General features: G+C 68.5%; 54 protein-coding genes and 1 tRNA gene (2 of these 55 only partly in view). 34 read left to right on the top strand and 21 right to left on the bottom strand.

Translation table 11 applies throughout. The annotated features are described in order from the left end of the window. Nucleotides 1–680, top strand: the final stretch of a protein-coding gene (locus AMK58_RS20525; protein WP_059399354.1) for a helicase-related protein. 1,600 nt of this gene lie to the left of the window's left edge; the window shows 680 of its 2,280 coding nt (coding positions 1,601–2,280); its start codon lies off the left edge, out of view; it ends in the stop codon at nt 678–680. Between the two features lie 148 nt (nt 681–828). Here the strand turns inward: AMK58_RS20525 and gpmA are convergent, their stop codons facing one another. Next, nucleotides 829–1,590, bottom strand: coding sequence for a 2,3-diphosphoglycerate-dependent phosphoglycerate mutase (gene gpmA / locus AMK58_RS20520; RefSeq protein ID WP_035678242.1), 762 nt, complete (start codon nt 1,588–1,590; stop codon nt 829–831). Between the two features lie 223 nt (nt 1,591–1,813). Here gpmA and AMK58_RS20515 point away from each other — a divergent pair, with 223 nt between their 5' ends. Continuing rightward, entirely contained in the window at nt 1,814–2,092 is a 279-nt protein-coding gene (locus AMK58_RS20515; protein ID WP_236778250.1) for a MarR family transcriptional regulator, read from the top strand. Between the two features lie 12 nt (nt 2,093–2,104). Then, nucleotides 2,105–2,446 (top strand): hypothetical protein, encoded by a 342-nt coding sequence (locus AMK58_RS20510; RefSeq protein ID WP_035678243.1) that lies wholly within the window; start codon nt 2,105–2,107, stop codon nt 2,444–2,446. Between the two features lie 15 nt (nt 2,447–2,461). Here AMK58_RS20510 and AMK58_RS20505 read toward each other — a convergent pair whose 3' ends face one another. After that, nucleotides 2,462–2,659 (bottom strand): Nif11-like leader peptide family natural product precursor, encoded by a 198-nt coding sequence (locus AMK58_RS20505; protein WP_059399353.1) that lies wholly within the window; start codon nt 2,657–2,659, stop codon nt 2,462–2,464. Between the two features lie 184 nt (nt 2,660–2,843). After that, a complete protein-coding gene (glgX, locus tag AMK58_RS20500; RefSeq protein WP_059399352.1) occupies nt 2,844–5,129 on the bottom strand; it encodes a glycogen debranching protein GlgX in 2,286 nt (761 codons plus the stop codon). Between the two features lie 570 nt (nt 5,130–5,699). Here glgX and AMK58_RS20495 point away from each other — a divergent pair. Together AMK58_RS20495 and AMK58_RS20490 are read left to right on the top strand one after the other, a co-directional pair. Continuing rightward, nucleotides 5,700–7,853, top strand: a complete 2,154-nt coding sequence (locus tag AMK58_RS20495) for a hybrid sensor histidine kinase/response regulator (protein WP_059399351.1) — start codon at nt 5,700–5,702, stop codon at nt 7,851–7,853. Nucleotides 7,854–7,965: 112 nt separating this feature from the next. Next, on the top strand, nt 7,966–9,258 hold the full coding sequence (locus AMK58_RS20490) for a pentapeptide repeat-containing protein (protein WP_035678251.1): 1,293 nt from the start codon (nt 7,966–7,968) through the stop codon (nt 9,256–9,258). Between the two features lie 57 nt (nt 9,259–9,315). Here AMK58_RS20490 and AMK58_RS20485 read toward each other — a convergent pair whose 3' ends face one another. From AMK58_RS20485 to AMK58_RS20460, 6 genes are all read right to left on the bottom strand, one after another. Further along, entirely contained in the window at nt 9,316–10,116 is an 801-nt protein-coding gene (locus AMK58_RS20485; RefSeq protein ID WP_051140568.1) for a MetQ/NlpA family ABC transporter substrate-binding protein, read from the bottom strand. Between the two features lie 10 nt (nt 10,117–10,126). Continuing rightward, nucleotides 10,127–10,795: a methionine ABC transporter permease gene (locus tag AMK58_RS20480; protein WP_104675398.1), complete on the bottom strand. Its 669-nt coding sequence runs from the start codon at nt 10,793–10,795 to the stop codon at nt 10,127–10,129. Continuing rightward, nucleotides 10,761–11,825 (bottom strand): methionine ABC transporter ATP-binding protein, encoded by a 1,065-nt coding sequence (locus tag AMK58_RS20475; protein ID WP_035678254.1) that lies wholly within the window; start codon nt 11,823–11,825, stop codon nt 10,761–10,763. Before AMK58_RS20475 ends, AMK58_RS20480 begins: the two co-directional genes overlap by 35 nt. Further along, a complete protein-coding gene (locus tag AMK58_RS20470; protein ID WP_035678256.1) occupies nt 11,822–13,492 on the bottom strand; it encodes an acyl-CoA synthetase in 1,671 nt (556 codons plus the stop codon). Before AMK58_RS20470 ends, AMK58_RS20475 begins: the two co-directional genes overlap by 4 nt. 172 nt (nt 13,493–13,664) lie before the next feature. Next, on the bottom strand, nt 13,665–14,444 hold the full coding sequence (locus AMK58_RS20465; protein ID WP_035678258.1) for a MetQ/NlpA family ABC transporter substrate-binding protein: 780 nt from the start codon (nt 14,442–14,444) through the stop codon (nt 13,665–13,667). A 71-nt stretch (nt 14,445–14,515) separates the two neighbouring features. Beyond that, a complete protein-coding gene (locus AMK58_RS20460; RefSeq protein WP_014198188.1) occupies nt 14,516–14,716 on the bottom strand; it encodes a hypothetical protein in 201 nt (66 codons plus the stop codon). A gap of 584 nt (nt 14,717–15,300) precedes the next feature. On the opposite strand from AMK58_RS20460, the gene hisG reads away from it, so the two are divergent. The 16 genes from hisG to AMK58_RS20380 all read left to right on the top strand — a co-directional run bounded on the left by hisG (nt 15,301) and on the right by AMK58_RS20380 (nt 30,866). Further along, nucleotides 15,301–15,969 (top strand): ATP phosphoribosyltransferase, encoded by a 669-nt coding sequence (gene hisG / locus AMK58_RS20455; protein WP_035678293.1) that lies wholly within the window; start codon nt 15,301–15,303, stop codon nt 15,967–15,969. Continuing rightward, nucleotides 15,953–17,260, top strand: coding sequence for a histidinol dehydrogenase (gene hisD / locus AMK58_RS20450; RefSeq protein ID WP_059399350.1), 1,308 nt, complete (start codon nt 15,953–15,955; stop codon nt 17,258–17,260). The genes hisG and hisD overlap by 17 nt, the downstream gene beginning before the upstream one ends. Next, nucleotides 17,257–17,739 (top strand): UPF0262 family protein, encoded by a 483-nt coding sequence (locus tag AMK58_RS20445; protein WP_035678261.1) that lies wholly within the window; start codon nt 17,257–17,259, stop codon nt 17,737–17,739. The genes hisD and AMK58_RS20445 overlap by 4 nt, the downstream gene beginning before the upstream one ends. Nucleotides 17,740–17,755: 16 nt before the next feature. Further along, nucleotides 17,756–18,217, top strand: coding sequence for an arsenate-mycothiol transferase ArsC (locus AMK58_RS20440; RefSeq protein ID WP_104675397.1), 462 nt, complete (start codon nt 17,756–17,758; stop codon nt 18,215–18,217). Between the two features lie 136 nt (nt 18,218–18,353). Continuing rightward, nucleotides 18,354–20,657 (top strand): hybrid sensor histidine kinase/response regulator, encoded by a 2,304-nt coding sequence (locus AMK58_RS20435; RefSeq protein ID WP_035678263.1) that lies wholly within the window; start codon nt 18,354–18,356, stop codon nt 20,655–20,657. Nucleotides 20,658–20,767: 110 nt separating this feature from the next. After that, entirely contained in the window at nt 20,768–21,859 is a 1,092-nt protein-coding gene (locus tag AMK58_RS20430; RefSeq protein ID WP_035678265.1) for a lysozyme family protein, read from the top strand. A gap of 142 nt (nt 21,860–22,001) precedes the next feature. Next, nucleotides 22,002–22,220, top strand: coding sequence for a translation initiation factor IF-1 (gene infA, locus AMK58_RS20425; protein ID WP_014198195.1), 219 nt, complete (start codon nt 22,002–22,004; stop codon nt 22,218–22,220). A gap of 56 nt (nt 22,221–22,276) precedes the next feature. After that, nucleotides 22,277–22,882: a Maf family protein gene (locus tag AMK58_RS20420; RefSeq protein WP_035678268.1), complete on the top strand. Its 606-nt coding sequence runs from the start codon at nt 22,277–22,279 to the stop codon at nt 22,880–22,882. Beyond that, nucleotides 22,879–24,120, top strand: a complete 1,242-nt coding sequence (locus AMK58_RS20415; RefSeq protein ID WP_059399349.1) for a ribonuclease E/G — start codon at nt 22,879–22,881, stop codon at nt 24,118–24,120. Before AMK58_RS20420 ends, AMK58_RS20415 begins: the two co-directional genes overlap by 4 nt. Before the next feature lie 3 nt (nt 24,121–24,123). After that, nucleotides 24,124–24,309: a DNA gyrase inhibitor YacG gene (gene yacG / locus AMK58_RS20410; RefSeq protein WP_035678279.1), complete on the top strand. Its 186-nt coding sequence runs from the start codon at nt 24,124–24,126 to the stop codon at nt 24,307–24,309. Nucleotides 24,310–24,407: 98 nt separating this feature from the next. After that, nucleotides 24,408–24,483, top strand: a tRNA-Phe gene (locus AMK58_RS20405). A gap of 178 nt (nt 24,484–24,661) precedes the next feature. Next, nucleotides 24,662–25,639, top strand: coding sequence for a glycosyltransferase family 10 domain-containing protein (locus tag AMK58_RS20400; protein WP_035678282.1), 978 nt, complete (start codon nt 24,662–24,664; stop codon nt 25,637–25,639). 19 nt (nt 25,640–25,658) lie between these two features. Next, entirely contained in the window at nt 25,659–26,381 is a 723-nt protein-coding gene (locus AMK58_RS20395) for a hypothetical protein (protein WP_035678283.1), read from the top strand. Nucleotides 26,382–26,389: 8 nt separating this feature from the next. After that, complete coding sequence (locus AMK58_RS20390; protein ID WP_059399348.1) at nt 26,390–28,873, top strand: tetratricopeptide repeat protein; 2,484 nt, start codon at nt 26,390–26,392, stop codon at nt 28,871–28,873. Then, on the top strand, nt 28,870–29,655 hold the full coding sequence (locus AMK58_RS20385) for a galactosyltransferase-related protein (protein WP_035678300.1): 786 nt from the start codon (nt 28,870–28,872) through the stop codon (nt 29,653–29,655). The genes AMK58_RS20390 and AMK58_RS20385 overlap by 4 nt, the downstream gene beginning before the upstream one ends. A 131-nt stretch (nt 29,656–29,786) precedes the next feature. Beyond that, nucleotides 29,787–30,866: a ParA family protein gene (locus AMK58_RS20380; protein ID WP_236778249.1), complete on the top strand. Its 1,080-nt coding sequence runs from the start codon at nt 29,787–29,789 to the stop codon at nt 30,864–30,866. A gap of 16 nt (nt 30,867–30,882) precedes the next feature. Here AMK58_RS20380 and AMK58_RS20375 read toward each other — a convergent pair whose 3' ends face one another. Further along, a complete protein-coding gene (locus AMK58_RS20375; protein WP_035678302.1) occupies nt 30,883–31,311 on the bottom strand; it encodes an Lrp/AsnC family transcriptional regulator in 429 nt (142 codons plus the stop codon). A gap of 130 nt (nt 31,312–31,441) precedes the next feature. On the opposite strand from AMK58_RS20375, the gene rocF reads away from it, so the two are divergent. The 8 genes from rocF to AMK58_RS20335 all read left to right on the top strand — a co-directional run bounded on the left by rocF (nt 31,442) and on the right by AMK58_RS20335 (nt 37,983). Beyond that, nucleotides 31,442–32,407: an arginase gene (gene rocF / locus AMK58_RS20370; RefSeq protein ID WP_059399346.1), complete on the top strand. Its 966-nt coding sequence runs from the start codon at nt 31,442–31,444 to the stop codon at nt 32,405–32,407. Between the two features lie 42 nt (nt 32,408–32,449). Then, complete coding sequence (rocD, locus tag AMK58_RS20365) at nt 32,450–33,667, top strand: ornithine--oxo-acid transaminase (RefSeq protein ID WP_035678304.1); 1,218 nt, start codon at nt 32,450–32,452, stop codon at nt 33,665–33,667. Between the two features lie 104 nt (nt 33,668–33,771). Beyond that, a complete protein-coding gene (locus AMK58_RS20360; protein ID WP_035678306.1) occupies nt 33,772–34,887 on the top strand; it encodes a M14 family metallopeptidase in 1,116 nt (371 codons plus the stop codon). A 40-nt stretch (nt 34,888–34,927) separates the two neighbouring features. Continuing rightward, on the top strand, nt 34,928–35,845 hold the full coding sequence (locus AMK58_RS20355; RefSeq protein ID WP_059399345.1) for a hypothetical protein: 918 nt from the start codon (nt 34,928–34,930) through the stop codon (nt 35,843–35,845). 144 nt (nt 35,846–35,989) lie between these two features. Further along, the gene (locus AMK58_RS20350) at nt 35,990–36,640 is read left to right on the top strand and encodes a TetR/AcrR family transcriptional regulator (RefSeq protein WP_035678310.1); all 651 of its coding nucleotides are present in this window, start codon (nt 35,990–35,992) and stop codon (nt 36,638–36,640) included. Continuing rightward, nucleotides 36,627–37,091: an SRPBCC family protein gene (locus AMK58_RS20345; protein WP_035678313.1), complete on the top strand. Its 465-nt coding sequence runs from the start codon at nt 36,627–36,629 to the stop codon at nt 37,089–37,091. Before AMK58_RS20350 ends, AMK58_RS20345 begins: the two co-directional genes overlap by 14 nt. 49 nt (nt 37,092–37,140) lie before the next feature. After that, the gene (locus AMK58_RS20340) at nt 37,141–37,575 is read left to right on the top strand and encodes a VOC family protein (protein ID WP_035678316.1); all 435 of its coding nucleotides are present in this window, start codon (nt 37,141–37,143) and stop codon (nt 37,573–37,575) included. Between the two features lie 42 nt (nt 37,576–37,617). Next, complete coding sequence (locus tag AMK58_RS20335; protein WP_035678317.1) at nt 37,618–37,983, top strand: DUF1428 domain-containing protein; 366 nt, start codon at nt 37,618–37,620, stop codon at nt 37,981–37,983. A gap of 9 nt (nt 37,984–37,992) precedes the next feature. Here AMK58_RS20335 and AMK58_RS20330 read toward each other — a convergent pair whose 3' ends face one another. The 3 genes from AMK58_RS20330 to gabD all read right to left on the bottom strand — a co-directional run bounded on the left by AMK58_RS20330 (nt 37,993) and on the right by gabD (nt 41,428). Continuing rightward, nucleotides 37,993–38,523: a hypothetical protein gene (locus AMK58_RS20330; RefSeq protein WP_051140569.1), complete on the bottom strand. Its 531-nt coding sequence runs from the start codon at nt 38,521–38,523 to the stop codon at nt 37,993–37,995. 129 nt (nt 38,524–38,652) lie between these two features. Beyond that, nucleotides 38,653–39,939 carry a 4-aminobutyrate--2-oxoglutarate transaminase gene (gene gabT, locus AMK58_RS20325; protein ID WP_035678320.1) on the bottom strand — a complete coding sequence of 429 codons (1,287 nt, stop codon included), beginning with the start codon at nt 39,937–39,939 and terminating at the stop codon, nt 38,653–38,655. Between the two features lie 28 nt (nt 39,940–39,967). Beyond that, nucleotides 39,968–41,428, bottom strand: a complete 1,461-nt coding sequence (gabD, locus tag AMK58_RS20320) for an NADP-dependent succinate-semialdehyde dehydrogenase (protein WP_175424480.1) — start codon at nt 41,426–41,428, stop codon at nt 39,968–39,970. A 140-nt stretch (nt 41,429–41,568) separates the two neighbouring features. On the opposite strand from gabD, the gene AMK58_RS20315 reads away from it, so the two are divergent. Further along, on the top strand, nt 41,569–42,153 hold the full coding sequence (locus AMK58_RS20315; RefSeq protein ID WP_014198218.1) for a cupin domain-containing protein: 585 nt from the start codon (nt 41,569–41,571) through the stop codon (nt 42,151–42,153). Nucleotides 42,154–42,311: 158 nt separating this feature from the next. On the opposite strand, the gene AMK58_RS20310 is transcribed toward AMK58_RS20315, so the two are convergent. From AMK58_RS20310 to AMK58_RS20290, 5 genes are all read right to left on the bottom strand, one after another. Continuing rightward, on the bottom strand, nt 42,312–43,142 hold the full coding sequence (locus AMK58_RS20310; protein ID WP_035678323.1) for an ABC transporter permease: 831 nt from the start codon (nt 43,140–43,142) through the stop codon (nt 42,312–42,314). Next, nucleotides 43,139–44,401, bottom strand: coding sequence for an ABC transporter permease (locus AMK58_RS20305; protein WP_035678326.1), 1,263 nt, complete (start codon nt 44,399–44,401; stop codon nt 43,139–43,141). The genes AMK58_RS20310 and AMK58_RS20305 overlap by 4 nt, the downstream gene beginning before the upstream one ends. Nucleotides 44,402–44,555: 154 nt before the next feature. Next, entirely contained in the window at nt 44,556–45,602 is a 1,047-nt protein-coding gene (locus AMK58_RS20300) for an ABC transporter substrate-binding protein (RefSeq protein ID WP_035678328.1), read from the bottom strand. A 96-nt stretch (nt 45,603–45,698) separates the two neighbouring features. Further along, nucleotides 45,699–46,808 carry an ABC transporter ATP-binding protein gene (locus AMK58_RS20295; protein ID WP_059399433.1) on the bottom strand — a complete coding sequence of 370 codons (1,110 nt, stop codon included), beginning with the start codon at nt 46,806–46,808 and terminating at the stop codon, nt 45,699–45,701. Nucleotides 46,809–47,086: 278 nt separating this feature from the next. Beyond that, on the bottom strand, nt 47,087–48,004 hold the full coding sequence (locus AMK58_RS20290; protein ID WP_035678332.1) for a LysR substrate-binding domain-containing protein: 918 nt from the start codon (nt 48,002–48,004) through the stop codon (nt 47,087–47,089). A 109-nt stretch (nt 48,005–48,113) separates the two neighbouring features. On the opposite strand from AMK58_RS20290, the gene AMK58_RS20285 reads away from it, so the two are divergent. The 3 genes from AMK58_RS20285 to AMK58_RS20275 all read left to right on the top strand — a co-directional run bounded on the left by AMK58_RS20285 (nt 48,114) and on the right by AMK58_RS20275 (nt 51,760). Next, a complete protein-coding gene (locus AMK58_RS20285; protein WP_035678334.1) occupies nt 48,114–49,316 on the top strand; it encodes an acyl-CoA dehydrogenase in 1,203 nt (400 codons plus the stop codon). Nucleotides 49,317–49,545: 229 nt separating this feature from the next. Beyond that, nucleotides 49,546–50,748 (top strand): CaiB/BaiF CoA transferase family protein, encoded by a 1,203-nt coding sequence (locus AMK58_RS20280; protein ID WP_035678336.1) that lies wholly within the window; start codon nt 49,546–49,548, stop codon nt 50,746–50,748. A gap of 85 nt (nt 50,749–50,833) precedes the next feature. Beyond that, on the top strand, nt 50,834–51,760 hold the full coding sequence (locus AMK58_RS20275) for a DMT family transporter (protein ID WP_035678337.1): 927 nt from the start codon (nt 50,834–50,836) through the stop codon (nt 51,758–51,760). Here the strand turns inward: AMK58_RS20275 and AMK58_RS20270 are convergent. Genes AMK58_RS20270 through AMK58_RS20260 form a run of 3 tightly spaced genes read right to left on the bottom strand, consistent with a single transcriptional unit; the run spans nt 51,757 to nt 54,572 of the window. Further along, a complete protein-coding gene (locus AMK58_RS20270; protein WP_035678339.1) occupies nt 51,757–52,137 on the bottom strand; it encodes a Rossmann-fold NAD(P)-binding domain-containing protein in 381 nt (126 codons plus the stop codon). The two genes, AMK58_RS20275 and AMK58_RS20270, sit on opposite strands and share 4 nt — an antisense overlap. Before the next feature lie 18 nt (nt 52,138–52,155). Then, nucleotides 52,156–53,466, bottom strand: a complete 1,311-nt coding sequence (locus AMK58_RS20265) for a hypothetical protein (RefSeq protein ID WP_035678342.1) — start codon at nt 53,464–53,466, stop codon at nt 52,156–52,158. A gap of 2 nt (nt 53,467–53,468) precedes the next feature. After that, on the bottom strand, nt 53,469–54,572 hold the full coding sequence (locus tag AMK58_RS20260) for a hypothetical protein (protein WP_035678345.1): 1,104 nt from the start codon (nt 54,570–54,572) through the stop codon (nt 53,469–53,471). Nucleotides 54,573–54,761: 189 nt separating this feature from the next. Between AMK58_RS20260 and AMK58_RS20255 the strand changes: the two genes are divergently transcribed. Further along, nucleotides 54,762–56,094, top strand: the 5' portion of a protein-coding gene (locus tag AMK58_RS20255; RefSeq protein WP_035678348.1) for an AsmA family protein. The gene runs 686 nt beyond the window's last position; 1,333 of the gene's 2,019 nt are visible here — the first part of the coding sequence; it begins with the start codon at nt 54,762–54,764; the stop codon falls past the right edge of the window.

Below are 56,094 nucleotides of genomic sequence, written 5' to 3'. Positions count from 1 at the left end.
GGCAGGAGCTGCTGCGCGCAAACCAGACCTTCCGCATGACCGACCTGGAGCAGCGCATCCAGGCCGCCACCGCGGTGGACCGGGCGAAGTTGCCGCTGGCGGAGCGCGACATGCTGGCGCGCTGCCCCATCGACGTGCGCGACCAGAACAACCTGCGCCTGCTGGCGCTGTGGGCGACCAACCAGGGCAAGGGGATCCGCAATTCCGCCCCCGACGCCGCCGAACGCTTCCACCACCGCGTCGGCACCGACGTGGAGCTGGAGAAGGCGGAACGCGCGGTGAAGGAGCTGACCGCCTACGCGTGGCTGGCCTACCGCTTCCCCGACGCCTATCCGGACATGGACCTGTGCCAGGAGCGCCGGGCCATGCTGAACGCCTTCATCGAGCGCACCCTGGCCGAACGCTCGCTGGCCCGCGCCTGCCCGGTCTGCGGCACGCGGCTGAAGGCCAACCACCGCTTCCGGGTCTGCGACAGCTGCTACGCCGGGAGGGTGGAGGAGCGCCAGGGCGAACGGCAAGGCGAGCGGCGCGGGCGCCGTCCGGACGGAGCGCGCGGCCCGCAGCCGCCGGCAAAGAGCGGCGCGGAGGGTGGTCACCCGCCGTTCCACCACCCGCTGCCGGGACGCAAGGGCGGCAAGGGCGGGGCGGGGCACCGCGGGCGACGCCCCGCGGGGGGATGAGTTCGTTCCCTCGCCCCTCTGGGGAGAGGGTGGCCCGAAGGGCCGGGTGAGGGGGTTGTGCGTGGCGGAGCGTCCGGCACAAGCGCAACCCCCTCACCCTAACCCTCTCCCCGGAGGGGAGAGGGAATGAAGGAAAGGGCTCATCGTATTACGCCGCCACGATTCCGCTTTGGCCAGCATCGTCCCGGCGGGGCCAGGTGATCTCCTCGGTTCCGCCGCCCTCGGTCAGGAAATAGCGGCGCAGCGGCACCAGATCGGCGCCCAGCTCGTAGACCAGCGGGCGGCTGGTGGGGATCTCGAACAGCGGAATGTCCTGGTCGGGCACCTTGTCGAGATGCTTGACGAGGCCGCGCAGGCTGTTGCCGTGGGCCGACACCAGCACCCGCGCGCCGAGCCGCAGGGCCGGGCAGATGCCCTCCTCCCAGAAGGGGATCACCCGGTCCGTGGTGTCCTTCAGGCTTTCGCCGCGGGGCAGATTCGCGCGGCCGATGCCGGCGTAGCGCCGGTCCGACACCGCCGAACACGGGTCCTCGGGCTCGACCGGCGGGGGTGGGACGTCCCAGCTCCGCCGCCACAGGAAGACCTGATCGGCGCCGTGGCGGGCCGCCGTCTCGGTCTTGTTCAGCCCCTGGAGCGCGCCGTAATGGCGCTCGTTCAGGCGCCAGTGCTTGTGCACCGGCAGCCACATCCTGTCCATCTCCTCCAGCACGATGTCGAGCGTCCTGATCGCCCGCTTCAGGACGGAGGTGAAGGCCACGTCGAAATCGAACCCGGCCTGCTTCAGGAGACCGGCGGCGTGACGGGTTTCGGCCACCCCCTGTTCGGTCAGATCGACGTCGGTCCAGCCGGTGAACAGATCCGAGCGGTTCCAGACGCTCTGACCGTGTCGCAGCAGCACGAGCCGATGCATGGGTCCCCTCCTCACGTGACGGTTGCTCCTTTGGGGAACGGGAGGGCGGGGGAAGGGTTCCGGCGGAGGCGACACAATTGGCACGGCTTTGTGTCAATTTCGAAACGCGCGCGACACATTCGGACAACAAAGGCGGGGTAACCTGCGGAGCAAGCGAAATTATCCGTCCGGCGCGTGTGCAACCGGACTGCGACGCCGAGCCAACTTGCGTTCCGAGGCCGCCATGCAGCATCATGACCTCCTCTCCAGGACCGTTTCGACCGATCGGGACATCACCCTGGAGGCGCTTCGTGTGTTCACCTATCTGAGCCGGCGGCTCCATTTCGACCGTCCCGTGCCGGTGCTCCAGTCCGAATTGGCTGATGCGCTCGGCATGCAGCGGCCCAACGTCAACCGGGCCATCAAGCTGCTGGAGACCAAGCAGATCCTTCTGCGGGACTCCAAACTGGGGCGTGCGATCACGTTCCGGTTGAACCCGGAGCTGGAGGGCGGCCGGGCCTGAAACTGGTCCGGAATGATTTTCGAAACGCGTCACCTTGTCTTCACGAACTCGGCCCTCAAGAAAGCCTTCGGCTGGTACCAGAAGGTGCCGAATCAGACCGATCTTCCCTTGGGGCTGATCGCCTCCGTCGTTCCCAAATCGGACGGAGGCGTGGTGGTCATGGTGCAGCAGGGGGCCGCAAAGGTGCGGGACGTCGCCTTCATGCCCAGCAAGACGCTCGGCATCCTCCTGCTCTTCTGCCGCCGCCAGAAAATTCCCATTCCGCGCGACGCCGACAAGGACATCTTTCCGTCCGACGACGGGATCATGCTGACGATCCGCGGCAGTTGCAGCACCACCGCGCCGCCGCCGTGATCGCCTTTGGCTGAATCAATCGGCTCCGCAGCCGGCGGGCTGGGCCACGGCCAGGGGAATGTCCGCCTCGGTGAAGCAGTAGCCGTGACCGGCGGCGAAATCCACCAGATCGCCCAGGGTCAGCAGACCGCGCGACGCCCGGCGCAGCGCCGCGCGCAGGGCCGGGTCGGCCTCGACCGCGACCAGGAATCGGATATAGTCGCCATGACACATGCCCAGACCTCCTGATGTCGTTGCGGCGTTGCAGACACAAGCAATGGCGCGATGCGGATAGTCCGCCACCTTAATATCGTCTATTTGCCTAAAATTGTATATAAAACAATGAAGGACGATGCGGCGTCCTGCCGCACCGGCCTTCATTCCTGGCCTGCTTGCCTGGCCTGCTTGGACTTGGCGATCAGTCGCCCGGCTGATGCACCGTCTCGGCGGGGCTGGAGCCCGACGCGATGCTGTCCGGCGTGATTGCCGCGACCGGCTCGCCTGGCCCGGACGCGGCGCGCAGAGCCCGCGCGGCGGCCTTCAGCCCGATGTCGGAGCGGCGGTCAGGCATCAACTCGAACAGCAGCAGGGAGCGCCCGTTGACCGGGATCTCGTCACCGGTCTGGGCGGTGGCGACTTCCAGACGGTCGGGCTCCGTGGTGTCCACCAGGGTCAGCCAGCGGCTGCCGCCGGCGACCTCCGGCAGCTTGAAGGGCACCACGTCGTGGTAGGCGTTGATGATGAGCAGCAGTGTGGCGTCGGATGCCGCCTTCTTGATGCCGGTTGCCTGCGCCCGCCCGTCCAGCAGCATGCCCAGGCAGCGCGCCATGGGATCCTGCCACTGCTCGGTCGTCTTCTCCTCTCCGGCGGGGGTGATCCAGGTGAGATCCTTCACCTCCAGGTCGGGGTTGTAGGCGCCGGTGAAGAAGCGTCCGCGGCGCAGCAGCGGGTGGCTTTGCCGCAGCCCGATCAGATGACGGACGAAGTCGGTCAGCGCCCAGCCCTCGTCGCTGACGCCCTCCCAGTCGATCCAGCTGATCTCGTTGTCCTGGCAATAGGCGTTGTTGTTGCCGTTCTGGCTGCGGGCGAACTCGTCGCCGGCCAGGATCATCGGCGTGCCCTGGGAGAGCAGCAGCGTCGCCAGCAGGTTGCGCATCTGGCGGAAGCGCAGGGCGTTGATCTCCGGATCGTCGGTCGCCCCCTCCGCCCCGTGGTTCCAGGAGATGTTGTGGGAATGGCCGTCGCGGTTGTCCTCGCCGTTCGCATCGTTGTGCTTGTCGTTGTAGGAAACGAGGTCGTGCAGCGTGAAGCCGTCATGGGCGGTGACGAAGTTGACGCTGGCCCAGGGTTTACGCCCACGCCGGTTGAACACGTCCGCCGAGGCGGCCATGCGGGTCGCCAGTTCGGGCAGCTTGCCCTCGTCGCCCTTCCAGTAGGAGCGCACGGTGTCGCGGAACTTGTCGTTCCACTCCGCCCAGCCCGGCGGGAAGCCGCCGACCTGATAGCCGCCGGGGCCGCAGTCCCACGGCTCGGCGATCAGCTTGACGCGCGACAGCACCGGGTCCTGGCGGCAGGCGTCGAGGAAGCCGCCGCTGTGGTCGAAGCCGTAGGTCTCCCGCGCCAGGATGGTGGCGAGGTCGAAGCGGAAGCCGTCCACATGCATCTCGGTCACCCAGTAGCGCAGGGAATCGGTGACCATCTGAAGGACGCGCGAATGCACGAGGTTCAGCGTGTTGCCCGTGCCGGTGTCGTTGATGTAGTAGCGCGGGTCCGGTGCCAGCCGGTAGTAGGAGGCATTGTCGATGCCCTTGAAGGACAGCGTCGGCCCCATCTCGTTGCCTTCGGCGGTGTGGTTGTAGACGACGTCGAGGATCACCTCGATCCCGGCGTCGTGCAGGCGGGCGACCATCTCCTTGAACTCGTGGATCGCGCCGGTCGCCATGTAACGCGGGTCGGGCGCGAAGAAGGAGATGCTGTTGTAGCCCCAGTAGTTACGCAGCCCCTTTTCCAGCAGGTAGCGGTCGTCCACGAAGGCGTGGACCGGCAGAAGCTCCACCGCCGTGACGCCCAGCGAGCGGATGTACTCCACCACCTCCTGCTGGGCGAGGCCGGCGAAGGTGCCGCGGTACTGCGGCGGCACCGCCGGGTGCCGCATGGTGTAGCCGCGCACGTGGGTCTCGTAGAAGATCGACTTCTCCCAGGGGATCGCCGGGTGGCGGTCGTGGCCCCAGGTGAAGGCCGGGTCAATCACCACGCATTTCGGCATGCCGGGGGCGCTGTCGCGCCGGTCGAAGGACAGGTCGCCACGCGGCGAGCCGACGCGGTAACCGAAATGCGCGTCCGACCAGCGCAGCGGTCCGACCATATGCTTGGCGTAGGGGTCGAGCAGCAGCTTGTTCGGGTTGAAGCGGTGCCCCGCCTTGGGCTCGTACGGCCCGTGCACGCGGTAGCCGTAGACGGTGCCCGGCCGGGCGTCCGGCAGATAGCCGTGCCACACCTCGTCGGTGTATTCGGGCAGCTCGATCCGTTCCAACTCGCGGCGTCCGTCCTGGTCGAACAGGCACAGCTCCACCTTGGTGGCGTTGGCGGAAAACAGCGCGAAGTTGACGCCCAGCCCGTCCCATGTGGCGCCGAGCGGGTAGGGCAGACCCTCCCGGATGCGGGACTGGCGGAAAACCTTGGGAGCGAACGGCGGCTTCTTCACGGTTGAACCTCAGTGTGGGCGCGTTGCGGCATGAAGCAGCACAGGAACGCGCAAGCCGCCCCGGTGATCCCGCCATCGGCGCAATTTCCGATGTTTGCTGACGCTTCAACTCCTGGCCGAACCAATTCGTGCAACCTCACCCAAAGAGTGGGTTCGGTATGAGCATGGTCATAGTCGTCATGGCGGGTCGCGCCGATAACTATCGCGTGCTATCATCGGTTCCTGGCAATAAAGGCAAATAAACTTCTGGGGGATGTTCGGGAGTTTTCCGACAAAAGGCCAAGGAAGCGGGTGTAACGCAAATGACAACTTTCGCTGTGCCGCGCCGTCACCGCTTCTTTCGTTCTGAAGACGTGGCGAGTTCAACGATCGGCAGGCCCGAAGACCAATCCTCTCCGGCCTTTGCGACTCAAGAGCGATTTCCTATCCGACAATCCGCGGACCATTGAGACCGCTCTCCATACATCGGTCATCGCCCCAGGCGCCGACTTCGCCGGTGCCCGGCGGCATCGTGCATTCGGCGGACCGCCGCCGCCGCTCCCGAACCGCCTCACCAAGACATCCCCGCCCATGATCCGGCTTTCGGTCAACACCTTGCTCAACTTCCATCCGAAGGCCATCCTGGCGGCCATCGTCCTGGCGATGACCTTGCTGGGCGGCACGGCCTGGGGTGCGCTGTCGCTGGTCGATTACGTCAACACGCTCGACCGGGCGGAACGCGGCAGCCGGCAGGCCGCGGCCTTTCTGGAAGGGCACGCCGACGCGGTGCTGGATGGCGGAGCCGCCGCTCTGGCGCGGGTGGCCGACCGGCTGGAGGAGGGCGGGTTCGCATCGCTTCCCGACAAGGTCCCGAGCGAGGCGCTGGTGGCGTCGCGGTTCGGTGTGTTGTCCATCCTGGACGCCGACGGCCGGACGGTGTTCGGCCCTTCCATCGAACCGGACAGCGGCCCCGCCAGCCTGCTCCAGGGGGCGGGAGGCGTCGTGGAGCTTCTGCACGGTCAGGTGGATGGGCGGGACTCCATCCTGATGGTCCGCCGCATCTCGGGGCACGGGGGCATCCCGGAGGGTGCGGTCCTGCTGGCGCTTCCCTCTTCCAGCCTGCACACGGTTCTCGATGTCTTCAGCGACGGGCGGCACAGCGTCGCCGGCCTGTTCCGCTTGGACGGAACGCGGCTGGCCGGCATTGGAGGCAGTGGGAAGGGCGGCACCGGAATCGGTCCACTGCCCACGCTGGAACCGGGGGTGGAGAGCGGCGAGCGCGACTGGACCGTTGGTGGAGAAGGCGTGGTCATCGGCCTGAAGCGGATGCGCGACTTTCCGGCGGTTGCGGCGGTCGCCCTGCCGCGGGCCGTCGTTCTGGAGCCGTGGAGCAGCCGCCTCCAGCACGGCTTCATGATGGTCGGCGTCAGCGTCGTCGCGCTGTTCGGGCTGGCCGCCCTCGGCTGGACCAGCCTGCGGCGCGAGGCGGCGGCCCGCGACGCCCTGCGCGACGCCAACGCCCGGCTGGAGCAACGGGTGGAGGAGCGCACCGCCGACCTGCGCTCCCTGAACCAGAAGCTCGTCCGCGCCCTGGCCGAGAAGGAACGCGCCAATCAAGCCAAGGCCCGCTTCCTGTCGGCGGCCAACCACGACCTGCGCCAGCCCTTCCAGGCGCTGCGCCTGTTCCATCATCTGCTGATGGAGCGGCTGAAGGAGTCGCGCGAGCGATCCATCGCCGAGAAGATGGGCGAGGCGCTGGACAGCGGGGAAAAGCTGCTGCACGCGCTTCTGGAGGTCGCCACGCTCGACGCCGGGGTGGTCCGCCCGAACATCGCCGAGGTGTCCATCGCCACCGTTCTGGACGGTGTGGCCGCGGAGTTCCGGGGGCTGGCGGCGGACAAGCGCCTGGATTTGCGGGTGCGCGGCTGCGCCGCCATGGTGCGCACCGACGCCACATTGCTGACCCGGATGCTCGGCGATCTGCTGCGCAACGCCATCGCCTACACCCCGGCGGGCGGCGTCGTGGTCGGTTGCCGGCGGCGCGGCCAATGGCTGCGCATCGAGGTGTGGGACACCGGTCCGGGCATCGCGGCGGAGCATCTGGACGCCATTTTCGAAGACTTCGTGCAGTTGGGCAACCCGGAGCGCGACCGCCGCCGCGGCTTGGGATTGGGGCTGCCCAAGGTGCGCCGCAAGGCCGCGCTGCTGGGCCACGCGGTGGAGGTTCGCTCGCGGCCGGGCCAGGGCTCGGTCTTCTCCGTCATGGTCCCGCTGGCCGCCAGCGAATCGCGGACGGACGCGGCGGTCCCGGCTCCTGCCGGCCGGGCGGAGAATCCGGCGGCACGCCTGATCCTGATCGTGGAGGACGACCCGGTGCAGAGCGCCGGAATGCAACTCCTTCTGGAAAGTTGGGGACACGACGTTCTGGTGGCGGCGGATGGGCCGGCGGCTCTGGCGATGCTGCGCGCCGCGCCGCGCTGTCCGGACGTGATCCTGTCGGATTTCCGGTTGCCGGGACCGTTGACCGGGGCCGAGACGGTCACCCGAGCGGCGGAGCAGGAAGGGCGGCCCATTCCCGGCATCATTCTGACCGGCGACACCGGCCCCGAACGCATCCGCGAGGCGGTGGCCGCGGGGTGCCGCCTGCTGCATAAGCCCGTTACCCCCGACGTGCTGCGCGACGCGCTGAACGCCTTGGGAGCCGAGCCCGTGCCGGCGCGGCAAAGCCAGTCATCCGCGGCGTGAAGTCCGAACGACGCTTTCCCTGCCAGGAAAAGCATCCCATTGTGGGCTGCATTAATCATTCGTGAAGGCCGCGAAGGGTACTCTGAAACCGTGATCGGAGGCGAACACGGCCATGCAGCAGCGTCCTCTCACCCGCCTGGATCAGGTCCAACTCGACGCGGTGGTGCGTCGGCACGAGATGTTCCGGAACGCCCGCATCGGCGGGGCGCGGGCGACGTTGTCTTTTTTCGACCTGAACGGGCTGGACCTCACCGGGCGTGACCTCGCCCACGCCGATTTCGTCGGGGCCAGCTTGCGCGGCGCCAATCTGGGCGGGGCGCGCCTGGACTGCGCGTCGATGTTCGCCACCGACCTTCGCCTGGCCAATCTGGAGAACGCCAGCCTCATCAAGACCGATCTGCGCGGCGCCTGCCTGCGCGGGGCCATCCTGATCGGCGCCAACCTGTTCGAGGCCGACCTGCGCGACGGCTCGCTGGCGGAGAAGGACCGCGACGGCAGCCTGCGCATCATCCAGGTAGAGGATCGGCCGACCGAGGCGTCGGGGGCCGACCTGTCCGGCGCCAATCTGACCAACGCCCGGCTGTCCGGGGCCATGGCAATCCACACCGACTTCACCGACGCGCTGATGCGCGGGTGCAAGCTGGTCCGCGCGACCATGCGCGGGGCCAATTTCACCGGATCGAACCTGGAAGGGGCGGACCTGTCCGGGGCCGACCTGCGCGGCGCCTGCCTGCGCGGCGCGGTTCTGACCGGCGCCACCATGATCATGACCGAGTTGGCCGACGCCGACATGGAGGACGCCCTGACCGACGATCCGGTGGGCCGCGTCGTCGCCGAACTCGGGCGCCCGCTGGACGAGCTTCTGCACGAGCACATCCGCTGGGTCGGGTCCAGCGGGGCGGAGGGCACGGCGCTCGACCTGTCGGGCTTCGACCTGCGGCACGCCCCGTCGCTGGCCCACACCTGCCTGACCATGCTGCGGGCGGTCGGGGCGACTCTGTACGGCCTGGACCTGACCAGCGTGCAGCTTCAGGCCGCGGTGCTGGAGAAGGGCGACCTGCGCCTCGCCAAGCTGATCAACGGCGACCTGCGCGGCGTGAACCTGCGCCTTGCCAAGCTGAACAACGCCGACCTGCGCAAGGCCAACCTGCGCCCGCTCTATTTCGACGAAAGGCGATCGATGGCTTCCGATCTGTCGGGCGCGCGGCTGCGCTACGCCGACCTTCGGGGTGCATGCCTGCGCGAGGTGAATTTCGCGGGCGCCGACCTGTCCTTCGCCAATCTGTCCGGCTGCGACCTGACGAACACGGACCTGACCAACGCCCGCATGTTCGGGGCGAAGCTGGAGCGCCGCGCCCTTTCCGACGGGGCAATTCTCGACGGTGTGGCGGGGCTCAAGCTTTAAGGAAAAAGGCCCTTCCTCCGGCGGGAGGAAGGGCCTTTCTTGCGGAACCGGCGGCGATTACCAGGCCGGAACCACGGCGCCCTTGAAGCGGTCGAGGATGAACTGCTTCACCTCGTCGCTCTGGTAGACCTTCACCAGAGTGGCGACCCACGGCTTGTCCTGGTCGACCTTGCGGACGGCGATGACGTTGGCGTAGGGGCTCTCGCTGGCTTCGCGGGCGATGGCGTCCTTGTTCGGGTCCAGGCCGGATTCCATGGCGAAGTTGGTGTTGATGACCGCCACGGTCACGTCGTCCAACGAGCGCGGGAGCTGAGCGGCGTCCAGCTCCAGGATCTGGAGCTTCTTCGGATTCTCGGAGATGTCGAGCGGCGAGGCCTTCAGGCCGGCGCTCTCCTTCACCTTGAGCAGCCCCTTGGCCTGGAGCAGCAGCAGCGCGCGGCCGCCGTTGGTCGGGTCGTTGGGGATGGAGACCTTGGCGCCGTCGGGCAGCTCGTCCAGGCTCTTGACCTTCTTCGAGTAGACGCCCATCGGGAAGATCACCGTCTTGGCGACGCTGACCAGCTCATAGCCGCGGTCCTTCACCTGGTTGTCCAGGTAGGGCTGGTGCTGGAAGGAGTTGGCGTTCAGGTCGCCCTGCGACAGCGCCTGGTTCGGGATGACGTAGTCGGAGAACTCCAGAACCGTCAGGTCGAGGCCCTCCTTGGCGGCCAGCGGCTTGACCTTCTCCAGGATCTGGCCGTGCGGGCCGGGGGTGACGCCGATCTTCAGGGCTTCGGCCGACGCGCCGACGGCGGTCGCCAGGGTCGCGATGCCGGCCACCAGACCAAAGGCCGCGCCGAGCACACGGGTACGGAACATCTCCAACTCCTCAGGACTTCAGGTTGCGTTTGTTGACGCGGCGGGCGATCCAGTCGCCCGTCGATTGAACGATCTGCACCAGCACGATCAGCACGATGACCACGGCCAGCATCACTTCCGGCAGGAAGCGCTGGTAGCCGTAGCGGATGCCGAGGTCGCCCAGGCCGCCGCCGCCGACCGCGCCGACCATGGCCGAATAGCCGATCAGGCTGACCACCGACAGGGTCAGGCCCAGCGCGATGGCGGGCATCGCCTCCGGCAGCAGGACCTTGCGGATGATCTGGAAGGGCGTGGCGCCCATGGACTGCGCCGCCTCGATCAGGCCGCGGTCGACCTCGCGCACGGCGCCCTCGACGATGCGGGCGATGAAGGGCACGGCGGCGACCGTCAGCGGCACGATGGCCGCGGCGGTGCCGATGGAGGTGCCGGCGATCAGCCGGGTGAAGGGGATGATCGCCACCACCAGGATGATGAAGGGGGTGGAGCGCGTCATGTTCACCAGCACGCCGGCGACCCGGTTGAAGGCGAGATTCTGCAGCAGCTCCCCCCGGCCGGTGACGGCCAGGAGCACGCCCAGCGGAAGACCCAGCGCCGTGCCCAGAAGGCCCGACACCGCCACCATGTAGAGCGTGTCGAGAAGCGCCTTAAACAGCAGCGCGTAGATTTCCGGGGACAGCATGACCGAGCACCTCGACACCGAGCTTGTTGACGTTCAGGAGGCTGATGGCCGCCTCGATGGACTGCGGGTTGCCGATGGCCTCCACCACCAGCGTTCCGAAGGGCGCGCCCTGGATCTCGTCGATCTGGCCGTGCCAGATGTTCAGGTCCAGGTTCAGCTTGCGGCTGATCGCGCTGATCACCGGGGAGGTCGCGCGCTCCCCCGTGAAGGTGATGCGCAGCACCATGTTCGACCCCGGCACCGGCGTGGCCGACAGGCGGGCGCGCAAGGACTCCGGGATGCCGCGGTTGATGACCGGATCGACAAAGGTCTTCGTCGTCTCGTGCTTCGGGTGCGCGAAGATATCGAAGACCGGCCCCTGCTCGATGATCCGCCCGTTCTCCATCACCGCCACCTTGTGGCAGATCTCCTTGATGACGGCGATCTCGTGGGTGATGAGGACGATGGTCAACCCCAGCCGCTTGTTGATGTCGGCCAGCAGGTGGAGGATCTGGGTCGTCGTTTCGGGGTCCAGCGCGGAGGTCGCCTCGTCCGACAGCAGCACCTTGGGCTTGCTGGCCAGCGCGCGGGCGATGCCGACGCGCTGCTTCTGCCCGCCCGACAGCTCCGCCGGGTAGCGGTCGCGCTTGTCGGTGAGGCCGACGAGGTCGAGCAGCGGCTCCACCGTCTCGCGGATCTGCGCCTTCGCCACCCCGGCCAGCTCCAGCGGCAGGGCGACGTTGTCGAACACCGTGCGCGAGGACAGCAGGTTGAAGTGCTGGAAGATCATGCCGATGCTGTGCCGCGCCGCGCGCAGCGCGCGCGGCGACAGGGCGGTGACGTCCACCCCGTCGACCAGCACGCGGCCCGACGTCGGCTTCTCCAGCAGGTTCACGGTGCGCAGCAGCGTGGATTTGCCGGCGCCCGAACGCCCGATGATGCCATAGATCTCGCCGCGCCCGATGGTCAGGTCGATGTCGGCGAGCGCCTGGACCGGCTGCCCGGTGCCGCGGGACGGGTAGGTTTTCTGAAGCTGTTCGAAGGTTATCATACGCTCTTGGCCTCCCGACGCGCGCCCAGATCGCGGGCGGCGTCGCGCAGGACGGTCTTCTGGATTTTACCGGTCGATGTCTTCGGCAGATCGCTGAACACGACGGTGCGGGGCACCTTGTAGTGCGCAATGCGGTCGCGGCACCATTGAATTATGTCGGACTCAGAGGGGCGCTCCGCGCCGGGCTTCACCGTGACGAAGGCGCAGGGGCTCTCGCCCCAACGGTCGTCAGGACGGGCGACCACGGCGGCCTCCAGAATGGCGGGATGCCGGTACAACGCCTCCTCCACCTCCAGGGACGAGATGTTCTCGCCTCCGGATATGATGATGTCCTTGCTGCGGTCCTTGACCTCGATATAGCCGTCGGGATGCAGCACGCCCAGGTCCCCGGTGCGGAACCAGCCGTCCTTCAGCGCCTCCTTCGTCGCCGCGGGGTTCTTCAGGTAGCCCTTCATCACCGTGTTGCCGCGCAATGCGATCTCGCCGATGGTCAGCGCGTCGGCAGGGACCGGCCGGCCGGTCTCGCGGTCGAGCACGGTGGCGTCCTCCACCGCGACATGGTTCACCCCCTGCCGCGCGAACTGCAGCGCCAGCCCGTCGGCGTCCAACGCCTCCCAGCCGTCCTGCGGGGCGCAGACGGTGGCCGGGCCGTAGCATTCGGTCAGCCCGTACATGTGCACCACCTCGAAGCCCAGCGCCGCCATGCCGGCGAGGACCGCGGAGGGCGGAGCGGCGCCGCCGGTGCCCACGATCACCGGGCGGGGCGTGCTCCGGCGGACCGTCTCCGGGGCGTGGATCAGCATGTTCAGCACGATCGGCGCGCCGCACAGATGGGTGACGCCCAACTCCGCGATGGCGTCGAAGATCGCCGCCGGCTCCACCCGGCGCAGGCAGACGTGGGTGCCGCCCGCGGCGGTGACCACCCAGCTGTAGGTCCAGCCGTTGCAATGGAACATCGGCAGCGTCCACAGGAAGACGCTCTCGGGCCGGACGTTCAGGGTGAAGGCGTTGCCCAGCGCGTTCAGATAGGCGCCGCGGTGGTGATAGACGACGCCCTTCGGGTTGCCGGTGGTGCCGCTGGTGTAGTTCAGCGCGATGGCCTGCCACTCGTCGTCCGGCCCGCGCCAGGGGGCGGGGTCGGCGGCGGCGAGGAAGTCCTCATACTCCACCGCACCCAGCGACGGTGCGTCGGGCACCTGATCGTCGGCGATCTCCACCACCGTGACGGGGCGTTCCGTCCGGGCGAGCGCGGCCTTGGCGACCGGCGACAGCTCGCGATCGACGATCAGGAGCGTCGTCTCGCTGTGGTCCAGGATGAAGGCGATGGCCGCGGCGTCCAGCCGCGTGTTCAGCGCGTTCAGGACCGCGCCGGCCAGCGGCACCGCGTAATGGGCCTCCAGCAGCGCCGGGACGTTGGGCGCCAGCACCGACACCGTGTCGCCGCGCCTCACCCCGGCTTGCAGCAGCGCCCCGGCGAAGCGCCGCACCCGGTCGTGGAACTCGGCGTAGGTGATGGTGCGGCGGCCGTGGCGGATGGCCGGCTTGTCCGGATAGACCTTCGCCGCGCGTTTCAGGAAGCTGAGCGGGCTGAGCGGGACGTGGTTCGCGGGGTCGGGGGCGAGGCCGCGGTCATAGATCGAGGCGGTGCGGCTGAACGGGCCGGTCATGACGGAGCTTCCTGAAAAGAATCACTTTCGCGATTCCCTCTCCCCTCTGGGGAGAGGGTTAGGGTGAGGGGGTTGCGCGTGGCGCACGTCCGGCAAAAGCGCAACCCCCTCACCGCCCGCTTCGCGGGCACCCTCTCCCCTGAGGGGAGAGGGCTATGATAACCGGAGGCGATCACCAGGTCGGGATGATGGTGCCGTTGAAGCGCGTGTTGATGAAGTCGCGCACCTCGGCGGAGCGGTACAGCTCGATGAAGCGCTTGATCGCCGGGTCCTCGGCGCGGTCCTTACGGACAGCCCAGACGAGGTGCCATTTCGACTGGTCGTCCTCCAGCACCAGGGCGGTCTTGGGAGTCAGCCCGGCCAGGACCGCGTAGTTCAGCGTGATGACCGAGGCGTCGACGTCGTCCAGCGAGCGCGGAAGCTGGGCCGCATCCAGCTCCACCAGCTTGATCTTCTTCGGGTTGGACGCGATGTCGGCGATGCTGGTGTTCAGGCCCGCCCCGTCCTTCAGCCCGATCACCCCGGCCTTGGCCAGCAGAAACAGCGCGCGGGCGCCGTTGGTCGGGTCGTTGGGGATGGAGACGCTGGCCCCTTCCTTCAGGTCGGCCAGCGACTGGATCTTCTTCGCGTAGATGCCCATGGGCACGACGATGCTCTTGGCGATGGGCACGATGTCGTAGCCGCGCTGCTTGATCTGGTTGTCGAGGAAGGGCTGGTGCTGGAAGTTGTTGGCGTCGATGTCGCCGGACTGGAGCGCGGCGTTGGGCATGTTCCAGTCGGTGAACTCGATCACCTCCGCCTTCAGGCCCTCCTTGGCGGCGATCTTAGCCGTGTATTCCAGGATCTCGCCATAGGGGCCGGCAGACACGCCGAGCTTCAGGGCGGCGGCGCCGGCGCCGGTGGAGACGGTGAGCAGGGTGGCGACGGCAATGGACGTCAGAAAGGCTTTCACGGAGCGGGTCCTCTATGCACGGTGTGGAATGGCTTGGTCGGGCGATGGCGGTGTGTGAAATGCGGGCGCGATCAGCGCCGCCGCACGCCGGAGCGCCGGGCCGCCAACTGTTTGGCGGCGCGCTCGGCCTGTCCGACGTTGCGGAAGGTCTTGCGGTCGAGGTCCTTGAAGGACCAGTCGGACACGAAGAAGGTGAAGCCGCCCTGGCCGGCGACGACGATGCCGGCGGACCGGCCCTGAACTTCGATGGCGTAGGCGTTGGAGGTGCTCATGACGGCGTTCTCCCTCGGCCCGCGGCGCTGCGGCGCGCGGGCTTCATGCGGATCGGATGCTGGACGGAGCGGGTCGGCGCGCTGGGGTCAGCGGCGACAGCAGGCGTTGCGCATTTGGCAACACTGGCCCGTCACGGTGCCGGTCCGATTGGCGGAGAAGGGGAGGCTCATCATGGTCATTCCGGTCACTCCTGTCAGAGTTCCACGACCGGTATCGTGGCGCTTTAGCGTTTGGTGACGCGGCGCAAGCTGGCGATCAAATTGCCGCGGGGCGCCCCCCTTGGGCGTCCGGAGATTTATCTACAATGTCGATGGGCATTCGGTCAAGGCGGAAAATGAGAAGAAAAGTGTGAAAACGCAAATAGAGCAATTTCATGTTGTTAAATAGCTTGCAGGCGAAGCGCGGACAGCGATCATCGCCAACAAGGCCGCCCTGCACCGCACTAAGCCTCCTAAGACCGTGACGGCGGCGCGGAATGTGGTATATCCGGGCAGCGGTTCAGCCCGAGGAGAGTTCTTTGCCCGCCGATACCCGTGCTCTTGGCGCGCCGGCGCCCAGCACGCCGGCCGATGCGTCGTCGAACGTGTCGGCCTGTCAGCCGCTGGTTCTGGCCCTGCCCAAGGGACGCATCCTGAAGGAGCTGCGCCCGTTGCTCGCCCACGCCGGCATTGAGCCGGAAGCGGCGTTCGACGACGCGGACAGCCGGCTCCTGCGCTTTGCGACCAACATCCCGAATCTCAGCATCATCCGCGTCCGGTCCTTCGACGTGGCGACCTTCGTCGCCTTCGGCGCCGCCCATCTGGGCGTGGCCGGAAACGACGTGCTGATGGAATTCGATTATCCGGAAATCTACGCGCCCCTCGACCTCGGCATCGGAAAGTGCCGCCTGTCGGTTGCCGAACCGGTCGAATTGGGGGAGAGCGACGATCCGTCGCGTTGGAGCCACGTGCGCGTCGCGACCAAATACCCGGAGGTCACCAGGAAGCATTTCGCGGCGCGCGGGGTGCAGGCGGAGTGCGTGAAACTGAACGGCGCGATGGAACTTGCCCCGACCCTCGGCCTGTGCCGCCGCATCGTCGATCTGGTGTCCACCGGCTCGACGCTGAAGGCGAACGGGCTGGTGGAGATCGAGCACATCGCCGACGTCACCTCCCGCCTCATCGTCAACCGGGCCGCCTTCAAGACGCGGCCCGAGGAAATCTCCGGCTGGATCGACCGCTTCCGGGAGGCTGTGAATGCCCGTCAGGCTTGATGCCCAGGACCCCCGTTTCGCCAAGGGCTTCGAGGGGCTTCTCCATGCCAAGCGCGAGACCAGCGAGGACGTGCAGGCCCTGGTCGCCGGCGTCATCGACGACGTGCGTAAGCGCGGCGACGCGGCGCTGATCGACTACACCGCCCGCTGGGACCGCCAGACGCTGACCCCCGTGACGCTGCGCATCTCTCAGGAGGAGGTGGACGCGGCGGTGGGCAAATGCAGCGAGGAACTGCTGCGCGCGCTCGACACCGCGGCCGAGCGCATCGAGAGCTTCCACCGGCTCCAGGTGCCGGAGACGACCGACTACCGCGACGCTCAGGGCGTGCGGCTGGGCGCCCGCTGGACGGCGGTCGGGGCTGCCGGCCTCTATGTGCCGGGCGGCACGGCGTCCTACCCCAGCTCCGTCCTGATGAACGCGCTGCCGGCCAGGGTGGCCGGGGTGGAGCGCATCGTCATGGTGGTGCCGACTCCGGACGGGGCGATCAACCCGCTGGTCCTGGCCGCCGCCAAGCGCTGCGGCATCACCGAGATCTACCGCATCGGCGGCGCCCAGGCGGTGGCCGCGCTGGCCTACGGCACGGCGACCATCGCGCCGGTGGACAAGATCGTCGGCCCCGGCAACGCCTTCGTCGCCGCCGCCAAGCGGCTGGTCTACGGCACGGTCGGCATCGACAGCATCGCCGGCCCGTCGGAGATCCTGGTGGTCGCCGACAACCGGAACGACCCGGCCTGGATCGCCATGGACCTGCTGTCCCAGGCGGAGCACGACACCTCGGCCCAGTCGATCCTCATCACCGACGACCCGGCTTTCGCCGATGCGGTGGCGACGGCGGTGGACCGGCACCTGGAGACGCTGCCGCGCGCCGCCATCGCCGGGGAAAGCTGGCGGGAGCACGGCGCCATCATCGTGGTGCGCGACCTGCTGGCCGAGTCGCCGGCCCTGATCGATCGGCTGGCGCCGGAGCATCTGGAACTGGCGGTGGAGGACCCCGACGCGCTGGCCGCGAAGGTCCGCAACGCCGGGGCCATCTTCCTCGGCCGCTACACGCCGGAAGCCATCGGCGATTACGTCGCGGGTCCGAACCACGTCCTGCCGACGGCGCGCTCCGCGCGCTTCTCGTCGGGCCTGAACGTGCTGGATTTCATGAAGCGGACGACCTTCGTCGCCTGCGACGCGGAGAGCGTGGCGGCGATCGGCCCGGCGGCGGTGACGCTGGCCCGGTCGGAGGGTCTGGACGCGCACGCGCTGTCGGTGGCGCTGCGCCTGCCAGGAGGAGGTCAGGGGTGAGCACGAAGGGCAACCGCCGCATCGTCCACGTGACGCTCGACGAGAAGACCGTGATCCGGCGCAAGCCGGAGGTGGAGCACGAGCGCGCGGTTGCCATCTTCGACCTGCTCGAAGACAACGAGTTCTGCCCCTGCGAGCACGCGGACTCCGGCCCCTATCACCTGCATCTGTCGATCGAGGACAACCGGCTGGTCTTCGACGTCCGGCGCGACGACGACAGCGCGCTGGACAAGATCACCCTGCCGGTGACCGGCTTCCGGTCCATCGTCCGGGACTATTTCCTGATCTGCGAAAGCTACTATCAGGCGATCAAGCGCTCCACGCCCTCGCAGATCGAGGCGATCGACATGGGACGCCGCGGCCTGCACAACGAAGGATCGGAGATGCTGCGCGAACGGCTGGCCGGCAAGGTCGAAATGGATCTCCAGACGGCGCGTCGGCTGTTCACGCTGATCTGCGTCCTCCACATTCGCGGCTGACGGGGTCGGGCGGCGCATGGCCCCGGTGCTGCAACCGCTCCCCGTGACGAGCGTGTTGTTCGCCTGCACCTACAACATGATCCGCTCCCCGATGGCGGCGGCGATCATGCGGCATTTCCATGGCACGCGCGTCTACGTCGATTCGGTCGGCGTGCGCGAGGGGGACGAGGTCGATCCCTTCGCCGTGGCGGTGATGGAGGAGATGGGCATCGACCTGTCCCGCCATCGCTGCCGCAGCTTCGAGGATCTGGAGGACACGAATTTCGACCTGATCGTGTCGCTGTCGCCGGAGGCGCAGCACCGTGCCATCGAGATGACCCGCACGATGGCCTGCGAGGTGGAGTTCTGGAACACCTTCGATCCCACGCTGGTGGACGGCAACCGCGAGGCCATGCTGGAAGCCTACCGCAAGGTGCGCGACGGGCTGCTGGGCAGAATCAAGGAACGGTTTCCGCTGTCCCGGGGTCCAACGGTGTGACCATCCGCAGGTTTGGCGACGGGATTTTGTGAAGCCCTTTTTCAAGGGTGGGTTGAGGTGCTATTGAGATGAATCATCGAATGACGTGTGCCCCTCCCCGTAGCCTCTAGAGGCCCTTGAGAAGGTTCTCCGCCTGATGCTCGCCGGTCTGCCGTCCCGCCTGTTTCGTGCCACCGGCCTGCGGAGCCTCCGTCTGCGTCTGATGGGTGTCGTCCTGGCGTCCCTGGCCCTGCCGCTGGCCGGGGCGCTGTACTTCTTCGACCAGCAACTCGACCAGCGGCTGAGCAGTGCCCAGGAGTTGGCGCGGCACCTGACCGAGGACGGGGTGGAGCGCCAGCGCGACCTGATCGGTGAGGCACGGAACCTGCTGAGCGTCCTTGCTCTCGTGCCGGCGGTCCGCGATGCCGCCCACGGCAACACCGACGCCTGCGTCGCCACGCTGGCGCCGATGCCGCGGCAGCACCGCTGGACGACCGGCGTGTGGGTGACCGACCCGAACGGTCTCCTCATCTGCGATACGACCGGCCCCGGCTCCGGGATGAGCCTGCGCGAGCGCGAGTATTTCCAGCGGGCGCTGAGCAGCAAATCCTTCGTGCTGAGCGAGGTGGTGATCGGCAAGCGGTCGGGGAAGCCGCTGATCCTGGCGGTTCAGCCGGTGCTGGTGAATGGCGAGGTCGAGCGGGTGCTGGGCGTCGCCATCGATCTCGCCTGGCTGACCGATCTCGTGAGGGTGACGAAGCAGGACGACGCGCGCATCCTGGTGCTGGACCGCCACGGCGTGCTGATCGCGCGCCAGCCCGACCCGGAAGGCTGGGTCGGGCGCAGCCTGGCGGATTTTCCGCACATCCAGCGCATGCTGGCCGAGGGCAGCGGCGCGTTCGAGGGCGAAAGCGCCGACGGGCTGAACCGCATCTGGGCCTTCCGCCACTCGACGGAAACCAACACCGTCTTCGCCGTGGGCATGCCGACCGGTCCGATCGTGGCGGATGCCCAGCGCGATCTGCTGCGCGGGCTGGTCCTGCTCGGCATCGCCGGGCTGCTCAGCGTGGCGGCGCTGTGGTCGCTGCTCCACGCCTCGGTCCTGCGCTGGATGCGTGTTCTCAGCCAGGCGGCAACCCGGATCGGCGCCGGCGACGTCGGGACCGTCGTGGAAGCCCGCGGCGCACCCGACGAGATCCGGCTGGTGGCCAACGCCTTCAACGACATGTCGGGCCGGCTGAAGCGGCGCGAGCAGGAACTGCGCGCCGCCATGGAGGAGGCCCGTGCCGGCAGCCGCGCCAAGGAGGACTTCCTGGCGACCATGAGCCACGAGATCCGCACGCCGATGAACGGCGTGATCGGCTTTGCCGACATGCTCCTGGAAACGCCGCTGACCGCGGAGCAGCGGCGCTACGCCTCACAGGTGCGGGAGGCCGGACGTTCCCTGCTGACCGTCATCAACGACGTGCTGGACCTGTCGAAGCTGGAGGCGGGCAAGCTCGATCTGGTCCGCGTGCCGTTCCGGCTGGACGATCTGGCCGACCGCTGCCAGGCCATCGTGCGGCTGACCGCCGAGCAGAAGGGTCTGGAGATGCACACCTCCGTCTCCGCGGCGGCGCGTGGCTATGTGATGGGCGATCCCGACCGGGTGCGCCAGATCCTGCTGAACCTGCTGGGCAACGCGGTGAAGTTCACCGACACCGGCAGCGTCCGCTTGACGGTCAAGGCCATGGGCGACGAGGCCGGCGCCCGCCGCTACACCTTCACCGTCAGCGACACCGGCATCGGCGTGCCCGAAGACCGCCAGCGCGAACTTTTCCAGCGCTTCAGCCAGCTGGACCGCGGGCGCGGCGGCACCGGGCTGGGGCTGGCCATCTGCCACCGCCTGGTGGAGCTGATGGGTGGCGAGATCGGCGTGGAAAGCCGCCCCGGCGTCGGCAGCACCTTCTGGTTCAGCCTGCCGCTGCAACCCGCCAGCGCCCCGGAACGGGACGACCATGACGGCGGCGCGCTGAACCACCAGCCATCGAGCCGCGGCGCACGAATCCTTCTGGCCGAGGATCTGGCGATGAACCGCGACCTGGTCATCGCCATGCTGACCCGGGCCGGGCATCATGTGGACGCGGTGTCCGATGGTGCCGCCGCCGTGACCGCGGTGCGGGAACGCGCGTACGATCTCGTCCTGATGGACGTGCAGATGCCGGTGATGGACGGGCTGGAGGCGACGCGGCGCATCCGGGCGCTTCCCGGCCCGCTGGGCCGCATTCCGATCCTGGCCCTGTCGGCGGGTGTGCTGGCCGTGGAGGTGGAGCGCTGCCGGCAGGCGGGGATGGACGATCATCTGGCCAAGCCTCTGGAGAAAAGCCGGCTTCTGGCCGCCATCGACCATTGGAACGGGGAAGGACGGCGGACGGCGGTGGACTCCGGCCCCATCCGGATGGCCGACCCGCAGGGGGATTGAGCCCTCCGCGCCGACCCCAGCCAATGATTAAGAAAAATTAAGGCCTTTGTGCTAAAGCTGCGGCGAAGGGTTCCGCGATGGCGGTTCCGGTCTGACGGTTCCGGTGTTTCATGAAGGTCGCGCTGCCTCCACTCGCCCCGATTCCCGAGCGCAAGCCGGATGTTCCCGCGCCATTGTCCTCCACGGGCGCGGCGTCGGGCGGGTCGTTTCAAAGCGCGCTGGCGGACGTCCAGCCGGTCCCCCGCGGGCGATTGGCCAACGGGCAGAAGGTGCCTCCCCTGCCGGCCGCGAAGCCGGAGGCGCCGATCCAACTCGCCGACGGGACCCGCGTGCCGTTTCCCGCCCGCAAACCCGAGGTCGTCCCTGGCGCTGTCGCGACGGCGGTTGCGGCGTCTGGCGCCCAATCGACGGTGATCGGCGCCGCTCTGGCGAACAGCCCGGCCGCCGGGCAGGTGGTCCTGGCGGCCCAGCAGGTCGCCGGGCTGTCGGGCCACAGCTTCACCGCCATTCTCGCCCAGGCGACCCAGGAAAGCGGGCTGGACCCGGCGGCCCGCAACCGCTCCAGCTCAGCCGCCGGTCCGTTCCAGTTCCTGGAGCGCACATGGCTGGACCTGTTCCGCCGCCACGGCTCCGCCTATGGGCAGGGGGAACTGGCGGGCGCGATCCAGAGCCGCAATGGCATCCCCTCGGTCAAGGACCCGGCGGTGCGTCGCCAGATCCTGGCGCTGCGCCACGATGTCGACCTGTCCGCCGGCATGGCCGCGCGCTACCTGTCCGAGGGCCGCGACCGGCTGGAGGATCGGCTGAAGCGCCCGGTGTCGGAAACAGAGAGCCGCATCGCCTATGTGCTGGGCGTGGGTGGAGCGGCCAAGCTGCTCCGCGCCGCCGAGTCGTCGCCCAGGGCCGCCGCGGCGGAGCTTCTGCCGGCCGCGGCGCGGAGCAACCGGGGCCTGTTCTACGACCGCGCCTCGGGCCGGGCGCTGACCGCGTCGGAGACCGTCGCGCGGCTGACGCGCCGCATGGACACCGACCAAAAAGAGATGTTCGAACGCATCGCGCAGGCCGCGGAACCCCGCTTGCGGCTCGATGGCGGCCCGTCGCCGCTCAGTTCTTTCCAGTCGGCGGCGCTTGGCGGCACCGCGGGCATGGACGCGGACGGCGCGGGGGAGTATGAAAACGGCGACGGAAACCCGTTCGGCTGAACCGCCGGCTGTTTCCGTCCCATCTGGAAGGCTTTGGCCAACCCCCACGCCGGAGGCTCACCGCCCCCGGTGGAATCCCCCTTGACCGGGCGGCTTCGGGAGGTCAGTTATTGCCTCGAAACTGTTACGGACTTAAGGGGCTATGGCTAAGGAAGATCTGATCGAGTTCTCCGGAACCGTCGTCGAGCTGCTGCCGAACGCGATGTTCCGTGTGAAGCTCGACAACGAGCATGAAGTGCTGGCGCACACCTCCGGCAAGATGCGCAAGAACCGCATCCGCGTGCTGGCCGGTGACCGCGTCAACGTCGAGATGACGCCCTACGACCTGACCAAGGGCCGGATCACGTTCCGGTTCAAGTGATTGAACCGGTTTCCCGCGTTGAACCGGTTTCCACCGTCGGCCATCCTCCCCGCGTTATGAGCACCGAAACCACCCACCGGCTCGTGCTGGCGTCCGCCTCGCCCCGCCGGCTCGACCTGTTGCGCCAGATCGGCGTGGTGCCCGACGCGGTCGACCCCGCAGACATCGACGAATCGCCCCTGCCGCGGGAGCTTCCGCCCCAGCACGCGTTGCGTCTGGCCGGCGAGAAGGCGGCCGCCGTGGCTGCGCGCCATCCCGGCGCCTTCGTGCTGGCCGCCGACACGGTGGTTGCCTGCGGCCGCCGCATCCTGCCCAAGGCGGAGGAGGAGAAGCAGGCGCGCGCCTGCCTCGGCCTGCTGTCCGGGCGACGGCACCGGGTGTTCGGCGGGGTCGTGCTGCTGTCGCCCACCGGCGACGGGGAGGCGTTGCGCCGGTCGGATCGGCTGGTGCGCACCGACGTGACCTTCAAGTCGCTGTCCCACGAGGAGACCGAGTCCTACATCGCCTGCGGCGAATGGCAGGGCAAGGCCGGCGGCTACGCGATCCAGGGCCGGGTGGCGGCCCATGTCCGCTGGATCGGCGGCTCCTACAGCAACGTCGTCGGTCTGCCCCTGTTCGAAGTGGCGGCGCTGCTGCGCGGCGCGGGGTTCCCGCTGCCGTGACGGGACCCACCGTCGGGGCCGCATCGGAAATCCTCATCGACCGCGACGGTCCGCTGACGCGGGCCGCCGTGCTGACCGGCGGCCGGCTGACCGACCTCTACATCGACTATGCGGAGCGGCCTTCGCTGCTGGGCCATGTGTTCCTCGGCCGGGTGGAGCGCATCGCGACGGGGCTGGACGGCGCTTTCGTCGATCTCGGCACCGGCAAATCGGGCCTGCTCTCGGCGCTGGACGCCCGCGGGCCGAAGGGGCGCCCGAAGGCCAAGGGCGAGCGGATCGGCAACCTGCTGCGCACCGGCCAGACCGTGCTGGTGCAGGTAAAGGCCGACGCCACCGGCGCCAAGGGACCGTCCCTGACCATGGACATCACCCTGCCGGGCCGCTTCCTGGTGCACGCGCCGCTGGGACGCGACGTGGCGGTGTCGAAGCGGCTGGGCAGCGGGCCGGAGCGCACCGAACTGGCCCGCCGCATCCAGGACATCGCCCCCGGCGCCGGCTGGATCGTCCGGGCGGGCGCCGCCACGGCGCCGGACGGGCTGCTGGCCGCGGAGTCGGACGCGCTGCATCTGGCGTGGCGGCAGGTCCGCGACGCGGCGGAGCGGGGCGGCGGACCCTCATTGCTGCTGACCGGCCCCGACGCGCCGCGCCGCGCCCTGATCGAGCATGGGGCGACCGCCCCGTCGCGGATCATCGTGGACGACGCGGCTCTGGCCCGCGACCTTGCCGAATGGTGCGCCGACCGCGCGCCGGACCTGGAGGAGCGGGTGGAGCCGTTCGACGCCCGGTTCCTGGCTGCGCCCTCAGACGGTCGGCAGCGGTTGTTCGACCTGCGCGACCTGGACGCTGAAATCGAAACGCTGCTCGGCACGCGGGTGCCGCTGTCCGGCGGCGGGTCGCTGGTCATCGAGCGGACCGAGGCGATGACCGTCGTGGACGTGAACGCCGGGGAACGCGGCAACCCGCTGGACGTCAATCTGGAGGCGGCGGCGGAGATCGCCCGGCAACTGCGCCTGCGCAACGCCGGGGGGATCGTCGTCGTCGATTTCGTCAACATGCGCAACCGGGGCGACGCCGAACGGCTGCTGAACGCCCTGTCCCGCGCGGTGGAGGACGACCCGGCGCAGACCCAGGTCTATGGCCTGTCCAAGCTGGGTCTGGTGGAGATGACCCGCGCCCGGCGCGGCACGGCCCTGGCCGAATTGCTGGGAACCGTCCGCACGGCCGCGGCGGAGGATTAAACGATGAACGACAACCAGAAGCCTTCCGAGAAAGCCTGTCCAATCTGTGGCCGTCCGGCGGTGGAAGAAACCAAGCCCTTCTGCTCCAAGCGCTGCGCCGACGTGGATTTGTCGCGCTGGCTGGGCGGCGTCTACCGCATCGAAAGCCCCGACCGCCCGGACGCCGAAGAGGTGGACGAGCGCGAGTGACGGGGCGGCGGATTTCTGCATTTTAGGGCTGGACAGGCCCGGCGAATTTGCCTACAAAGCGCGCCTCGACGCGCCGCGGTCTCCACCGCGGCCTCGGTGCCCAGGTAGCTCAGTTGGTAGAGCAGGGGACTGAAAATCCCCGTGTCGGCGGTTCGACTCCGTCCCTGGGCACCACTTCCTCCCCTTGTGGGGCTGTGGTGGTTCGAACGCTCCGTCATTCGCGGGGCGTTTTTTGTTGTGTTTTTTGTTGTCCGGGCCGCGTCCCCCGACACGGCGACCGCGCGGAAGGGGTGGCGTTCCCGCCGCGGCGACCGTATCGTGCGTCGCGCAACGATCCGGCACGGATGGCGGGATGCTCGATCAGCGGACCAGCGCGTTTCTTGAGGACTTCCTGGCGAAGCCCGGCGGCGACCCGGAGCGGCTCGACCGCTTCCTGCTGCACGGCCCCTACCGCGGGCGGCGCGGCGGCCGGCCCCGGCTGAAGCTGGCCTTCCACGACTTCTGGCCGGAGTTCGACAAGGGCACGAACTTCTTCATCGAGATCCTGTCCAGCCGTTTCGACCTGTCGGTGGTCGAGGACGACAGCGACCTCGCCATCGTGTCGGTCTTCGGTGGGCGGCACCGCGAGGCGCACAGCCGCCGCACCCTGTTCTTCACCGGGGAGAACGTGCGCCCGCCGCTGGACGGCTTCGACATGGCGGTGTCCTTCGATCGCCTCGACGACCCGCGCCATTACCGCCTGCCGCTCTACGTCATGCACGCCTACGAGCACATGCGGGAGGGGGCGGTGCCGCATTTCTGCTCGCCGGTCCTGCCGCCGGCGCCGCCGACGCGGGCGGCCTTCGCGGAGCGCGGCTTCTGCGCCTTCCTCTACAAGAACCCGAACGGGGAGCGCCGCAACCGCTTCTTCCCGGCGCTGGACGGGCGGCGGCGCGTCGATTCGCTGGGCTGGCACCTGAACAACACCGGCAGCGTCGTCAAGATGGGCTGGCTGGCCAAGATCCGCGTCTTCGAACGCTACCGCTTCGCCTTCGCCTTCGAGAACGCCAGCCACCCCGGCTATCTGACGGAGAAGATCCTGGACGTCTTCCAGGCCGGGGCGGTCCCGCTCTATTGGGGCGATCCCGATCTGGAGCGCGAGGTGGCGGCCGGCAGTTTCATCGACGTGTCGCGCTTCGCCACGGACGAGGAGGCGGTGGACCACATCCTGGCGGTGGACGGTGATTACGACGCCTATTGCGCCCACCGCGCCGTGGCGCCCTTCCTGGGGACGGAGGAGTTCCATTTCGACGCCTACCGCCTCGCCGACTGGATCGAGAGCCGGCTGTAAGGGCCGGATGGGGGAGGCAATGGCGCGGGTGCTGCTGAATTACGCGGACGGGGCTTTTCTGGCGGCGCAGAAGCGCAACGCGCGGAGCGGGATGGACATCGGTGGCTTCGATTCCGTGGCGATGCTGGGGCGGAGCCACATCGACCCGGCTTTCGTCGAGCGCAACCGCTTCATCCTCGACCAGCCGCGCGGGGCGGGCTATTGGCTGTGGAAGCCCTGGGCCATCTGGACCCTGCTGCGCAACCATCTGAAGGACGGCGACGTGCTGTTCTACTGCGACAGCGGCGCCCATTTCGTGCACCGCGCCGACCCGGTGATCGACCTCTGCCGGGAACGGCGCGACCTGCCCATCCTGCTGTTCACGCTGGAGGACAAATTCAAGAACCGCGGCTGGACCAAGCGCGACTGCTTCCATTTCATGCGGCTGGACCGGCCCGACTACACCGACGCCACCCAGATCCTGGCGAGCTTCATCGTCTGCGAGCGGACTCCGGAGACCATCGCCTTCGTCTCCGAATGGCTGCGCTTCGCCCAGGACGAGCGCATCCTCACCGACGCGCCGAACGAGTGCGGCAAGCCCAACTACCCGGAATTCCGCGACCACCGGCACGACCAGAGCATCCTCAGCCTGCTCGCCCGCCGCCGCGGGGTGAGCACGATCCCCGACATCTCGCAATGGGGCGACGATCGCCGCCCGGCGGAGATCCCGCGCATCCTGCTGCACACCCGCCAGCGGGATTGAGAGGGCGCATGGACCATCCCGAGACCGCCGAACGGGCCGCCGCGCTGCACCGGCAGGCCGTCGCCGCCCAGCGCGAGGGCCGCGTGCGGGAGGCCGTGGCGCTGTTCCAGCAGGCGCTGGCGCTGCGCAAGGACGTGGACATCTATCTGGATTTCGGCGGCCTGCTGGCCGGGCTGTCGCAATGGGGGCCGGCGGGGGCGGTCTATGCGGCGGCGCTGAAGCTGGCGCCCGACTCCCCCGACGCCCATTACGGGGTGGCTCTGTCCCACCACGCCCAGGGGCGCCCGGCGGAGGCCGAGCCGCATTACCGCGCCGTCCTGGCGGGTTGCCCCGGGCTGGGCGCGGTGTGGAACAACCTGGGCGTCGCGCTCCAGGAGCAGGGCCGGCCGGCCGAGGCCGAGACCGCCTACCGCGAGGCCTTGCGCCACCAGCCGGAGGACGCCGGCACCTGGAAGAATCTGGCGGTCGCGCTGGACTCTCTATGCCGGACCGACGAGGCCGAAGCCGCCTACCGGGCGGCGCTGTCGCGCAACCCCGAGCATGCGGTGTCCCTGAACAATCTCGGCGGCCTCGTCTTGGCCGCCGGGCGCCCGGACGAGGCGTGGCGGATCGGCTGCCGCATGGTGGCGCTGAATCCGGCGGACCGGAACGGCTGGATGCTGCTGGGCAACGCCGCCCACGCGGCGGGCCGCCGGGGCGAGGCGGTGCGGGCGAGTGCGGTGGCGGTGCGGCTGGCGCCGGACGATCCCGCCCCGCGCCACAACCTCGCCAACGCGCTGGCCGCTGCCGGGCGGCGGGATGAGGCGGTGGCGGAGTACCGGGCGGTCCTCGGGCTCCAGCCCGATTCCCCGGCGGCGGTCGATCTGGCGATGGAACTGCTCGGCCAGCACGACATGGCGGGCGCCTTGGCGCTGCTGCGCGGCGCGCTCGCGCGGCATCCGGACCATGTCCTGGCGTGGCGGATTCTCGGCCAGACGCTGGCCGGCGCGTTGCGCCCGGACGCCGCGCTCGATGCGCTGCGCCGGGCGGTGGCCCTCGATCCCGGCGACCCGGCGGGGTGGGAGGATCTCGCCGCCGCCGCGACTCTGGCTGACCGGGTCGCGCCGTCCATCGAGGCCCTCCGCCGCGTCCGCCGGCTCTCCCCCGCCTACAACCCGGCGCTGGCGCAGCTCGTGCAGCAGCAGCGGCACGCCTGCGACTGGCGCGATCTGCCGGCGCTGGAAGGAGACCTGATCGGGCGGATGCGCGCCGGGGCGCTGGGTGTGCCGCCCTTCGGCCTGCTGGCGGTGCACACAACTCCGGCGGACCAGCGGGCGGCGGCGGAGCGCTGGGCGCGGCAGAAGGCGCGCGGCGTGCCGGCGGTGGCGCGTCCCGCCGTTGCCGGAGACGGTCGCCTGCGCATCGGCTACCTCTCCGCCGACTTCCACGAGCACGCCACCGCCTATCTGATGGCGGAGCTTCTGGAGCGGCACGACCGGATGCGATTCGCCGTCACCGCCTATTCCACCGGCATCGACGACGGCAGCCCGATGCGCCGCCGCCTGACCGCCGCGGTGGAGCGCTTCGTGGACCTGCGCGACCGCTCCGACCGCGACGCCGCGCAAGCCATCGCCGCCGACGGCATCGACATCCTGGTGGACCTGAAGGGCTACACGGCCTTCGCCCGCACGGCGATCCTGGCGGCGCGGCCCGCCCCGGTGCAGGTGAACTGGCTGGGCTATCCCGGCACCATGGGGGCGGACTTCATCGACGTGATATTGGCCGACGCGGCGACCATCCCGCCGGGCGAGGAGAGCTTCTACAGCGAGGCGGTGGTGCGGCTGCCCCACTGCTACCAGCCCAACGACCGCCACCGCGCCATCGCCGAGCGCACGCCGTCGCGCGCCGATTGTGGGTTGCCGGAGGATGGCTTCGTCTTCTGCTGCTTCAACAGCCCCTACAAGCTGACGCCCGCGCTGTTCGACGTCTGGGCGCGGCTGCTGCGCGCCGTGCCGGGGAGCGTGCTTTGGCTCTACGCCGGCAATCCGCTGGTGGCCGGCAACCTGCGGCGCGAGGCGGTGGCCCGCGGGGTGGCGCCGGAACGCCTCGTCTTCGCGCCGCCGCGCCCCCTGGCGGAGCATCTGGCGCGGCACCGGCGGGCCGACCTGTTCCTCGACACGCTGCCCTACAACGCCCACACCACGGCCAGCGACGCGCTGTGGACCGGGCTTCCGGTGGTGACCTGCCGTGGTGCGACCTTCGCCGGGCGGGTGGCGGCCAGCCTGCTCGAAACGGTGGGGTTGCCGGAACTGGTGACCGACTCGCCGGCGGCCTACGAGGTGCTGGCCCTGGGCCTCGCCCGCGATCCGGCACGGCTGGCCGGGCTGAAGGCGCGCCTGGTGGCGGCGCGGACGGCCAGCCCCCTGTTCGACGGCGACCGCTTCGCCCGCGATCTGGAGGACGCCTATCGCGCCATCTGGCAACGCTTCGCACCGGCAGGAGACCCGCGATGACAACCACGGACCGGCGGCTTCACATCGTCGTGCCCTACCGCGACCGCGCGGCGCATCTGCGGGATTTCGTGCCGCGGGTCGGCGCTTACTTCGCAACGCTGCCCGATCCCATCGACTACCGCGTCACCATCGTCGAGCAGGAGGCCGGGTTGCCCTTCAACCGGGGCGCCATCAAGAATGTCGGCTTCCTGCTGGGCGAGGCGGAGAGCGGCTACACCTGCCTGCACGACATCGACTATCTGCCCATCGACGCCGATTACTCCTGGGTCGACCGGCCGACCCCCATCCTGTCCTTCGGGGCGGAGCAGCGGCCGGTGGCGCCGGGCCGCTCCGACCAAACGGTGACCACCGACCTGGAAAGCACGATGGGCGGCGTCCTGCTGATGCCCAACGACGTGTTCCGGCGGATCGACGGCTATTCCAACGCCTACTGGGGCTGGGGCTACGAGGATTTCGACCTGTCGCTGCGCATCCGCTCCCGCCGCATCCCGACCGCGCGGCGGCCCGGCCGGTTCGAGCCGCTGGACCACGACAACGAGGGCTTCAACCCCGACGCCTCGGCCTCGCCCATCGCGCGGGTCAACAAGCGGGTCTTCCAGGCCAACTGGTCCGGTGGCGCGATCCCGGAGGAGGACGGCCTGTCCAGCCTGTCCTTCGAGATTCTCGACCGCCGCCCCTGCGACGGCGTTGATCCCGCTGCCGCCGGACGGTGGGAGATCGTGCGCGTCCGCCTGACCATGGCGCCGCTGCCCGGCCAGCTGGCGGCCTTCAAGACGCGCTGAAGCTGTTACCTTTCGGGACACCGGCGCATCTGCGGGGAGACACCGGCGCGTTCCAACGCGTATAGTGCGCCGCTTTCGGCGGCTCTTGGCCCGCAGGACGAACACCCGCGAAACGACGAAGCGGAATGGACATGACCAGCCACGAAGACGTCTTCGACGCGCCGGAGACGCGGCAGCCGACCATCCTGGCGGTGTACAACCAGAAGGGTGGCGTCGGCAAGACGACCACCTCCGTGAACCTCGCCCTGGCGCTGGCCGCGCTGGGCAAGAGCGTCGTCCTGATCGACTTCGACCCGCAGAGCAGCGCCACCAGCAACTTCCTGCTGCGGGAGAAGGCGCGCGTCGGCATCAACGACCTGCTGAGCCAGGACACCTTCGTCGAGGACGCCATCACCCCGACCAGCTTCGACGGGCTGTCGATGATCGTCGGGGCGCGGAAGCTCTATTCGCTGGAGCACGCGCTGGACGCCCGCGGCGGCTCGCAGCGCGGCCTGCGCAAGGCGCTGCACTTCTCGCGCAACCCGCCGGATTACGTGGTGATCGACTGCCCGCCGGCGCTCGGCCATCTGGCGGCGGGCGCGCTGGCGGCGTCGGACCGGCTGGTGCTTCCGGTCTTTCCGGGGCGCTACGCGCTGGACGGGCTGAAGCGCACCCTGTCGGTGGTCGAGCACATCCAGAAGGGCATGAACCCCAACCTGTCGGTGGCCGGCATCCTGATGCTGTCGATCACCAACGACGAGGTCGGGCGCGAATCGCTGACCCTGCTGCGCTCCGAGTTCCCGGAGCTGATGTTCCGCACGGCGATCCCCTACGACGTGGACGTGGTGAAGGCGACCTACCGCCGGATGCCCGCCGCGATCTTCAGCCCGGAGGGCCGGACGACCACGCGCTTCCTGGCGCTCGGCTGGGAGATCGTCCACGGTCGCGGCTCCTCCCCGACCGACGAGCAGCTGAAGCCGGCGCAGGACCGCATCCGCGCGTGGCACGCCGACACCGACTCCTCCTACACCGCGCGGCGCGCGGCGGCGCCGGACGAGGGCGATGATTCCACGGGCGGTGGCAACGGACGCAGCGCTGGGGCTGAGGCGTCCAAGGGTGGTGGCGGCCGGGCACTGGTCGCAGCGGCGGTCGGGCTGATCGTCGGCTTCGCCCTGGGCGCGCTGTTCGGGCAACCGCTTCTGGGCGGCGTGCTGGCGGGGCTCGGCGGCTGATCTCTCGGCGGGTAGGCTACAGCACCGCCTTGCGGGCGGAGAGCAGGATGCTGGTCTCGGTGGAGGCGATGCCGGCGATCTGCCGGAGGCGGCGCAGCGTGTCGTCGAAGGCCTCCAGCGACTCCGTTTCGATTTCAGCGACGACGTCCCAGCGCCCGTTGGTGGTGTAGACCGTCCGCACCTCCGGAAAGCCGTGCAGGCGGGCGATGACCGTCTCGGCGGCGCGGCCCTCCACCTCGATCATCGTGATGGCCCGGACCATGGCGGGCCGCAGATCCTTGCGCAGCAGCACCGTGAAGCCGGCGATGACCCCGCTTTCGACCAGACGGTCGATGCGGGCGCGCACGGTCGCGCGCGACACCTTCAGCGCGGCGGCGAGGCCGGCGACGGGCTGGCGCGCGTCGGCGCGCAGCAGGCCCAGCAGGCGGTGGTCCAGGTCGTCCATGCCAGAATGATAAGCCGGGCTTGGCAAACTGTCAAAAATGCCGCCGTTCGTTGGCACTTTTCCGTCTTTCTGCCGCCGGTGCCGCCCCCGATAGTCATGGAAGGCACGATTGCACACAGAGAGGGACGGCATGGCGTCGGGGGATCGGGACGATCAGCGCTTCGTGGAGATCATCGGCGTTCCCATCGAGGCGGGGGCCGGCCATCCCGGCGCCCTGATGGGGCCGGCGGCGCTGCGCACGGCGGGGCTGGTCCGCGCCCTGCGCGAGCTGGGGCACGAGGTCCGCGACCTTGGTGACTTGGCACCCGAACCGTGGAGCGAAGGCGACGCCGCCACCGCCCGTCTGGCGGAGATCACCGCCTGGTCGCGGGCGCTGGCCGACCGCTCCTACGCCATGATGCGGGGCGGCGGGGTGCCGGTGTTCCTGGGCGGCGACCACAGCCTGTCCATGGGCTCGGTCACCGGGGTGGCCCGCCATTGCCGGGAGGCCGGTACGCCGCTGTTCGTTCTGTGGCTGGACGCCCACGGCGACTTCAACACGCCCCACACCTCGCCGTCGGGCAACATGCACGGCATGCCGGTGGCCCTGCTGTGCGGGGAGGACGGCTTCGACGACGTCTTCCCGCCGGAGCAGCGCGCCACGGTGAACCCGGCCCATGTGCATCTGTTCGGCATCCGCTCCCTCGACCCCGGCGAGCGGCGCCTGCTGCGCGCCCGCGGGGTGGACGTGGTGGACATGCGGCTGATCGACGAGCACGGGGTCGGCGTCCACATGCGCCGCATCATCGAGCGGGTGCGGCAGGCCGGCGGCCATCTGCACGTCAGCCTGGACGTGGACTTCCTCGACCCCGCCATCGCGCCGGCGGTGGGCACGGCGGTGCTCGGCGGGGCGACCTACCGCGAGGCGCACCTGATCATGGAGATGCTGCACGACGCGGGCGTCGTCGGCTCGCTGGACGTGGTGGAACTGAACCCCTTCCTGGACGAGCGGGGCAAGAGCGCGCTTCTGCTGGTCGATCTGGTGGCGAGCCTGTTCGGGCGCCGCATCATCGACCCCGCCGTCACCCAGTCGCAGATTGGCGGACAGGCCGTCTGATTTGGGCCGTCTGAAGAAGAAACAACCCCCGGAGAGAACGCCATGCTTCCGCACGCCGCTGACCTGATCGGGACCGAACACCGCCTGGGCGCCCACAATTACAAGCCGCTGGACGTCGTTCTGGCGCGCGGCGAGGGCGTCTATGTCTGGGACACCGAGGGCAACCGCTATCTCGATTGCCTCTCGGCCTACTCCGCCGTCAACCAGGGCCATTGCCACCCGAAGGTTTTGGAAGCGATGGTGAGCCAAGCCTCCAAGCTGACCCTGACCTCCCGCGCCTTCCGCAACGACCAGCTGGCGCCGTTCTACGAGGAGCTGGCGGCGCTCACCGGCTCGCACAAGATCCTGCCGATGAACAGCGGGGCGGAGGCGGTGGAATCGGCGATCAAGACGGTGCGCAAGTGGGGCTACGAGGTGCGCGGCGTGCCGGAGAACCAGGCGGAGATCATCGTCTGCTCGGACAATTTTCACGGGCGGACCATCACCATCGTCAGCTTCAGCACCGACCCGGACGCCCGCGGCGGCTTCGGCCCCTTCACGCCGGGCTTCCGCACCGTGCCCTTCGGCGACGCGGCGGCGCTGGAGGCGGCGATCACCCCCAACACGGTGGCCGTCCTGCTGGAGCCGATCCAGGGCGAGGCCGGCGTGGTCATTCCGCCCGCCGGCTATCTGCGCCGGGTGCGCGACCTGTGCACGGAGCGCAACGTCGTGATGATCCTGGACGAGATTCAGACGGGGCTGGGCCGCACCGGCAAGCTGCTGGCCGAGGAGCATGAGGGGGTGGAGGCCGACGTCACCCTGATCGGCAAGGCGCTGTCCGGCGGCTTCTACCCGGTGTCGGCGGTGCTGTCGAACTCCGAGGTGCTGGGCGTGCTGAAGCCCGGCCAGCACGGCAGCACCTTCGGCGGCAACCCGCTGGCCTGCGCCGTCGCCCGCGCCGCCATGCGGGTGCTGGTGGAGGAGGGCATGATCGACAACGCCGCCGCCCAGGGCGCCTATTTCCTGGATCAACTCGGCGCCATCCGCAGCAACGTGATCCGCGAGGCGCGCGGGCGCGGCCTGATGCTGGCGGTGGAGCTTCACCCGGAGGCGGGCGGGGCGCGCCGCTATTGCGAAGCGCTGCGGGCGCGCGGCGTCCTGGCGAAGGACACCCACGACCACACCATCCGCATCGCCCCGCCGCTGGTCATCACCCGCGAACAGGTCGATTGGGCGCTGGAGCAGTTCGACGCCGTTCTGACGGGAACCGCCGTTCCGTAAAAGCTGCCCGGCGGAAAAGGTGCCCAGCGCAAAAGGCGCTTGCGGCCCGCCCCGGCCTTCGCCACGGTGGGGCGGGCTTTCCATCCATCCAGCAGCGATCCGCCATGCACAGCGCCATCATCGACCTCCCGTCCGCCACCCCCGGCACCCGGCGGACCCTGACCGTCCAGCGCTTCGGCACGGCGGGCGCGCGGCCCTGCGCCTACATCCAGGCGTCGCTGCACGCCGACGAGATCCCGGCGATGCTGGTGGCCGACAAGCTGCGCCGCATCCTGACCGCTCTGGAGGCCGAGGGGCGGATCGCCGGCGAGGTGATCCTCGTCCCGGTCGCCAACCCGGTGGGTCTGGGCCAGTCGCTGATGGACCATCACCTTGGCCGCTTCGATCAGGACGACGGCAAGAACTTCAACCGCGACTACCCCCACCTGACCGAGGCGGTGGCCGAGCGCGTGGCCGACCGGCTGACCGACGACGGCGAGGCCAACAAGGCCGCCATCCGCGCCGCCCTGGCCGAAGCGCTGGCCGAACGCACCCCGCGCACCGAGACGGAGCATATGAAGCACCGTCTTCTGGAACTGGCGCTCCAGGCCGATTGGGTGCTCGACCTGCATTGCGACCTGGAAGCGGTGATGCACCTCTACACCCTGACGCCCTCGGCGGAGGCCTTCGCCCCGTTGCAGCGGCTGCTGGGCGCGCGGGCGGTCTTCCTGGCCGAGGAATCCGGCGGCGACCCCTTCGACGAGGCGGTCAGCCGCCCCTGGAACGAGCTTGCCAAGCGCTGGCCCGACCGTCCGATCCCCTTCGGCTGCCATTCCGTGACCGTGGAGCTGCGCGGGCAGGCCGACGTGGAGCACGCCCAGGGCGAAGCGGACGCCCGGGCCATCGCCGGCTTCCTTACCCATGCCGGAGTCCTGTCCGGCGAGCCGCCGGCCCTGCCGGAGCCGCTGTGCGCCCCGACCCCGCTGGAATCCTCCGAACCGCTGACCGCCCCGGTGGGCGGCGTGGTGGTCTTCCACCACAAGGCGGGCGACCGCGTGGCGGCCGGCGCCGTGGTCGCCGACATCCTCGACCCGCTGACCGGTGAGATGACCCCGGTGCGCAGCGAGTCGGCGGGCGTGCTCTACGCCCACAGCGCGACTCGCTTTACCCTGGCGGGGAAAAGGATTGCCAAGGTGGCGGGCACGACGCTGCGGCGGACGGGGCCATTGTTGAGCGCATGACCGCTCATTGAAGGTCGCTCTGCAGCGGGCGTCCCGTTGCATGGATGGGTTGTGGTTTTCGTGGACGGATCGCGGGCGAGGCGATAGCATATCGGCGACCGCAACGCACCTTCCGCCGACCGTGCTCGCTCTTTCCCGTACCATATTCCGTCGTGGCACCGCCACTCTGTTCGCGGTCATGATTGCGTCGCTTGGGGCGGGTTCGGCAGCGGCAGCGATGATTGTCGTGGCCATTGGCATCGCGTTCGATGTTGTGCGGAATGTCCGGGCGCCGGACCTTCAACTCCGCGAGAGTGAGATCGCCCAGGCGCTTAGGGAGAGTGTCGCAGAGCCGGAGCAAGCGCTGGCCTTTCACCGGTCGAGAGCTCGCAAAGGAGCCCAGTTAATTTTTTGGGGAGCTATTCTCTACACTGTGATCTGGATGGTTGTTCCGTCGAATGGCAGCATTGCTAAAGCGTATCTAGGCGCATTCCTGCCCGTTCACGACGCCGTAGGGATGGTGCTCGGAGCTATCCCCCGCCTTGCTGGAGACCTTGCGGCGCATGGTTACGCGGCGCGTGTGCCCGTGGTGGTTCATATGCACACCGTGCATTTCCTGACTTGCATCTCTTGGGTGCTGATCTTTCTGATGAACGGCTCCTGGCATTTGGCTCATGTCCTTGTGGCTGAGGAGAGGCTGCGGACAAGGAGTCGGCTTTGGAAGCTCCTGTGTTCTGTTCCGCTTTTCATTATTGTTATTGTTCTTATGTATATTGATTGGAGCGTATGGATGGACATAGATTGGGATCGTCGATCCGGTAAGCGTTACAACATCCATGTCTCGAATTTTAAATTTATATTCAGTTTTGCAATGAGTATGATCATTTCTTGGTTGGTCTGTTTTTCATACTCTCTTGTGCTGGTCTGGTCTCTTGGGTTCTCTGAGATCAGAAGATTGCCCAGACAGATGGGCGCATAGTCGTCAATAACGATGGCTGCGACGCTGATTGCTTCTGGGCGGAGCATGATCGCCGACATTCTTGGCCCGCTTCACGTTGCTGAAGAGGGGATAGCGTCTCTCCGCGCTTGACACCCATACCAACCGTTCGGTATGTTTCGACCCATGCCGAGACCCGCCAAACATCACCCCGAACGCGGCGATGCCCGCACCCGGCTTCTCGAAGCGGCGCGGGACGTCATTCGGGCCAAGGGCTTCGCGGCGACCTCCGTCGATGATCTCTGCAAGGCGGCGGGGGTCACCAAGGGCGCGTTCTTCCATCATTTTGAGACCAAGGAAGCGCTCGGCGTCGCCGCCGCCGCCTATTGGGCGGAAACCACCTCGGCCTTCTTCGAGAACGCGCCTTACCACCGGCTTGAAGACCCGCTCGACCGGCTGTTCGGCTATGTCGACTTCCGCAAGGCGATCATCGACGGCGATCCCGCCGAGTTCACCTGCCTCGTCGGCACCATGACGCAGGAGGTCTACGGGTCGCATCCGGCGATCCGCGACGCCTGCGCCTCCAGCATCTTCGGCCACGCGGCGACGCTGGAGCCGGACATCGCGGCGGCCATGGCGGCGCGCGGCATCGCAGCCGACTGGACCCCGGCGAGCCTCGCGCGGCACACCCAGGCCGTGCTCCAGGGCGCCTTCATCCTCGCCAAGGCGACGGGCGGGCGCGAGGACGCGCTGGACAGCGTCGATCACCTGAAACGCTACCTCACGCTGCTCTTTTCACAGACCCGTTCGAAAGGGACTCCCCATGACGGAAGGTGAGCGCGACCTCGTTCTGACCCGCAGCCTCGACGCGCCGCGCGGCGCGCTGTGGCGCTGCTGGTCCGAACCCGAGCTGCTGAAACAATGGTTCTGCCCCAAGCCCTGGTTCGTGTCCGAGGCGCGGATGGACCTGCGGCCGGGCGGCGAGTTCTTCACGCTGATGAACGGTCCGGACGGCGAATCCTTCGGCGAGCCCGGCGTCTTCCTCGACGTGGAGGAGGGGCGGCGTCTGGTCTTCACCGACGCCTTCCGCCCCGGCTGGCGGCCGTCGGGTCGGGCCTTCATGACCGCCGATGTGCGGTTCGAGGACGCGGGCGCCGGCCGGACCCTCTACACCGCGCGCGCCATGCACTGGAGCGCCGAGGCGCGCGACGAGCACGAAAAGATGGGCTTCCACGAGGGCTGGGGCAAAGCGACCGACCAGCTCGAAGCCCTCGCCAAGACGCTTTGACCCAAGGCGCTCTGACCCAAAAACAGTCTTACCGGGAGGAAACGACACCATGGAACCGACGATCTACCTGTTCTTCAACGGGACCTGCCTGGAGGCGATGACCCACTACGCCGAGACCCTCGGCGGCGAGGTCGTCTATGTGTTCCGCAACGGCGATGCCCCGGACGTGGACAGCCGGATGCCCGGCGGCGATCACCTCGTGATGAACATGATGGTGAAGCTGGGGGCGACCACGGTGATGGCGTCCGACTCGCCGGACAGCATGTACAGCACGCCGCAGGGATTCCGGGTGCAGATCGCCCCGCCGTCGCTCGCCGAGTTCGACCGCATCTTTGCTGTGCTGGCGAAGGACGCCCGGTCCGTGGAGATGCCGCCGGGCGAGACCTTCTGGGCCGAGCGCTTCGCCATGTTCATCGACCGCTTCGGCACGCCGTGGATGCTGAACCACACCGGTGCGAAGTGCCCGGACGCGGCGGCGTCCTGACGGGCGGGGCCGGAACGCCAAACAAACAAGGGGAGGAAAGACATGTCTTACATCGACGGGTTCGTCATCGCGGTGCCGACGGCCAACAAGCAGGCCTTCATCGACCACGCCAACAAGGCCGACAGCGTGTTCAAGGAGCTTGGCGCGACGCGCGTCCTCGAATGCTGGGGGGACGACGTGCCCAACGGCAAGCTCACCGATTTCCGCCGGGCGGTGCAGGCGACGGACGACGAGACGGTCGTCTTCTCCTGGATCGAATGGCCGGACAAGGCCACGCGGGACGCCGCCATGAAGCGGATGGAAGAGCTGATGAAGACCGACGAGCGGTTCAGCGCGGAGAAAAATCCGATGCCCTTCGATGGGAAGCGGCTGATCTTCGGCGGCTTCACGCCGGTCGTCGAGATTTGAGCGGGCGCGTCAGGAGCCGGTGAGCGCGCCGGGCTCAGCGAGGGAAAGACCGAGGTCCGCGGCGGCGTTGCGCATCAGCGCCGCCGCGTCCCGGTCCCTCATGCGCCGTTGTCCCGCCTCAGCCAGCGCCGCCCGCCGCGCATCGTCGGCGACCAGCGCGCAGGCGGCCTCGACCAGCCCGTCGTAGGGGGCGAAGGCCATGGCGTCCGGAAGGTCGGGGTCGATCTCGGTGTCGGGGTGGCGCTCGGCCAGCACCGCCTTGCGGTTCGACAGCAGGTGCGAGACGCGGACGATCTCGAAGATGCCCGCCTCGTAGTAATGCAGGTTCAGCACCAGCTTGGCGTCGGCGACGAAGCGGTCGCGCAGCGCCCCGTAATAATGCTGGAGGCTGACCACGGTCAGGCCGCGCTCGCCCAGCGCGTCGATGCCCAGGCGGCGCAGCGCGAAACACAGGGTTTCCGCGACCTCGCTGAAGACGCTGGCCCCGGCGTCGGCCAGACCATTCTTCTTGATGATGACGATGTCGATCCCGCCGGCCATGCGCTTGCCCCACCGCTCCGCGCCCTCATCCTAAAGCGCGGGCGGGCGGGCGCACAAAAGAAACCCTCCTTCCCTTGCGGGAAGGAGGGCGTGCAGTCTGGGGACTTCACTGAAAAATCAGGCCGGATATCAGGCCGACACCAGCTCCTCCAGGGAGCGCTCGATGATGTCCAGGCCCTCGTCCACCAGCGCGTCCGACGCGGTCAGCGGGACCAGGATGCGGATCACGTTGCCGTAGGTGCCGCAGGACAGCAGGACGAGGCCCTTCTCCGCCGCCTTGGCGACCAGCGCCTTGGTCAGCTCCGCCGCCGGCTCCTTGGTGCCGCGGTCCTTCACGAGCTCCATGGCGATCATGCCGCCCAGGTTGCGCACGTCGCCGATCACCGACAGCGTGTTGCGCTGGGCCATGGTGCGGAAGCGGCCGGCGATGCGCTCGCCCAGGTCGTTGGAGCGCTGGATCAGCTTCTCCTCCTCGATGACGTCCAGCACGGCCAGAGCCGCGGTGGTCGCCAGCGGGCTGCCGGCGTAGGTGCCGCCGATGCCGCCGGGGATCGGGGCGTCCATGATCTCCGCCTTGCCGGTGACCGCCGACAGCGGGAAACCGCCGGCCAGGCTCTTCGCCATGGTCATCAGGTCGGGCTCGACGCCGGAATGCTCGATGGCGAACATCTTGCCGGTGCGGGCGAAGCCGGTCTGGATCTCGTCGATGATCAGCAGGATGCCGTTGTCGTCGCAGATCTTGCGCAGCGCCTGCAGGAACTCCGGCGGGGCGATGTTGAAGCCGCCCTCACCCTGCACCGGCTCCACGATGATCGCGGCGACGCGGGTGGCGTCGACGTCCGACTTGAACAGCTGCTCCAGCGCCTTCAGGCTGTCCTGGACGCTGACCCCGCGGTAGGCGTTGGGGAAGGGCGCGTGGTAGACCTCGGCCGGGAAGGGGCCGAAGCCGACCTTGTAGGGCACGACCTTGCCGGTCAGCGCCATCGCCAGCAGCGTGCGGCCGTGGAAGGCGCCGGAGAAGGCGATCACGCCCGGACGGCCCGTGTGGGCGCGGGCGATCTTCACGGCGTTCTCGACGGCTTCGGCACCGGTGGTGAAGAAGGCGGTCTTCTTCGGCGTGGAGCCTGGAACCAGCGCGTTCAGCCGTTCCGCCAGGGTCACGAAGGACTCGTAGGGCGTGACCATCGCGCAGGTGTGGGTGAAGCGGTCGAGCTGGGCCTTCACCGCCTCGATGATCTTCGGATGGCGGTGGCCGGTGTTCAGCACCGCGATGCCGCCCGCGAAGTCGATGAAGCGGTTGCCCTCGACGTCCCACAGCTCGGCGTTCTCGGCGCGGTCGACATAGACCGGCATGGCGTTGGCGAGGCCGCGCGGAACGGCGGCGTTGCGACGATCCTGGAAGGACTGGTTGCTCATCTCAAACCCCCGATTGGAAAGGATGGCGTCAGGCGCCCAGGCCGACGCACAGGTACTTGATCTCCAGGAAGTCCTCCACACCGTACTTGGAGCCTTCCCGCCCGATGCCCGACTGCTTGATGCCGCCGAACGGCGCGACCTCGGTCGACAGGATGCCTTCGTTGATGCCGACCATGCCGTATTCGAGCTGCTCGGCGACGCGCCACACCCGGCCGATGTCCCGGCTGTAGAAATAGGCGGCCAGACCGAACTCGGTGTCGTTCGCCATGCGGATGGCGTCGGCCTCCGTCTCGAACTTGAACAGCGGGGCCACCGGGCCGAAGATCTCCTCGCGGGCCACGCGCATCTCGGTGGTGACGCCGGTCAGGATCGTCGGCTCGAAGAAGGTGCCGCCCAGGCCATGGCGCTTGCCGCCGAGCGCGACCGTGGCGCCCTTGGCCAGCGCGTCGCCCATCAGCTCCTCGACCTTCTCGACGGCCTGGCCGTTGATCATCGGGCCCTGGGTGATCCCGGCCTCCATGCCGTTGCCGACGCGGATCTGCTTCACCGCCTCGGCCAGCTTGGCGGCGAAGGCGTCGTAGACACCGGCCTGGACCAGCAGGCGGTTGGCGCAGACGCAGGTCTGGCCGGAGTTGCGGTACTTGGACGCGAGGGCGCCCTTGACCGCCTCGTCCAGGTCGGCGTCGTCGAACACGATGAAGGGCGCGTTGCCGCCCAGCTCCAGCGACACCTTCTTCACCGTGTCGGCCGACTGGCGCATCAGGATCTTGCCGACCTCGGTCGAGCCGGTGAAAGACAGCTTGCGCACGATCGGGCTGGCGGTCAGCTCGCCGCCGATGGCGACCGGGTCGGACCCGGTGACGATGTTAAACACCCCGGCCGGGACGCCCGCGCGCTCGGCCAGCTCGGCCAGCGCCAGGGCGGACAGCGGGGTGTCCTCCGCCGGCTTGACCACGATGGTGCAGCCGGCGGCCAGAGCCGGGCCGACCTTGCGGGTGATCATCGCGTTGGGGAAGTTCCAGGGGGTGATCGCCGCGACGACGCCGATCGGCTCCTTCAGGACGACGATGCGCTTGTTGCCGGCGAAGCTGGGGATCACGTCGCCGTAGACCCGCTTGCCCTCCTCGGCGAACCACTCGATGAAGCTGGCGCCGTAGGCGACCTCGCCACGGGCCTCGGCCAGCGGCTTGCCCTGCTCCAGCGTCATCAGGACGGCCAGATCCTCCTGCGCCGCCATGATCAGCTCGAACCAGCGGCGCAGGATGGCCGCGCGCTCCTTCGCGGTCTTGGCGCGCCAGGCGGGCAGGGCGGCGTCGGCGGCGTTGATGGCCTGCCGCGTCTCTTCCGCGCCGACGTCGGCGACCTGGGCCAGTTCCTCGCCCGTCGCCGGGTTGGTCACCGCGAAGGTCTTGCCGGAGAAGGCGTCGCGCCACGCGCCGTTCACATAGGCTTGTGTCCGAAGAAGGCTCTGGTCGTTCAGCGACAGCATGGAAATCAGCCTCGATTTGCGATGTGAAGGGAGCGTACCCATGTTTAATAAATTAAACAACCCTAATCGGGTGTTGAGTTTTTGATGACGCACACACGCGAATCCGGTATGCCTTCCGGTCAGGAGCGAGGAACCGATCCATGGATGTGGATGCTGTCGATTTCAACGTGGGCGCGCGCCTCAAGCAGGTTCGCGAAGCGCACGCCCTGTCCCAGCGCCAGTTGGCGCAACGGGCGGGCGTGACCAACGGCACCATTTCGCTGATCGAACAGAACCGGTGCAGCCCGTCCGTCTCCTCGCTGCGCAAGGTGCTTCAGGGCATTCCGATGACCCTGGCGGAGTTCTTCTCCTCCGACGACCTGCCGCCGCGCGAGCAGATCTTCTTCAAGGGCGGTGATCTGGTCGAGCTGACCGGTCTGGTGAAGAGCCGGGTCGGCTCCATCTCCTTCCGGCAGGTGGGCGACCTGCGCGGCCGCAACCTCCAGGTGCTGCACGAGAAATACGCCCCCGGCGCCGACACCGGCGGCCGCACCATGCTCCAGCACGAATCGGAGGAGGGCGGCATCGTCATCAAGGGCCGGATTGAGCTGACGGTCGGCGACCGCAAGGAAATCCTCGGCCCCGGCGACGCCTATCTGTTCGACAGCCGCATCCCGCACCGCTTCCGCAACCTCGGCGACGAGGAATGCGAAATCATCAGCGCCTGCACCCCGCCGTACCTGTAATTCCCTCTTCATAGTCCGTTCCCTCTCCCCTCTGGGGAGAGGGGTAGGGTGAGGGGGTTGCGCTGTTGCCGGACGTACCGCGACGCGCAACCCCCTCACCGGCCCTTCGGGCCACCCTCTCCCCAGAGGGGAGAGGGTTGAATTCCCCAGAATGAGGCTCAGCGCAGGTTGCCCTTCAGCCGCTCGTTGCGGCGGCGCAGCGCCTCCAGCGTGGCGAGCAGGATGACCGAGATGGTCGTCAGGATCACCGCCGCCGCCGTGATGGTCGGGCTGATGTTCTCGCGGATGCCGCTGAACATCTCGCGGGGCAGGGTGCGCTGCTCCGGTCCCGCCATGAACAGCACCACCACCACTTCGTCGAAGCTGGTGGCGAAGGCGAACAGGGCGCCGGATGCCAGACCCGGCAGGATCAGCGGCAGGATCACCCGGCGGAAGGCGTAGATCGGCGAGGCTCCGAGCGAGGCCGCGGCCCGCGCCAGATTCATGTCGAAGCTCTGCAGCGTCGCGCTGACCGTGATGACCACGAAGGGCGTGGACAGCGCGGTGTGCGCCAGGATCAGCCCGGCGTAGCTGCCGGTCAGGCCCAGCGGCGCGAAGAAGAAGTACAGGCCGACCGCGGTGATGACACCCGGAACGACGACCGGCGACAGCACGATGGCGAGCACCAGCGGCTTGAACTTGCTCTTCCACTGGGCGAGGCCGAGCGAGGCGAGCGTGCCCAGAACCATCGACAGGATGGTCGAGGCCACCCCGATGATGACGCTGTTCTTCAGCGACGACACCCAGCGCGGGGAGTTCAGGAAATCCTCGTACCAGCGCAGGGACAGGCCCGGCAACGGGTAGGTCAGGTAGGAGCCGGAGCTGAAGGACAGCGGCATGATCGCCAGGATCGGCGCCATCAGAAAGACCAGCACCAGCGAGGCCATGACCACGGTGGTGATCCAGGCGACGCGCTGGCTGGCGGTGCGGGGGGCGTGATTGTCGCTCAATTCTTCATCCCTCCCGTGACCTGCTGGCCGTGGACCAGCTTTCCATAGACGACGGCCAGCAGCAGCGTGGCGAGCAGAAGCACGGCACCCAGCGCCGAGGCCAGACCCCAGTTGACGGTTTCCGTCGTGTAGAAGGCGATGAAGTAGCTGATCATCTGGTCGGCGGCGCCGCCCACCAGGGCCGGCGTGATGTAGTAGCCGATGGCCAGGATGAAGACGAGCAGGCTGCCCGCCCCGATGCCGGGCACGGTCTGCGGCAGATAGATGCGCAGGAAGGCGGTGACCGGCGAGGCGCCGAGCGACGCCGCGGCCCGCATGTAGGCCGGGGAGATCGACCGCATGCTGCTGTAGAGCGGCAGGATCATGAAGGGCAGCAGCACGTGCGTCATCGCCACATAGACGCCGAAGCGGTTGTAGATCAGCCGCAGCGGCTCGTCGATCAGGCCGATCCAGCGCAGGCTGTCGTTGACGATGCCCTCGCTCTGCAGCACGACGATCCAGGCGCAGGTGCGCACCAGAAGCGAGGTCCAGAAGGGCAGCAGCACGAAGATCATCAGCACGTTGGACTGGCCCGTGGGCAGCGTCGCCAGCATGTAGGCGACCGGGAAGCCCAGGATCAGGCAGAGGACCGTCACGCCGAGGCTGATGGTGAAGGTGCGCCCGAAGACGTCGCGGTAGATCGCCTGCTCCTCGGGCGCTGCGACGATGGCGCCGTCCACGTTGCGCGTCAGATCCAGCGCGCCCAGCAGGTAGAAGCTGGTGAGCGGCCCGCTGGCACTCTTGATCGCCACCCAGGTGGCGCGTTCGCCCCAGGCCGGGTTGATGCCGATCAGCGTGTCCTTGGCGGTGCCGGGTTCGGGCAGGGCTTTCAGGTTGCGCGCCGTGCCCGACATGATGGTGCGGAAGCCGTTCAACGCGTAGTTCAGCCGCTTGGACGCGATGGCGACGGTGCCGGCGTCGCGCGCCGTGCGGATGTCGCCCGCGAGCGCGGCGAAGGCCGGCTCGCCCGGAACATCCTTGCCGTCCCAATCGGCCAGGGCCGCGACGGTGTGGGGCAGAACCTGACGCACCTCCCAGTCGTCGACCGACCGCCAGAGCATGCCGGCGATGGGACCGAGGAAGGTGAAGAGCAGGAAGAGGAGGAGCGGCAGGATCAGCGCCAGGGCCTTGAGCCGGCGCGTCCGCTCCGCCCGTTTCAGGCGGCGCTTGAGAGGCACCTCGGACGACGCATCGGCGCCGGCGACGAACGCGGCTGTCATGGGCGGCCTATTTCGAAAAATGCGGTAGAGTCGTGTGTCGGGTGGTCGAGGTGGGCCCCCACCCCGGCCCTCCCCCGCTGACGCAGGGGAGGGAGATTGGTCCCCTCCCTTGCGTCAGCGGGGGAGGGTTAGGGTGGGGGCACCGCTCAGCGGCTTACTTCGCCGCCCACTTGTTGAAGCGCTCGGTCAGGCGGTCGAGATTCTCCAACCAGAAGGGAACGCTGATCTCGACCGCGTTCTTCATGTTGTCCGGAGCGGTCGGGAGGTCCGTCAGAACCGCCGGGGCCAGCTTGGACGGGGCGTCCTTGTTGGAGGTGCCGTAGGCGATGTTCTCGGACAGCTTGGCCTGGTTCTCCGCCTTGCCGACGAAGTCGAGGAACTTGTAGGCGGCTTCCTTGTTCGGGCTGCCCTTCAGGATCACCCAGCTGTCGATGGTGTAGAGCGCGCCGTTCCACACCATGCCGAAGTTCTTCTTCTCGGCCTTGTTGGCGGCGTCGATGCGGCCGTTGTAGACCGAGGTCATCGCCACCTCGCCCGAGGCCAGCAGCTGCGGCGGCTGGGCGCCGGCCTTCCACCAGACGATGTCGTTCTTGATGGTGTCCAGCTTCTTGAAGGCGCGCTCCAGCCCCTCTTCGGTGCCCAGAACCTTGTAGACGTCCTTCGGGGCGACGCCGTCGGCCATCAGAGCGATTTCCAGCGTGGTCTTGGCGCCCTGGCGCAGGCCGCGCTTGCCCGGGAACTTGGTGGTGTCGAAGAAGTCGGCCCAGCTCTTCGGCGCGTCCTTCAGCTTGTCCTTGTCGTAGCCGAGCACGAAGTCATACACGATCGCGCCGACGCCGCAGGCATCGACGGTCTGCGGCAGGTAGGCCTGCTCGCCGCCGATCCGGTTGAACTCCATCGTCTCGAACAAGCCCTCTTCGCAGCCGATGGCCAGCTCCTCGCTCTCCACCTGGACGACGTCCCAGGTCGCAGCACCGCCCTGGACCTTGGCGCGCAGCACGCCGACGCCGCCGTCCCAGGACTCGTCGTTCATCGGGGTGCCGGCCTTCTTGAACGGCTCGAAATAGACCTTCTTCTGGGCTTCCTGATAGGCGCCGCCCCAGGACACGACCGTCAGGTCGCGGGCCTGCGCGGCGGTGGCCAGCGCCACACCGGCGGTGAACGTCGCAAGGAACCCAACTGCCACCTTAAGCTTCGACATCGTCCCCGTTCCTTCATTATGTGTGGTTGCGTCAGGAGGTGGTGCGCGCCCCCGGTCCCCCCTCCCGGAGAGACCGGACGGACGGGTTGCTGTCGATCACACGGGATCGAGCGCCCGGCAGTCCTCGGGGCGGAAGCCGATGGACACGCTCTGGCCGTGGCTGAGGCCCGCATGGGCGCCCGGCGGCAGCTTGACCATGAATTCCCCGTTGCCGGCGACCTTCAGCACGGCCAGCGCGTGGTCGCCGAGATAGATGGTGTCCTGCACCTGGGCGGGCAGGGCGTTCATGCCGTCCGGGGCTTTCCCGTCGGTCAGGATGCTGATGCGCTCCGGTCGGACCGACAGCGCGGTGGCGGCCCCGGCGCCCGCGACGTTGATCGCCTGCGCCACGACCGAACCGCCCGACGCCAGCGCCACCCGGCAGAAGCCCTGTTCAATATTCTCGACGGTGCCGCTCAGCACGTTGTTCTCGCCGATGAAGTTGGCGACGAAACTGTTGACCGGGCGTTCGTACAGCGCATCCGGCTTGTCGATCTGCTGCACGATTCCGTCGTTGAACACAGCGATGCGGTCCGACATGGTCAGCGCTTCGCTCTGGTCGTGGGTGACGTAGACGACGGTGATGCCCATCGTCTCGTGCAGCTGCTTGATCTCAAGCTGCATGTGCTCGCGCAGCCGCTTGTCGAGCGCGCCCAGCGGTTCGTCCATCAGGACGAGCTGCGGGTTGAAGACCAGCGCGCGGGCGAGCGCCACGCGCTGCTGCTGGCCGCCCGACAGCTGGCCGGGATGGCGGTGCGCCAGATTCTCCAGCTTGATCATGCGCAGCGCCGAGCGCACCCGCTCCTTCACCTCGGACCGCGGCATCTTGCGCACAGTCAGCGGGAAGGCGACGTTCTCCTCGATCGTCAGGTGGGGGAACAGCGCGTAGTTCTGGAAGACCATGCCGATGTCGCGCTTGTGCGGCGGCATGTTCTTGATCGGCCGGTCGGCGAGATAGATATCGCCGTGGGTGGGGACCTCGAAGCCGGCCAGCATCATCAGCGTGGTCGTCTTGCCCGAGCCCGAAGGGCCGAGCAGGGTGACGAACTCGCCCTTCTTGATGTCGAGGTCGAGGTTCTTCACCACGAGGTGTTCGCCGTCATAGGTCTTCTGGACCCCGACGAAGCGCACCAGTGCCTGTGCGGTCGTGACCATGCCGCCGTCCATCATCCTCCCCCCGTCCGAGGTGTCCCGAGCGCGGTCCGGGGCCAGGGTTGCGTTCCCGACACAGGACCTATGCAATGGGCCAGACGGTATACCCGTTTAATAAATTCGACAAGCCCGTTGCTCGCGTCGCGATCAATTCAACGGTCTGACGAAATTTTGTGCATCTGCGAAGGCCGTGCACGCGGTTTGAACGGGAGTTTGCTCCTTCCTTGACCGCTTGAAAACCCAGACTTTGGGAGGTTCAGGGTCTGGACCGGCGATTTTTCCCGAGTCGCCGCTCACGCGCCAGTGAGGGGTGGAACAAACGGAACGATCCGCTCCACCAGACCGGTGAATTTTTTCACCAGGGGCGAACTTTCGTTGCTCCGTTGGGCCAGTTGCAGGGTGGTGACGGCGTCCGGCGTGTCGAGCGGCCGGTACACGACCCCTTCCAGCGCCACCTGCCGAAGCTGGCCGGGAAGAATCGACACGCCCAGCCCGGCGGCGATCAGCCCGATGATGGTGAAGGCCTCGCGCGCGTCCTGGGTCACGTTGGGGCGGAATCCGGCGGCGGCGCACAGGGCGAAGACCTGCTCGTGCGTGCTGGTGCCGAAATCGGCGGGGTAGAAGACAAAGGGCTCGTCGCGCAGCGCGGCCAGCGGCACGACATCCCGCCCGGCCAGCGGATGGTCGGCGCGCATCACCGCCAGCAACGGCTCGCGCACCACGTCGTGGAAGCGGAAGGAGTCGGGCTCGGGGACGAAGCGCGGTTCACGGATGAAGCCGACGTCGAGCCGGCGGTCGGCCAGCGCAGTCAACTGCTGCTTGGACGGCAGCTCGACCAGGGTCAAATGCACGTCGGGATGGGCGCGGCGGTAAGCGTCGATGATCCGCGGCACCATCGGCAGGAAGGGGGCCGCCGCGGTGAAGCCGACGCGCAGCTCGCCGACCTCGCCCTTGGCGGCGCGGCGGGTCAGCACGGCGGCGCGCTCCGCCCGCGCCAGGATCTCCCGCGCCTCGCCGAGAAGGAGTTGTCCGGGTTCGGTCAGCTCGACCCGGCGCTTGGTGCGCTCGAACAGGCGGGCGCCCAACTCGGCCTCCAACGCCTGGATCGACTGGCTGAGCGGCGGCTGGCCGATGCCCAGACGGGCGGCGGCGCGGCTGAAATGCAGCTCCTCGGCAACGGCGACGAAATGGCGGAGATGGCGCAGGTCCATACCAGTGTCTTATATGAGGATCATATTAAAGTCCCCTGATAAATGTATTTGAACCATGAAAGCGACCGCGCCATGTTGGGGCGCATCGGACCTAGGGAGACATATAGACATGGCCGCCAAGACCGGAGCCGCCTCCGCCAAGCTCGCTTCCTTCGCCTGGGAGGACCCGCTGCTCCTCGACGAGCAGCTGACCGAAGACGAGCGGATGATCCGCGACGCCGCGCGCAGCTATTGCCAGGACAAGCTGCTGCCGCGCGTGACCGAGGCCAACCGGCACGAGATCTTCCACCGCGAGATCATGAACGAGATGGGCGAGCTGGGCTTCCTCGGCTCGACGATCGACGGCTACGGCTGCGCCGGCGTCAACTACGTCTCCTACGGTCTGGTCGCCCGCGAGGTCGAGCGGGTGGACAGCGGCTACCGCTCCGCCATGTCGGTGCAGTCCTCGTTGGTCATGCACCCGATCTACGCCTACGGCAGCGACGCCCAGCGCGAGAAGTACCTGCCCAAACTCGCCACTGGCGAGTGGATCGGCTGCTTCGGCCTGACCGAGCCGGACGCCGGGTCCGACCCCGCCGGCATGAAGACCCGCGCCAGGAAGGTCGCGGACGGTTACATCGTCAGCGGCGCGAAGATGTGGATCACCAACTCGCCGGTCGCCGACGTCTTCGTCGTCTGGGCGAAGAATGACGAGGGCAAGATCAACGGCTTCGTGCTCGAAAAGGGCATGAAGGGCCTGTCGGCGCCGAAGATCGAGGGCAAGTTCTCGCTGCGCGCCTCGGCCACCGGCGAGATCGTCATGGACGAGGTCTTCGTGCCGGAGGAGAACCGTCTGCCGAACATCGAGGGCATCGTCGGCCCGTTCGGCTGCCTGAACCGCGCCCGCTACGGCATCGCCTGGGGCGCCATGGGCGCCGCGGAGTTCTGCTTCCACGCCGCCCGCCAGTACCAGATCGACCGCAAGCAGTTCGGCCGCCCGCTGGCTGCGAACCAGATCCCGCAGCTCAAGCTCGCCAACATGCAGACGGAGATCGCGCTCGGCCTGCAGGCCGCGCTGCAGGTCGGCCGCCTGCTCGACGCGGGCAAGGCCGCGCCGGAGATGATCTCGCTCATCAAGCGCAACAACTGCGGCAAGGCCCTGGAGATCGCCCGCGTCGCCCGTGACATGCACGGCGGCAACGGCATCGCCGACGAGTTCCACGTCATCCGCCACGTGATGAACCTGGAGGCGGTGAACACCTACGAGGGCACGCACGACATCCACGCGCTGATCCTGGGCCGCGCCATCACCGGTATCCAGGCCTTCGCGTGAGGTGAATGTCAAAGCCTTCTCCCCTCCCTTTCGCGCCCGCTCGCGGGCGCTGTCGGCGACAGGCGGCCTTTGGCCGCCGAGAGCGGGGAGAAGGTTGGATGAGGGGGCGGCCGAAGGCCGACAACGCCGGCTCATTGCAGTGCGTGGACGCCCTGCGGGCGCCCCCTCACCCTGACCCTCTCCCCAGAGGGGCGAGGGGAAAATGGTCGAATTTATAGGGATGTAGAGCATGCCCGGCCCGCTTTCCCATGTCCGTGTCCTGGAACTCTCCCGCGTGCTCGCCGGGCCGTGGGCGGCGCAGACGCTGGCCGATCTCGGCGCCGACGTCATCAAGGTCGAACGGCCCGGCGCCGGGGACGACACCCGCGCCTGGGGTCCCCCCTGGGCCGGGGAGGAGTCGGCCTATTTCCTCTCCACCAACCGTGGCAAGCGGTCGATCACCATCGACTTCGAACGCCCGGAAGGCCAGGAGCTGGTCCGCAAGCTGGCCGCCCAGGCCGATGTGGTCATCGAGAACTTCAAGGTCGGCGGGCTGGTCAAGTACGGGCTGGACTATGACAGCCTGAAGGCGGTCAACCCCGGCCTCGTCTACTGTTCGATCACCGGATTCGGGCAGGACGGTCCCTACGCCAAGCGCGCCGGCTACGATTTCATGATCCAGGGCATGGGCGGGCTGATGAGCATCACCGGCCAGCCCGACGCCGAGGCGGGCGGCGGACCGGTCAAGGTCGGCGTCGCGGTGACCGACGTCTTCACCGGCCTCTACGCCACCATCGGCGTGCTCGGCGCGCTGGCCCACCGCGACCGGACGGGGGAGGGGCAGTGGGTGAACCTCGCCCTGCTCGACGTGCAGGTGGCGGTGCTGGCGAACCAGGCCATGAACTATCTGGTTGGCGGCAAGGCGCCGCAGCGTCTTGGCAACGCCCACCCGAACATCGTGCCCTATCAGGCCTTCGCCACGCTGGACGGCCACATCATCCTGTCGGTCGGCAACGACGGGCAGTTCGCCAAGTTCTGTCAGGTCGCCGGACGTCCGGAGCTGGCGCAGGACCCGCGCTACGCCACCAACCCGGCCCGCGTCGCCAACCGCAAGGAGCTGGTGCCGATCCTGGAACTGCTGCTGGAGCAGCGGACCAGCCGCGACTGGCTGTCGGCTCTGGAGGCGGTGGGCGTGCCCTGCGGGCCGATCAACGACGTGTCGCAGGTCTTCGCCGACCCCCACGTCCAGGCACGCCACATCCACCAGGACCTGCCGCACCCGACCGCCGGGACGGTGCCGACGGTGGCGAGCCCGATCCGCTACTCCGCGACCCCCATCGAGCACACGGTGGCGCCGCCGACGCTCGGCCAGCACACCGACGCCGTGCTGGAGCAGGCGCTGGGCCTATGCGCGGCGGACATCGCGGCCCTGCGGGAGAAGGGCGTGGTCTGAACCGCGCGCACCCGTCATTTTGCCGCCCCGATCCCATCCCTTCCCCCGCCGTGCGCGGGGGGAGGGATTTTTTGCGTGAACCGAGATGATCGCCTCCAGCACCCCGTCCTCCGCCGCCACCGACACCCGCCTGGGCATCCTGCTGATGCTGCTGGGCATGTCGCTGTTCACCATCAACGACGCGCTCGGCAAATGGCTGGTCGCCGACTATCCGGTGGCGATGCTGCTGGCCATCCGCAGCCTGTTCGGCGCGATGCTGCTGGCCCCGCTGATTCTGCGCGAGGGGGTGCGGTCGGTCTTCGCGGTGAAGCGGCTGCCGTTGCATCTTCTGCGCGTCGGCTGCGTGGCGGGGGAGGTCGCGTGCTTCTACTGGGCGGTGCGGTCGCTGCCGCTCGCCAACGTCATGACCATCTACATGGCCGCCCCGCTGATCGTCACCGCCCTCTCGGTGCCGCTGCTCGGCGAGAAGGTGGGCTGGCGCCGCTGGGTCGCGGTGGTGGTCGGCTTCGCCGGGGTGGTGATCGTGCTGAACCCGACGGGCCAGTTCGACGCGGTGCCGTCGCTGGTCGCCCTGTTCGGTACGCTGGTCTTCTCCACCGGCCTGATCTCGACCCGGCTGCTGCGCGATTCGAGCAACCTGTCGCTGGTCAGTTTCCAGACCTTCGGCACCGGCCTGCTCGGCGGCGCGGCGCTGCCGCTGGTCTGGGTGCCGCCGCCGGGGCTGGACTTCCTGCTGCTGGGGGCGCTGGGCGTCACGGCGCTGGCCGGGCACGCGGCGATGAACCGCTCGCTCCAGCTCAGCCCGGCGGCGGTCGTCGTGCCGTTCCAGTATGTGTCGATCATCTGGGCGGTGGTGCTGGACCTGCTGGTTTGGGGAACGGCGCCGACCCTGCGCATCATCGTGGGCGCGCTGCTCATCATCGGCAGCGGCCTGTTCGTCTTCCACCGCGAGCAGGCGCTGAACCGCGGCGCGGCGGCCGAGGCCAACGCCAGCGGCGGCCCCGGCGCTTAAAGCGGGAAGAAGCGAGGCTCCAGCCGGACGGCGACCGGCTCCACCGGAGTCCAGCCGAGGCGCGCGATCACCCCGTTGGAGTCCACTGCGCGACGGTCCGGTCCCAGCGACCATGTGACGTGGTAGGTCCCGCCGCCGGGCCGGTCGGTCGTCCCGGCGATGGCGACGACCAAAGCCTGCACGCTCTCCCCATCGTCGGCCAGCCCCAGGACCGTTCCCTCACGCTCCGTGGGCAGCGGATGACGTGCCCCGACGCCGTGGGCCAACGTGACGTGATGGGCGACGGTACGGCCGTAGCGCGCCGGGAACAGCGCCAGCAGGCGGGCGCGTTCGGCCTCGGGCAGCGCCCAGCCGACATAGCCTCCGCGGCGTGTCATGCGATCTCCCTGGTACCCTCAGCGGCGCCCACCCCTCAGGATGTCGTCCATGATCTGGTTGGCCTCCGCCGGTCCGGCAATCAGCTCGATCATGCGGATGGCGGTGTAGCCGGTCCGCGCGTTGCCGACGCCGTCGGCCAGCGATTGCCGCGCCGTGCCGGTCAGCGACGCGGTGGCCTGCTGGGTCACGCTCTTCAACGCGCCGCGCAGGCCCAGCGTGTCGGCGATGGTCGAGCATTTGCGCAGGGCGCGGGCTTGGTTCTCCACCTGCGCCATCCGCGCGGTGTCGGTGCCCGGAATCAGGGTTTCCACCGCGGAGAGGATTTCGGTCTCCGCCCCGTCCAGCACCTGGGTGCGCACCAGCTCGTGCACGGAGTTGCGGATGATCTTCAGCCGCTGGTCGAAGTCCTTGTTGCGGCTGTGCTCCATGGCGTTGCGCGTGGCCTCCAGGCTGGCCACCAGATCGACCGCGAGGGTGGCGGCGGCCATGCGGTCCACCGTGCCGCCGGCGGCGGAGGCGACGCCGCGCGACCGTTCCTCGATCTGCGCCACCACCGTGCCGCTGAGATCCAGGAACAGGGTGGCGCGATCGCTGGACTTCTGGCCCAGATCCATGTCCCAAAGGCTGCCCAGAAGGATCGACGGGTCGGACAGGCGGGCCGCCGCCAGCAGGATGAACAGCTTCAGCGCCTCCGGCCGCCCACGCGCGACCTGCCGACCGATGGCCTGGATGCCGTCCAGATGGTCCTTGTGCAGCTTCTGGATCGGCTTGGGCGACAGGACGGCCTTCAGTTCGGCCACCGGCTGGGCGATGGTCAGGATGCGGGCGATGTCCTCGATGGTGCGGAGGCGGTCGGGATTCAGCCGCAGCCCCAGTTCGTCCGCGAAGCGCCCCGTTTCCGTCTGCTCCAGAATGTCGGCCACGGCGGCGGAGGCCATGGACCAGAAGGCGCGGGCCGGTTCCACCCGTGCCGCGCTGTCGCCCAGCGCGCCGGCGACGCCGCGCAGCCGCTCCTTGCCGATCTGACCCTCCACCAGCGGCCACAGGGCGTTGACGGCATCGCGGTCCACCTTGTTCAGCGGAGCCGGCTGGTTGCCGGTGGGAAGCTGGAACAGGTCCTCGAACGGTTCGCAGAACAGCCGCTTGAAGGTCGCGCGCCGCCTGGGCCGAACCTCCGCCAGACGGGGGCGGATCAGCGAGAAGGTGTGCCGGACCTCCGGATGGTCGCCGATCTGCTGCAGCAGGTCGACCACCTGCCGGAACCGGGCCTCGTCGATGTCCAGCAGCTTGGTGCCGAGGCTGAGAAGGGCCTTGGGGTCCGTGGTCATGGTCAGGCCGCCTTCCCCTTGATCGCCTCGATCCGCATCACGAGGTCGGTGTCGAGCTGGCCGCTGCGCCAATCCACATAGGCCCGCACCGTGCGGCGGTTCGCGGCCAGCAGCCCGTTGGCCTGAAGCGCGTGATCGGACTTTTCCTCGTCCCTGGGCAGCAGGGGCAGCACGCGGAACAGCTCGTGCACGGTCATGTCCTGCTCGTGCTTGCTCCGGGTCTGGGCTTCCGCCCAGCTCGTGATGATGAAGTCCCAGCCGTCGAGCAGCCAGGACAGCCGGGTGGTCGCCTTCCGCACCAGCGTGCGCTTGGTGTCCCACTGGCGCAGCAGCAGTTCGAAGGCCGCGACCGACTGGTCGAGCTGGTTCACCACGTTTCGGACCTGGTTGAGCGTGTGCTCCGCCACCTCGGCGCAGAAGGTGCCGATGGGGGCGGCCTCCGACACGTTGCCGTTCGACCATTCGGTCATGCTGTCGCGGAACTGCAGCAGGTCGCGCGCCAGACGGCGCAGCCGCGCCGGCTTCGGCGAGGTGGCGATGCCCACCGGTTCCATGAAGGTCGCCAGCTCGGCCACCCGCGTGTACAGCTCGGTCGGTTCCAGGGCGAGGCTCTGCGCCGCCTTGGTCATGTAGCTGCGGGTCAGCTGCTCACCCTTTTCGGAACCGAGGCCGGCGCGCAGGATATCCGTCGACTCCAGACCGACCGCCTTCAGCACCTCGACGATGAGCTGGTAGTTGATGAGCAGCCGCTGCTCGTCCTCGTCGCGGAGTGCGGCCTCGGCCGCCTCCACGGCCAACGGCCCAGCGAGGCCGCAGCGCGCCGCCTGGAGCACCGCCTTGCGGATGTCGTCCGGCGAGCAGCCGTCCGCCTTGCGGATCAGGTCCTGCAACATGCGGTCGTGGACCGTCATCGGAAAGGCGAGCGGCAGCCCCTTCCACGGCACCACATAGACGCCGTGCCCCTCCGACAGGTTGGGAATCAGAACCTCCAGCTTGTCCCGGTCGTCTTTGCGCACCCGCGTCTGCGCCAGAACCGGCGTGGTGAATGCCACGGCGGCGCCGCGCTCCTCGAAGGTGGAGGGAGCAAAATTCGTAAGTGAACGCATGGTTATCGGGTCGGGAGGGAAGTGGAAAGCCGTGCGGTACCACCCGTAGCCTGATTCGTTCAATTTTTCGTTAAATCCGCGCAAGATCGTCCTTTCCTCAGCCCTTTGGAGGTAAGGCGCCACACCGCCGGTCTTTTGACCGTTATTCAGCCAGAGGGTGCGGTGCAGGCAGGCAGGGGGGCGCGGCGGATGGCCGTGGTGAAATGGATCGGCTACGGCCTGTTGGGGCTGGTGGTGACCGTGGCGGCGGGCGTCGGTATCGCTCTGGCCGTCTTCGACTGGAACGACGCCCGCGGCTTCATTGCCCGGCAGGCGTCCAAGGCGCTGAACCGCGAGGTCACCATCGACGGCGATCTCAACGTCCGGCTGGGGGACCCGCTGCGCATTCGCGTCGAGGGGCTTCGGGTCGCCAACGCGGAATGGAGCGACGACAAGACGATGGCGGAGCTGCGGGTTCTGGACCTTCAGCTTCGCCCCTGGCCGCTGCTGCGCGGCGACTTCGAGTTCCCGGAAATCCGCCTGTCGGGTCCCAAGCTGCTTCTGGAGAAGAACCGGGAGGGCGCCGCCAACTGGGATTTCGGCGGACCGGACCCGCGCAAGGAGGCGGCGAAGGAGACGGTGAAGCCGGAAGACCGCAGCGACCTGCCGATCATCGAGACGTTGGTGGTCGAGGAGGGGCGCCTGCGCTTCCGCGACCCCATCCGCAAGATCGACATCGACAGCGGCATCAACACCGCGGTCGGCGGCAACGGCGACCAGGAGGTCCGGCTGGACGGCAAGGGCGACTTCGCCGGAAAGCCTTTCACCCTGACGGCGGCCGGCGGCTCGCTGGAGTATCTGCGCGACGATCCCAAGCCCTATCCCCTGCGGGTCGAGACCGCCATCGGCAAGACCCGCGGCAAGATCGAGGGCTCCATCGCCGAACCGGTGAAGCTTCAGGGGGTGGACCTGTCGGTCGATCTGCGCGGCGACGATCTGGCGGACGTCTTCCCGATCCTGGGCATTCCCGTGCCGACGACGCGGCCCTACGCCATCTCAGGCCATCTCGGGCGCGAGGGCGATGTCTGGCGGTTCGAGGGGCTGAACGGCAAGGTGGGCGAAAGCGACCTGTCCGGTCAGGTCGCGGTGGACCTGGGCGGCGAGCGCCCCCGGATCACCGGCGACCTGACCTCGCGCAAGCTGGCGGCGATCGATCTGGCGGGCTTCATCGGTGCCTCCCCGGAAGGCCGCGGCGACTACCCGACCAAGGGGCGGGAGCGGATCATCCCGGCCACCGAGGTTCCGCTGGAGAAGCTGCGCACCGCCGACATGGACGTGAAGTTCCGCGGCGAGCATGTGGAGGCGCCCTTCTCCACGCTCGACGACCTCGACGCGCGGGCCAAGCTGGAGAACGGGCGGCTGGTGCTGGACCCGCTGTCGCTCGGCGTCGGCGGCGGGCGGGTCGCCGGGACGGCGGTGCTGGACGGCGGGCGCAAGACCCCGGCGCTGGACGTGAATCTGGACGTCCGGCAGATCAAGCTGG

The sequence above is a fragment of the Azospirillum brasilense genome (assembly GCF_001315015.1).
Classification (GTDB): domain Bacteria; phylum Pseudomonadota; class Alphaproteobacteria; order Azospirillales; family Azospirillaceae; genus Azospirillum; species Azospirillum brasilense.
This window is presented reverse-complemented; position numbering and strand designations above follow the sequence as displayed.

Coding starts and splice junctions, on each gene's coding strand:
- AMK58_RS20340 (WP_035678316.1), top strand. CDS start 37,141: ATGGAACCGACGATCTACCTGTTCTTCAACGGGACCTGCCTGGAGGCG.
- AMK58_RS20270 (WP_035678339.1), bottom strand. CDS start 52,137: ATGACACGCCGCGGAGGCTATGTCGGCTGGGCGCTGCCCGAGGCCGAA.
- gabT (WP_035678320.1), bottom strand. CDS start 39,939: ATGAGCAACCAGTCCTTCCAGGATCGTCGCAACGCCGCCGTTCCGCGC.
- AMK58_RS20330 (WP_051140569.1), bottom strand. CDS start 38,523: ATGGCCGGCGGGATCGACATCGTCATCATCAAGAAGAATGGTCTGGCC.
- AMK58_RS20345 (WP_035678313.1), top strand. CDS start 36,627: ATGACGGAAGGTGAGCGCGACCTCGTTCTGACCCGCAGCCTCGACGCG.
- AMK58_RS20400 (WP_035678282.1), top strand. CDS start 24,662: ATGCTCGATCAGCGGACCAGCGCGTTTCTTGAGGACTTCCTGGCGAAG.
- rocF (WP_059399346.1), top strand. CDS start 31,442: ATGGCGTCGGGGGATCGGGACGATCAGCGCTTCGTGGAGATCATCGGC.
- AMK58_RS20495 (WP_059399351.1), top strand. CDS start 5,700: ATGATCCGGCTTTCGGTCAACACCTTGCTCAACTTCCATCCGAAGGCC.
- AMK58_RS20515 (WP_236778250.1), top strand. CDS start 1,814: ATGCAGCATCATGACCTCCTCTCCAGGACCGTTTCGACCGATCGGGAC.
- AMK58_RS20305 (WP_035678326.1), bottom strand. CDS start 44,401: ATGACAGCCGCGTTCGTCGCCGGCGCCGATGCGTCGTCCGAGGTGCCT.
- AMK58_RS20280 (WP_035678336.1), top strand. CDS start 49,546: ATGCCCGGCCCGCTTTCCCATGTCCGTGTCCTGGAACTCTCCCGCGTG.
- hisD (WP_059399350.1), top strand. CDS start 15,953: ATGCCCGTCAGGCTTGATGCCCAGGACCCCCGTTTCGCCAAGGGCTTC.
- AMK58_RS20335 (WP_035678317.1), top strand. CDS start 37,618: ATGTCTTACATCGACGGGTTCGTCATCGCGGTGCCGACGGCCAACAAG.
- AMK58_RS20290 (WP_035678332.1), bottom strand. CDS start 48,004: ATGGACCTGCGCCATCTCCGCCATTTCGTCGCCGTTGCCGAGGAGCTG.
- AMK58_RS20285 (WP_035678334.1), top strand. CDS start 48,114: ATGGCCGCCAAGACCGGAGCCGCCTCCGCCAAGCTCGCTTCCTTCGCC.
- AMK58_RS20480 (WP_104675398.1), bottom strand. CDS start 10,795: ATGCTGTCCCCGGAAATCTACGCGCTGCTGTTTAAGGCGCTTCTCGAC.
- AMK58_RS20490 (WP_035678251.1), top strand. CDS start 7,966: ATGCAGCAGCGTCCTCTCACCCGCCTGGATCAGGTCCAACTCGACGCG.
- yacG (WP_035678279.1), top strand. CDS start 24,124: ATGAACGACAACCAGAAGCCTTCCGAGAAAGCCTGTCCAATCTGTGGC.
- AMK58_RS20510 (WP_035678243.1), top strand. CDS start 2,105: ATGATTTTCGAAACGCGTCACCTTGTCTTCACGAACTCGGCCCTCAAG.
- gabD (WP_175424480.1), bottom strand. CDS start 41,428: ATGCTGTCGCTGAACGACCAGAGCCTTCTTCGGACACAAGCCTATGTG.
- AMK58_RS20440 (WP_104675397.1), top strand. CDS start 17,756: ATGGCCCCGGTGCTGCAACCGCTCCCCGTGACGAGCGTGTTGTTCGCC.
- AMK58_RS20470 (WP_035678256.1), bottom strand. CDS start 13,492: ATGACCGGCCCGTTCAGCCGCACCGCCTCGATCTATGACCGCGGCCTC.
- AMK58_RS20385 (WP_035678300.1), top strand. CDS start 28,870: ATGACAACCACGGACCGGCGGCTTCACATCGTCGTGCCCTACCGCGAC.
- AMK58_RS20430 (WP_035678265.1), top strand. CDS start 20,768: ATGAAGGTCGCGCTGCCTCCACTCGCCCCGATTCCCGAGCGCAAGCCG.
- AMK58_RS20300 (WP_035678328.1), bottom strand. CDS start 45,602: ATGTCGAAGCTTAAGGTGGCAGTTGGGTTCCTTGCGACGTTCACCGCC.
- AMK58_RS20505 (WP_059399353.1), bottom strand. CDS start 2,659: ATGTGTCATGGCGACTATATCCGATTCCTGGTCGCGGTCGAGGCCGAC.
- AMK58_RS20475 (WP_035678254.1), bottom strand. CDS start 11,825: ATGATAACCTTCGAACAGCTTCAGAAAACCTACCCGTCCCGCGGCACC.
- AMK58_RS20390 (WP_059399348.1), top strand. CDS start 26,390: ATGGACCATCCCGAGACCGCCGAACGGGCCGCCGCGCTGCACCGGCAG.
- AMK58_RS20375 (WP_035678302.1), bottom strand. CDS start 31,311: ATGGACGACCTGGACCACCGCCTGCTGGGCCTGCTGCGCGCCGACGCG.
- infA (WP_014198195.1), top strand. CDS start 22,002: ATGGCTAAGGAAGATCTGATCGAGTTCTCCGGAACCGTCGTCGAGCTG.
- AMK58_RS20355 (WP_059399345.1), top strand. CDS start 34,928: ATGGATGGGTTGTGGTTTTCGTGGACGGATCGCGGGCGAGGCGATAGC.
- AMK58_RS20315 (WP_014198218.1), top strand. CDS start 41,569: ATGGATGTGGATGCTGTCGATTTCAACGTGGGCGCGCGCCTCAAGCAG.
- AMK58_RS20485 (WP_051140568.1), bottom strand. CDS start 10,116: ATGTTCCGTACCCGTGTGCTCGGCGCGGCCTTTGGTCTGGTGGCCGGC.
- AMK58_RS20260 (WP_035678345.1), bottom strand. CDS start 54,572: ATGCGTTCACTTACGAATTTTGCTCCCTCCACCTTCGAGGAGCGCGGC.
- AMK58_RS20460 (WP_014198188.1), bottom strand. CDS start 14,716: ATGAGCACCTCCAACGCCTACGCCATCGAAGTTCAGGGCCGGTCCGCC.
- AMK58_RS20275 (WP_035678337.1), top strand. CDS start 50,834: ATGATCGCCTCCAGCACCCCGTCCTCCGCCGCCACCGACACCCGCCTG.
- AMK58_RS20420 (WP_035678268.1), top strand. CDS start 22,277: ATGAGCACCGAAACCACCCACCGGCTCGTGCTGGCGTCCGCCTCGCCC.
- gpmA (WP_035678242.1), bottom strand. CDS start 1,590: ATGCATCGGCTCGTGCTGCTGCGACACGGTCAGAGCGTCTGGAACCGC.
- AMK58_RS20395 (WP_035678283.1), top strand. CDS start 25,659: ATGGCGCGGGTGCTGCTGAATTACGCGGACGGGGCTTTTCTGGCGGCG.
- AMK58_RS20360 (WP_035678306.1), top strand. CDS start 33,772: ATGCACAGCGCCATCATCGACCTCCCGTCCGCCACCCCCGGCACCCGG.
- AMK58_RS20350 (WP_035678310.1), top strand. CDS start 35,990: ATGCCGAGACCCGCCAAACATCACCCCGAACGCGGCGATGCCCGCACC.
- rocD (WP_035678304.1), top strand. CDS start 32,450: ATGCTTCCGCACGCCGCTGACCTGATCGGGACCGAACACCGCCTGGGC.
- AMK58_RS20265 (WP_035678342.1), bottom strand. CDS start 53,466: ATGACCACGGACCCCAAGGCCCTTCTCAGCCTCGGCACCAAGCTGCTG.
- AMK58_RS20435 (WP_035678263.1), top strand. CDS start 18,354: ATGCTCGCCGGTCTGCCGTCCCGCCTGTTTCGTGCCACCGGCCTGCGG.
- AMK58_RS20295 (WP_059399433.1), bottom strand. CDS start 46,808: ATGGACGGCGGCATGGTCACGACCGCACAGGCACTGGTGCGCTTCGTC.
- AMK58_RS20380 (WP_236778249.1), top strand. CDS start 29,787: ATGACCAGCCACGAAGACGTCTTCGACGCGCCGGAGACGCGGCAGCCG.